Below are 57,671 nucleotides of genomic sequence, written 5' to 3' on the forward strand. Positions count from 1 at the left end.
GGCTTGGCTGGTCAAAGGCGATGAAGATATTAAAGGCTCAGGGATTCCACACGTGGAAGCAGAACTAAAGGGATTGATGAACCAAAATTGGTGGTCTGTTCTTTGGCGGAAATTTATCGCAGGAACCCTGGCCATTGGATCAGGTCTCATGCTGGGACGTGAAGGGCCAAGTATTCAGCTGGGTGCAGTTGCTGGTAAAGGAGTTGCTTCCTGGCTCAAGGCTAGTCAGATGGAAAAACGTAGTTTGATTGCCAGTGGTGCTGCGGCTGGACTTGCAGCTGCTTTTAATGCTCCAATTGCCGGTCTCCTATTTGTCGTGGAAGAGGTCTATCATCAGTTTTCACGGCTTGTCTGGATATCAGCCCTCGCAGCAAGTATCACAGCAAACTTCATTTCGCTCAACATATTTGGCCTCACTCCGGTCTTAAATATGCCTGATCATCTGCCAATCCTTGCCTTGCCACACTACTGGGGTTACATTTTACTGGGAATTTTTCTTGGTTTGGCTGGTTTTGTTTATGAAAAAGTCATTTTAAATATGAACGTGGTTTATGGCTGGTTAGGCAAAGTCTTTCATTTGTCTTCCTATTACCATAGTTTGATTGCCTTTGTCCTGATTTTGCCAATTGGTTATTACTTGCCAGAGTTGCTTGGTGGTGGTAATGGCATGGTGTTGAGTTTGCCACATCAGATGCCGCTCCTTTCAACGCTTCTTATCTATCTCATCGTGCGCTTTGTCTGGAGTATGATGTCCTATGGTAGTGGTATGCCTGGCGGGATTTTCCTTCCAATCCTTGCTCTTGGTTCTGTTTTGGGAATGATTGGCGGGCGCCTTGCCTTTGATATGGGAATGATAAGTCAGTCAGAAGTGACGCTCTTTATCATTTTAGGGATGGCTGGATTTTTTGCAGCGATTTCCAAGGCGCCGTTGACAGCCATGATCTTGGTGACAGAAATGGTGGGCGATATGCGGCAATTGATGGTCATCGGATTGGTCAGTCTGACCGCCTATGTCGTTATGGACTTACTTGGTGGAGCGCCAGTTTATGAAGCCATGCTTGAAAACCTTCTTCCTGAAAAGGTCCAAGTTAATAACGAAATGACCCTGATTGAAGTGGTTGTTTCTGAAAAAATCGCCGATAAATTTGTCAGTGACTTGAAATTACCACATAGCGCACTAATCACGTCGCAGATCCGTCATGGACGTAGCCAAGTCGTCAAAGGAAATAGTAAATTGCACTTGGGAGATACGATTTTCCTAGCAGTTCAAGTATCTGATATCCAAAAAGTTCGGGAAAAGTTGGAAAGTTAACTCAAAACAACGAACAAAATAGATAATAAACGAACGGAATGAGAGACAATCAACAAAAACATCATTTTATTTCTCACAAGGCGAATAGAATGGTGTTTTTTGGTCTCTTTTTATGATAAAAAACGAATTATAGGTGTCTCTTCTTTGTATACATTGACAAATAACGAATGATGTTCTATAATTATAAGAGTGGTATGAGAAAGTACCGAACTAAGGAGAAGAATATGTTTAACGAAACACCTGTTTTTGACTATGAAGATATCCAATTGATTCCAAATAAATGTATTATCAATAGCCGTTCTGAGGCAGATACATCTGTCCAATTCGGAAAGCATACTTTTAAATTGCCAGTGGTTCCAGCCAATATGCAGACTATCATCGATGAAGATGTTGCAGAAATGCTGGCTAAACAAGGTTATTTTTACATTATGCACCGTTTTGACGAAGTCGGCCGTAAGGAGTTTATCCAAAAAATGCATGCGCAAGGCTTGATTGCTTCTATCTCGGTAGGTGTGAAACCTTATGAATACGAATTTGTAACAAGTTTGAAAGACGATGCCCCTGACTATGTGACCATTGATATTGCTCATGGTCATGCCGAGTCCGTTATCAAGATGATCAAGCACATCAAGTCAGAGCTACCAGAGACCTTTGTCATCGCAGGAAATGTTGGTACACCTGAAGCGGTGCGTGAGCTAGAAAATGCTGGCGCAGATGCTACAAAAGTTGGAATTGGCCCAGGTAAGGTGTGTATCACAAAAGTAAAAACTGGATTTGGTACAGGTGGTTGGCAGCTGGCGGCGCTACGTTGGTGTGCAAAAGCAGCACGCAAACCCATTATCGCAGACGGTGGGATTCGTACACATGGTGATATTGCAAAATCAATCCGATTTGGTGCTAGCATGGTCATGATTGGCTCACTCTTTGCTGGTCATATCGAAAGTCCAGGTAAGACTGTTGAAGTGGATGGCGAGCAGTTCAAAGAATATTTTGGTTCAGCATCTGAGTACCAAAAGGGCGAGCATAAGAATGTTGAAGGGAAGAAAATTCTTCTACCAGCTAAAGGACATTTGCAGGATACCCTGACCGAAATGGAACAAGATTTGCAGTCTTCTATCTCTTACGCAGGTGGTCGAGATTTGCAAAGTCTTAAACATGTGGATTATGTTGTCGTGAAAAATTCCATCTGGAATGGAGATTCTATTTAAGGTTTAAAAGAACTATAAAATAGGATATAATGAAGAGGCAGGCTGTCAGGCCTAGCTTCTTTTGTTTTCAGATTGAGAGATGCTGGGGACTTGTATGCTGATTAGATTGAGGAGATGATATGCACCCAACCAAAACTTTAAGAGAAAAATACATTCTCTTTTTCAAACTTTTTATACCGATTTTGATTTATCAATTTGCCAATTTCTCGGCTTCCTTTATTGATACCATGATGACAGGGCAGTTTAGCACCCAAGATTTAGCCGGAGTGTCGATGGCTTCTTCGCTTTGGAATCCATTTTTCTCCTTGCTGACAGGCATAGTTTCAGCTCTGGTGCCCATCATCGGTCATCGTTTGGGGCGTGGTGAAAAAGCTGCTATTCGAGAGGAATTGCACCAATTTCTTTACTTGGCTTGTGGCTTGTCCGTTTTTCTCTTGTTGCTGATTTATTTCGGAGCTATTCCTGCCTTGGGGCTATTTGGCTTAGAGCCACATGTATTGGCAGTGGGACAGCAGTATTTATCGTTTATCTGCCTAGGTATTTTCCCACTTTTGCTTTTTAGCGTATTTCGCTCTTTCTTCGATGCACTGGGATTGACGCGCATGTCTATGTACCTGATGTTGCTTTTGGTGCCCTTTAATTCCTTTTTCAACTATGTGTTGATTTTTGGGAAACTTGGTCTACCAAGATTGGGAGGAGCAGGAGCAGGGCTCGGAACTTCCTTATCTTACTGGCTTTTACTGGTGGTCATTCTTGTCGTTATGCAAGTGGATGAGCGCATTCGTGCTTATCAGATTTGGAAATGGAGCCCCATCAATCCGAAGTTGCTAGTAGATGGCCTCCGTTTGGGACTTCCTATCGGCCTTCAAATATTTGCCGAGGTAGCGATTTTCGCAGTTGTTGGTCTGTTGATGGCTAAGTTTTCTTCGCAAATCATCGCTGCCCATCAAGCTGCAATGAACTTTGCAACCCTCATGTATGCTTTTCCAGTTTCCGTTTCAATGGCTTTACCAATCGTTATTTCCTATGAACTGGGTGCCAAACGAGCGCAAGCTGTGCGAGACTATACACGGATTGGGAGATTGGTGGCAATGGGATTTGCTGGATTTACCTTGACGTTTCTGTATTTCTTCAGAGGACAGGTAGCTGGTTTGTACGGTCACGATGCAGAGTTTATCCAGACGACATCGAATTTCTTGACCTTTGCCCTCTTTTTCCAACTGGCTGATGCTTTTGCGGCGCCGCTGCAAGGAATTCTTCGCGGTTACAAGGATACGACCATGCCCTTTGTGATTGGCGTCGGAGCATACTGGAGTATGTCCCTTCCTTTGGCTTTTCTTTTGGGAAATACGACGGATTTAGGTCCCGTCGCTTACTGGATTGGTCTGATTATGGGGATCGTTTCCTGTGGGCTTTTATTGCAACTGCGTCTGAAAAAGGTCGCTCGAGAAACCTTAACCAGTACGAGACTTACCTAAACTCTATTTTTATGTTAAAATAGACATATCGAACATTGAAGAAGCACTGATGTGCTTCTTTCTCTTATCTAGAAAGGAAGATATATGAAGTTAATTTGGTCTTATTTGAAGAAAAATCCAGGTTTACTGGTTTTGGACCTCATCGGTGGCTTTTTCTTCGTCTTGGTCAATCTTGGGATGCCAACTGTCTTGGCACGAATGATTGATGAAGGGATTACCAAAAGTGATTTGTCAAAAGTTTATTTTTGGTCCGTTATCATGTTCATCATCATCTTGCTGGGGATTGCAGGGCGGATTCTCCTGACCTTTGCCTCTAGTAAATTGGTGACAACCATGATTAAGGAAATGCGGACGGATATGTATGACAAGCTTCAGACTTATTCGCACCATGAGTTTGAAAAAATTGGGGTATCGTCACTTGTGACCCGTATGACAAGTGATGCCTATGTCTTGATGCAGTTCGCAGAAATGTCCCTCCGTTTGGGGATGATTACGCCAATGATGATGATTTTTTCTGTCATCATGATTTTGATTACCAGTCCATCTCTTGCTTGGATTGTAGCAGTTGCCATGCCGTTTTTGGTCATTGTTGTCTGGTATGTGGCGGTCAAAACACGTCCCTTGTCTGAAAAGCAACAAAAAACATTGGACAAAATCAACCAGTATGTCCGTGAAAACCTCATGGGATTGCGTGTTATCCGTGCCTTTGCGCGTGAAGACTTCCAGGAAGAGCGTTTTGCGGGAGAAAATGATACCTACTCGGGTATTTCAAAACGCCTCTTTACCTTGACTGGCTTGACCGAGCCACTCTTTGTGCAAATCATCATCGCTATGATTGTTTCTATTGTCTGGTTTGCCTTGGATCCATTGGCAAAAGGAAATCTCCAAATTGGAGACTTGGTCGCTTTTATCGAATACAGCTTCCACGCTCTCTTTTCATTCTTGATGTTTGCCAACCTCTTTACTATGTATCCTCGTATGGCTGTTTCTAGTAGTCGGATTGAAGAAGTTATGGCTATGCCAATTTCCATCAGTCAAAATGAAAATGGTATGACAGAGACGGATACACGTGGTTATTTGGAATTTGAAAATGTAACCTTTGCCTATCCAGGTGAGACGGAATCTCCTGTCTTGCACAATATTTCCTTTAAGACGAGACCGGGTGAAACGGTGGCTTTCATTGGGTCAACGGGCTCAGGTAAGTCTTCCTTGGTCAATCTGATTCCGCGTTTTTACGATGTGACTCTCGGAAAAATCTTGGTCGATGGTGTGGATGTGCGTGATTACAATCTCAAAGCCCTCCGCTCAAAGATTGGTTTTATTCCACAGAAAGCTCTGCTCTTTACAGGGACCATTGCCGAAAATCTCAAGTACGGAAAAGAAGACGCTAGCCTTGGCGAGTTGGATTTGGCGGCGGATGTGGCCCAAGCCAAAGAATTTATCCAAAGCAAGGAAGAGGGTTACGAGACGCATTTGGCTGAAGGTGGTAGCAACCTTTCTGGAGGTCAGAAGCAACGTTTGTCCATCGCGCGTGCGGTCGTTAAAACACCAGATATTTATATTTTTGATGATTCATTTTCTGCCTTGGACTACAAGACTGATGCGACTCTGCGTCGTCGTCTTAAGGAAGTGACGGACAATGCAACGGTGCTTATCGTGGCGCAACGTGTGGGAACCATTATGGATGCAGACCAGATTATCGTCTTGGATCAAGGCGAAATCGTTGGTCGTGGGACACATGATGAACTCATGCAGACCAATGATATCTACCGTGAAATTGCCCAATCTCAGCTTAACAATCAATCATTGACGGAAGGAGAATAGGATGAAAGAACAATCTGTATTTTTACGCTTGTGGATCTACTTACGCAAGTACAAAGGTCAGCTCTTTTTGGCGATTTTCCTGAAAATTGTCAGTTCAGTCATGAATGTCTTAGAGCCATTTGTCTTGGGGCTTGTCATCACAGAGTTGACAGCCAATTTGCTTGATATGGCAAAAGGCGTTCCAGGTGCGCACATCAATGTTGGCTATATTTTTTGGATTTTGGTCATTTATGCCATCCGTGCTCTTTTCTATGAAATTGGTTCTTATGGCTCAAATTTCTACATGACACGGGCAGTGCAGACTAGTATCCGAGATTTGCGTAATGACTTGTCTGAGAAAATCAATCGTATTCCTGTTTCTTATTTTGACAAACACCAGTTTGGGGATATGTTGGGACGCTTTACGTCCGATGTGGAGACCGTTTCAAACGCTCTTCAACAGTCATTTTTGCAGATTATCAATGCTGTTCTGACTCTTGTTTTAGTCATTGTCATGGTCTTGGTGCTTAATATCAAGTTGGCTATTATCGTGATTTTGTCTATTCTATTGACCTATGTGACGGCTCAATTTCTCGTCAAAAGATCGCAGCCTTATTTTAAACGTCAAGCCAATGTTCTCGGGCAGATGAATGGATTTGTCCAAGAAAACTTAACTGGTTTCAATATTTTGAAACTCTATGGTCGGGAGGAAGCTTCTGCGACAGAATTCGCTCAAATCACAGACGAACTCCAAGATGTCGGATTTAAGGCGAGTTTCATGTCAGGGATTATGATGCCGATTTTACATGGTATTTCAGATATGACCTACCTTTTGGTAGCCTTCTTTGGCTCATTGCAGGTTTTGGCAGGCAAGATGACCATTGGGAATGTGCAGGCATTTGTGCAGTATGTTTTCCAAATCGGTCAACCAATTCAGACCTTGACCCAATTGGCGGGTGTCTTGCAGAGTGCTAAGTCGTCCTTGGAGCGGATTTTCCAAGTGATTGACGAAGTGGAAGAAGTTTCGCAAGTGATAGAAGTGCTGGACAAGGATTTGACAGGGCAAGTTAGCTTCAACCATGTTGATTTCCAATACGTGGAGGGCAAACCGCTCATTCGCGACTTCAACTTGGATGTCAAGCCGGGAGAAATGGTTGCTATTGTCGGACCGACTGGGGCTGGTAAAACAACTCTCATCAATCTTCTCATGCGATTTTACGATGTTACCAAGGGTTCGATTACTGTGGATGGTCATGATATTCGGACACTTTCTCGTCAAGAATACCGCAAGCAGTTTGGGATGGTTCTGCAGGATGCTTGGTTGTATGAGGGTTCTATCAAGGAAAATCTCCGTTTTGGGAACTTGAATGCCAGTGACCAAGAAATAATTGATGCTGCCAAGGCGGCTAATGTGGACCATTTCATTCGTACCTTGCCAGGCGGTTACAATATGGAAATGAACCAAGAGTCCAGCAATATTTCACTTGGGCAAAAGCAATTGTTAACCATTGCGCGTGCGCTCCTAGCAGATCCTAAAATCCTCATTTTGGACGAGGCAACTTCATCGGTTGATACGCGTTTGGAATTGCTGATTCAAAAAGCTATGAAACATCTCATGCAAGGGCGAACAAGTTTTGTCATCGCTCACCGCCTCTCAACCATTCAAGAGGCAGATAAGATTTTAGTCTTAAAAGATGGTCAAATCATCGAGCAGGGCAATCACCAGACCCTCTTGGCGGATAAGGGCTTCTATTACGACCTCTACATGAGCCAATTTAGTCAGGAAGAAGAGTAAAAAAGCAACCAATTGGTTGCTTTTATTTTTTCTTCATTTCACCAGCTGGGTAGTAGGTTCCTTCTGGTATATCGTTGATGAAAACGTGGATGTTTTCTTTCGGTGCTTTGGCTACGCGAGAGACGACCTCGGTGACTTCGCGTGCGAGTTGGATTTTTTGTTCTTCGGTGCGGCCTTCAAAGAGGTCAATTTTTACAAATGGCATGGCTTTCTCCTTTTGAATTTATGGTATTATTATAGCACAGTTCGTTTTTTGAAAGAAATGGAGAATGATATGGCAATTATCTTTCATATTTTTTATAAGGGAAAAGACAATGCAGCTCGGGATTTTGCTGCGGAAATGACAGAGAGAGGGCTCGTTAATCAAATTAGATACAGACCCGGCAATCTTTCCTATCACTATTTTCAATCCATGGAGGATCCAAAGACGATTTTGCTGGTGGACAGCTGGTCAGATCAAGAGGCCTTGGACCTGCACCATGCGTCGCCGATGATGCAGGAGATTTTAGCCTTACGAGAGAAATACGGCTTGTCGGCGCGCGCAGAAAAGTTACGTGCAGATGAAGAGGGAGTTCCCGAAGCAGACCAAGTTTTCATGAGCCAAGAGGAGGATGCAGAATGAATCACGTGCAAGCTTTGAATCAATTAGCTTCATTTTTAGGAAGAAGAGACCTTCCTATGCTGAGTACTGTTCAGTTGCAGGAGAGTTATGGGCTGTCACAAGTTGATGTTTTTGTCCTCTTTGGTGGCAGCATCCTAGCAGGTGTTGACGTATTGGCAGAAGCCATGAGTCAGCAAATCGCTAAGCACTACATTATCGTTGGAGGAGTCGGGCACACGACGGCAGCCTTGCGTGAGAATGTGTTGCTGGATTATCCTGATATGGACATTTTAGATGCAAGTGAGGCGGAGATTTTCCAAGCAATCTTGCTAGAAAAGTATGGCTATCAGGCGGATGAGTTAGAAGTGTCCTCGACCAATTGTGGCAATAACATTACCTATCTCCTGGAGCTTTTGGCGGAAAAGGAATTGGACTGGAAATCCATGATACTGTCGCAAGATGCGACCATGCAGTACCGCATGTCGGCTTGTCTCGAAAAATACTGTAGAGACGACCAATTGGTGCTCAATTATGCTAGTTATGTAGCGAATTTCCAAGAAATAGACGGTGAATTGAGTCTTCGTCCGTCTGACCTGTGGGGCATGTGGTCTGTCGAAAAGTATATTGAGCTCTTGATGGGCGAGATTCCTCGTCTGCGCAATGATGAAACTGGCTACGGTCCCAATGGACGAAATTTTATCGCAGCAGTAGACCTGCCAAACGAGGTAGAAGAAGCTTTTGAGGCATTACAGGCTTCCTATGGACACTTGGTTCGTCAGGCAAATCCAGCCTATGCTGATAAAAAGTAAAAGCAGAATTTCTTGAATTATGATAAAATGGAAAGAACGATTATAAGATTAGGAATGAAAGAATGGCTCAGTTTTATTTTAAATATGGCTCGATGAATTCGGGAAAAACGATTGAAATCCTTAAAGTAGCTCACAATTATGAAGAGCAAGGAAAAAATGTCGTCATCATGACCTCTGCCTTGGATACCCGCGCGGGTTATGGTGTGGTAGCCAGTCGGATCGGTATGAGCCGAGAGGCTATTGCTATCACAGATGATATGGATGTCTATGCCTATATTGAGCAGTTAGATCCAAAACCTTATTGCGTTCTTATTGATGAGGCTCAATTTTTGACCAAACAACATGTCTACGACTTTGCGCGTGTGGTAGATGAATTGGATGTTCCCGTTATGGCCTTTGGCTTGAAAAATGACTTCCGCAACCAATTGTTTGAAGGCTCAGAGCACCTCTTGCTCTTGGTAGATAAAATCGAAGAAATCAAAACCATCTGCCAGTACTGCTCTAAAAAGGCGACCATGGTCTTACGGACAGTGGATGGAAAACCTGTCTATGAAGGGGAGCAAATCCAAATCGGTGGAAATGAGACCTATATACCTGTTTGCCGCAAGCATTATTTTAAACCGGATATGTGAGAGTGAAATATGGAGATTCGTGCTGCGCAGCTGGCAGATGCCGCTCAGTTGTTGGAGATTTACAGTCCTTATGTGACAGAAACTGCCATTACCTTTGAAACGGAAGTTCCGACTGTCTCCGAGTTTGAAAAACGCATTTTAGAGACACAAGAAAAGCATCCTTACTTGGTAGCGGAGGAAAATGGTCGGATTTTAGGCTATGCCTATGCCCATCCCTATTATGGGCGGGCTGCCTATGCTTGGACGGTTGAATTGTCTATCTATGTCGACCAAGCAGCGCGTGCCAAGGGAGTTGGTAGTGCCTTGTATAATGCCTTGGAGGAAGCATTAGCTGAGCAAGGTGTTCTTAATTTTCTAGCCTGTATTTCGTTTCCGAATGAGCCGTCAATCGCTTTTCATCAGAAACGTGGTTATGAGCAAGTGGCGCATTTTAAGCATGTTGGCTATAAGCTGGGAGAATGGCGCGACATTGTCTGGCTACAGAAATCGCTAGGCTGTCCCAAGGAACCGTTGCAACTTGTTGCTCTAAAAACGAAGTGTGAAAATAGCAAGTATTGATAGGATTATCAATGATATTTTGTATATAGTGATAGGTTATTGCTCTATCGTGTAAGTAATAACCTGCATAATAGGAGACAATAATGACACAAGAAGAACGAATTGAGCAAGCCGTTTACCAACTATTAGAGGCGGTTGGTGAAAATCCTGACCGTGAGGGTTTACTCGATACGCCAAAGCGTGTTGCTAAAATGTATGCTGAAATGTTTTCAGGACTTGATAAGGATCCTAAGGATGAATTCACAGCAGTCTTTTCAGAAGGACACAAAGAAGTGGTGCTGGTTAAGGATATTCCTTTTCATTCCATGTGTGAACATCACTTAGTACCTTTTTATGGTGTAGCTCATGTAGCTTACTTACCAAGTAACGGTCGAGTGACAGGTCTGTCAAAATTAGTAGGAAACCTATTTCAAACCAAATTGGTAAGTGTATCCTCTTTTTATGAAACGCCGGCTTGGGGCATGACTGAGCAAGACGATTTTTTAAATGTGGCTGCCTGCTTAGAAACAGAGTTAGGTGCTTTGGAGTTATTGGATGAATGCCAGCGCATTGAAAAAGAACCGGACCGGGTTAGGCATGAACACTGGGGGCCACGTACCATTGATATTGATATCTTGCTCTATGGAGAAGATCGTATGGATCTTGAACGTTTAAGAGTACCCCATCCGTATATGGATCAAAGGGCTTTTGTACTTGTACCATTATTAGAAATTGACCCGACACTAAGCGTGCCAAAAGAATCTAAGACTTATCAGAAATACTTGTCTCAGCTAGACCAATCAGAGATTAAAAAAATCAGTTAGTTGTGTATTTGAAAGCTATTGGTGATGGAAATAAGATAGTATTTAATGATAAACTCTCTCAAAGTGAAATGATGTTGAAGAGTAGCAGGAAGGCTGCGCAAAATTATTTACAAGAGAAATTGATTATGCTATACTAAATGTATGCGATGAGCTGAGTAGTGGTTTTACCACATTCGACGCTAGGGAGGTCGCCAGCATAGCTGGAAAACGCAGGAGCGGACCTTGGTGATTTGTGTGAACCTTTTCACCTCATTGATAAATGCCCTATGTAAAAGGACTAAAGTCTGCTAAGTGCAGGTTTTAGTCCTTTTTATTTATTTAGGTGATCAAATAGTCAGTCACTTAACCTGATAATAGTAGGTTGAGCGAGACAACTTCAGAACATCGAGTAACAGCGTCAGATTGAATTTCTTGCCTAATTCTTGTATGATTTTTGTTGCTTTACGAAGTGAACTGAACAGCATTGATAGCTACTCATCTCACGAATGTGGGACTAATGTGAACATTCACGGTTTACTCATGGAGTTTGTTCCTAAGGGGTCACACTACGGGAACTACTGTTGCACTTAAATTACCAATTGGGGAAATCTGACATATAGCTAAAAACTATACCTTGGGATAAAGGAATAATATAATAAAAACTATTGTAATAGTCTATGTAGTTATTGTAAAATTATTCTCAACAAAAAGGTTATAGTTAAAAAGTATAACCAGATAGGAGGCAACTATGGTAATAGTTTCAAATTTGGGATATCCAAGACTGGGTGAAAATCGTGAGTGGAAGAAATTGATTGAGTCTTATTGGAATGGTGACATTAGCCAAGAAGATTTGTTAGTTCAAGCAAAAGCTTTACGAAAAGCATTCTTAATCAAACAAGAGGAGCTTGGTGTTGATTTAATTCCAGTTGGTGATTTTTCACTTTATGATCATATCTTAGATTTATCTTTTCAATTTAATATTATCCCTGAGCGTTTTGCAGAAGAGGACTATGATTTAGATCTTTATTTTGCCCTCGCACGAGGAAATAAAGATCATGTCGCTTCGGCCATGAAAAAATGGTTTAATACCAATTATCACTATCTTTTACCGGAATGGACGAAAGAAAAACCTAGATTGTCGCATAATCGTCTTTTAGAGCTTTACTTAGAAGCACGTGACTTGATAGGAGACAAGGCTAAGCCAGTTATTACTGGTCCTATTACATATGTCGCTTTATCATCGGGAGTAAGGGATCATACAGCAGCGATTAAGAGTCTCCTACCACTTTATAAGCAGATTATTCAGGAATTGGTTGATGCCGGAGCAAGCTATATTCAGGTTGATGAACCGATTTTTGTAACAGACGAAGGTCATGACTATCTAGAAGCAGCAAAGAAAGTTTATGCGTACTTTGCGAAGGAGGTACCTGGAGCTAAACTGATTTTTCAAACCTACTTTGAAGGTTTAGTATATGCTAAAGTCTTATCAAATTTACCAGTTGCAGCTTTTGGTCTTGATTTTGTTCATGGTTTAGAGGACAATGTGGCTGCGCTAGAAGCTGGATATTTTGCAGATAAGGTTGTCTTTGCGGGGATAGTTAATGGACGTAATGTCTGGGGAACGGATTTGCGGGATTCACAACAATTGCTCGCTAAGATTCAAGAACACGTCAAAGAAGTGGTTATTCAACCATCATGTTCTCTCCTTCATGTACCAGTTACAACGCAAAATGAAACTGGATTAGAACCTGTTTTGAGAGATGGTTTAGCCTTTGCAGATGAAAAGTTACAAGAATTACGTATTTTAGCTGACCAAAGTGGGTTAGTAGAACCTAGCCCAAGCTTTTCTCAAAAAGTGGCAGCTTTTGAAGCTTTACAAGCAGCAGATTTTCGGCATGTGGTCCTAGAAGACCTTAACAGTGTTGCTAAGGAACGTCAGCTTCCGTTTAAAGACCGGTATGCCCTCCAACAAGAAAAACTGAACTTGCCGATTTTACCAACTACTACAATTGGTTCCTTTCCTCAATCAGCTGAAGTCAGACGTACTCGTCTAGCATGGAAGCGTCAGCAGATTTCTGATCAAGAATATGAAGACTTTATTAAATTTGAAATTGCTTGCTGGATTAAGATTCAAGAAGACTTAGACATTGATGTTTTAGTCCATGGTGAATTTGAACGTGTGGATATGGTAGAGTTTTTTGGACAAAAACTAGCCGGTTTTGCGACAACAGCTAGTGGATGGGTACAATCCTACGGGTCTCGTGCAGTCAAACCTCCAATTATTTACGGGGATGTGCAACATATTCAGCCATTAACAGTCAATGAAACTGTTTATGCTCAGAGTCTAACCGATCGTCCTGTCAAAGGAATGTTAACCGGTCCTATCACAATTACTAACTGGTCTTTTGAGCGGACTGATATTCCTCGTCAAGATTTATTTAACCAAATTGCACTTGCTATTAAGGATGAAATCAAACTGTTAGAGGATGCTGGTATTCCTATTATTCAGGTGGATGAGGCTGCGCTTCGTGAAGGACTTCCACTTCGTAAGGCTAATCAAAAAGCTTACCTAGACGATTCTGTTGCAGCCTTCCGTTTGGCAACATCATCTGTTAAGGATAACACTCAAATTCATACCCACATGTGTTATTCAAACTTTGCTGAAATTATCGATTCCATTCGTGATTTGGATGCAGATGTTATTTCTATAGAGACTAGTCGCAGTCACGGGGATATTATTGAAGCATTTGAAACTGCAACTTATCCTCTTGGTATAGGCTTAGGTGTCTACGATATTCATTCACCACGTGTACCCACATTAGATGAGGTAGTTGCCAATATCGAACGACCTCTAAAACAATTATCTATAGAGCAATTTTGGGTAAATCCTGATTGTGGTCTGAAAACACGTCGGAAACCGGAGACAATTGCAGCACTTGAAATTTTGGTTCAGGCTACTAAAAAAGTTCGTAAGCGTTTTGGAAATTAATCTTTGAAAGGAGAAGCAATGGCAAACCTTTTAGAACGATTAAAAAATGAAATTCTTATAGCAGATGGTGCGATGGGGACTCTACTCTATAGTAACGGATTAGATAATTGCTATGAAGTGTATAATTTAACAAATCCAAAGGATATTAAGAACATTCATAAAGCCTATATAGAAGCTGGAGCTGATATTATTCAAACGAATACTTATGGAGCTAAAAGGCATAAGTTGAAAGTTTATGGGTATGAAAATCAGGTTAAAGAAGTGAATGAAGCTGGGGTTCAGTTGGCACGAGAAGTAGCAGGAGAACATACGTTTGTTCTTGGTACTATAGGAGCTTCTAGAGGGATTCGTCAGTGTGATTTGGCTCTGGAAGAAATTGTTGCAGAGACACTAGAACAAGCAGGATACCTTTTAGGAACAGGGTTACTTGATGGCATTCTTTTAGAAACTTACTATGATGTAGAGGAATTACAGGCGGTTGTAAAGGCATTGCGCCCTCTAACAGAACTTCCGATTATTGCAAATATTTCTCTGCAAGAAGTAGGACTAACGGCTTCTGGTCAATCGGTTGTCGAAGTTTTTAGTCAATTGGTCCTGCAAGGAGTAGATTTAGTCGGTCTTAATTGTCATCTAGGTCCCTATCATATGATTCAAGCTCTTAAGCAAATTCCTCTTTTTGCTCAAGCATACTTAGCTGTCTATCCCAATGCCAGTCTTTTGTCATTAGATACAGCAGAAGAGAGTACTTACCAGTTTTCTTCTAACGCGGAATATTTTGGGAAATCAGCAGTGCTATTAGCTAAGGAAGGGGTTCGTCTGATTGGGGGATGCTGTGGGACTACACCTGCTCATATTAAAGCCGCTAAGCGTGCCTTAAAAGGAATGACACCAATTGATAAAAAGCAGGTGACTCCGCTTGTTGAAGAGGCGGAATTATTTCCAAGAAACTCAAAAGGAGAGAGTTTAGTTGATAAGGTGAAACGGGAAATAACGGTTATTGCTGAATTGGATCCTCCGAAAACGCTTGATATAACTAAATTTAAGGAGGGGATTCAAGCATTAGATGCTAGTAATATTGCTGCAATTACCTTTGCTGATAATTCCTTAGCTAGAACTCGGATTTGTAACTTAAGTCTAGCGGCAGTAATGAAAAATAATATTTCTACACCATTTTTACTTCATTTAACTTGTAGAGATCATAATATGATCGGGCTGCAATCACGTTTGCTAGGTATGGATGTTCTAGGGATTGACCATGTTTTAGCTATAACCGGTGATCCATCAAAGATAGGAGATTTTCCAGGGGCTACCAGTGTTTACGATGTTACCAGCTTTAAACTTATTGAATTAATTAAAGGACTCAACAGAGGACAGAGTTATAGTGGAGCGAATTTGAAAAAGGCTACAAATTTTACAGTTGCAGCTGCATTCAATCCAAATATAAAAAATTTAGCTCGCTCTGGTCGATTGATTGAAAAGAAAATTGATTCGGGAGCAGATTATTTTATTACTCAGCCTATTTTTAAGGAAGAGGTAATTGAGGAATTAGCAAAGTTAACATCTAGTTACGAGCAGCCATTTTTCATTGGTATTATGCCGATAACTAGTTATAATAACGCAGTATTTTTACATAATGAGGTTCGTGGTATTGAATTATCGTCAGATTTTTTGAACTCCTTAGAGGCTGTTAAAGATGATAAGGAAAAGTGTCAGGAACTTGCTTTAGAAGAAAGTAAGCGGCTAATTGATGTGGCTCTCCAGCATTTTAATGGCATCTATCTTATCACGCCATTTATGCGATATGATTTGGTTTTAGAACTTAGTGATTATATTGATAAAATAAAGCAAGCGCGAATATTATGAATGAACTCTTTTAGGAAATTTGGATTATTTTACAAATGGGATGTAAAATCGGATAAGGTGCCCCAAGCGTTGCCTATCCGATTTTTTGTGTTTTCTACTACTTGCTAAGTCTCACAAGGAGCTTCATGGAAATAACATGTTGTAGCACCTCGCTCAGAGGTCAAAATCAGTCATTTTTTCAAAATTTGGTTAGGTTGGCAGACTGAAAGCGACGAATCTCCTCTTGTTCCCAATAATGCTTGTAGCAGTTGTCTCCGCAATGCTAGGAATGGCGATTAGCACTTCATATTCTGTTAGTGGCCGAGCTAGAGTTACCATCTCATCTAAGAAAGTTTGTCTTCGTTCAGAAAGTCTAAGCAGTTCTTGGGCATAGTAAAGAACCTCTTCTATTATAGGAGAGGTTTTTTGACGGCACTGTAAGACTAAGACCGGTGCGCCAGTAGATATAGTGATGCCGTTTCAATACACGACGTCTTGGGGCGCACATACCTTGATAACATTCCCTCTAAAATATCCACCGCTTAACAAGAGACCTCGACTTTATCATAAAGAAAAAGTAGCGAGTAATTTCTCCTGTTGGAGATTTTCTCACTACTAATCTTAATATGCTTTAGTTAAAATCCGTTGTTTTGGCTTAATTCTTTGAACCAATATCCAGATTTTTTGATGTGGCGACTTTGGTCGGTTAGGTCGAGTTGAACCAATCCGTAGCGGTTTTTATAGCTGTTGAGCCAAGACCAGCAGTCTATGAAGGTCCAGACAAGGTAGCCCTTGCAATTGGCTCCTTCTTGGATAGCGCGGTGCAATTCAGTCAAATGGCCTTTGATGAAATCAATCCGATAGTCATCTTGAATGGTATTGTCTACTAGGAATTTTTCTTCGCCTTCCACGCCCATGCCATTTTCTGTCAGAATCCACTCGATATTTCCATAGTGTTCTTGAATATTTTTAGCGATATCATAGACCCCTTTTTCATAGATTTCCCAACCTCGGTGAGGATTCATCTTGCGACCTGGCATTTGGTAGTGGTCATAGTAGAATTCTGGGAAGAATGGGGAGTCGGGATGGGGCAGATATTTTGGTGCTGCCACGCGAAGTGGTTGGTAATAATTAACGCCGAGGTAGTCTACCGTGTGATTTTTGATGGTAGCCAAGTCTTCTTCAAGAAATTCAGGCAACAAATCATGGTGTCGGATAATCTCTACTAACTCGGGTGGATATGTGCCTTTTACAGCTGGGTCCAAAAAGGACTTGGCCTGGAATAATTCGGCAATCCGCGCTGCTTTGACATCGGCGGGGTGCTGACTGCGTGGGTAGGCAGGAGTCAAATTTAAGACGATACCAATTTTCTTATCAGGATTGACATCGTGGCAGGCTTTCACGGCTAGGGCCGAAGCGAGTTGGGTGTTAAAGGCGACTTGCACACCAGCTTTGGCATCAATGACAGCTGGATAATGAAATTGGTAAAAATAGCCACATTCGACAGGGACGATGGGTTCATTAAAGGTAATCCATCGGTCTACCCAGTGGTTAAAGTGCTCAAAGCAAGTACGCGCATAACGCTCGTAGGCTAGGACCGTTTCTCGCTTGGTCCAGCCGCCTTTTTCCTCCAGTGCCATGGGGAGGTCAAAATGATAGAGATTGACAAAGAGTTGGATACCTCGCTCTTTGACGCCACGAAAGACTCTCTCGTAAAATTCAAGAGCAATTGGATTGATCGCTCCATCTCCATCAGGAATCAATCTGCTCCATTGGATAGATGTACGAAAGGCTGTGTGGCCAGTTTCTACGAGCAAATCCAAGTCTTCTTCGACGTGTTGGTAGAAAGTGGAAGTCGTTTCAGGACCGATTTCCTGATGAAATTTTGCGGGTTCGATTCGGAACCAATGGTCCCAAGTGTTGTCGCCTTTTCCATCTCCAACTACTCGGCCTTCCGTTTGTACCCCCGAAGTCGAAGAACCCCAGAGAAAATCTTTAGGAAATTGAATCATATTATCACCTCAGTATTCGTCTCTCTGTTTTATCTTAGCACATGGTTGAAAAAAAGAATTGTACAAATAATACCAAGCATTCTACAAAATATAGGACTATGTCGAGCTTTACGGAGTGCCTGTATTTTAATGGTATAATAGTCCTATAATATGGAATTGTAAAACGATTTCAGTTAGTGTAAGATAAAAAGGTGTCATCAAAGAGGGGGGCTTATGAGAAAATTCTTGATTGATTCGCTCTTACGACTATATTCGATTATTACCATTTGTATCTTGTTAGTTTTTGCAGGTGTCATCTCTATCAACAATAGCCAAGCCTATTACAGAGACCTGGAAAAAATGCAGATAGATTTGGCGACCCAGTTGGAGTCAGATGCCAATCGCATGTACAGTATGGCATCGGAAGAGATTTATGATATTTTCCATAACGACATTCGTTTAGAAGGAGTTTACAAATATTTTGAATTGTCTCCTGGAGAGTACGCAAAATGGAATCTAGACCAGTCAGATAGTTGGTTGGCCAATCCATCCCTCCATCAAAACATCGCAGACATTTACCGGAGAAATGAGTTTATCAAGGGCATTGATATTGCGCTGACAAGTGGGAAAACGGTGTTCGTTTCAACCAGTCTGATGAAAAATGGCCGACAAATTCCTGCAGCAGCCTACCACAAGCCCCCAAATTCCTTTTCTATTGCTGTCCATAGCCAGCAAAATTTTGAGGTCATTGCTATTGTCTATATCACGGTTGATACCTCTTATTTTGAAAATTTAGTCCTTGATCGGACTGACCTCCCGGTTTATGTCAACATTCGCTTAAATGATTCTCCCTTTTATCACCTGCGTACCGCCGAGGACACTCGACTGTATGAGCAAAATCTAGGAAAGCGTTCTAGAGTACAAATCGGTGTGAAGCGATCGGATATTCGGATGGATATTGTCAAACTGGTAGGTGGCATTACTTGCCTGAGCTTGATTGTCGGTATCTTACTCTTACTCATCTTGCAACGGGTATTTGCCAATTATGGCAATCAGGTGAGTGACTTGGTAGAGACCATGCAAAATATCACCGGACGGGACCGTGATTTACGGATTAATCTAGAACATAAGCGGCGAGAATTGCTGACGATTTCAACTAATATCAATGAAATGTTGGACTATCTGGAGGAATCAAATCGAGAAATCTATAGCTTGGAGTTGGCCCAGCAGGAGGCGAATTTACGAGCCTTGCAATCGCAAATCAATCCTCACTTTCTCTATAATACGCTGGAATTTTTCCGGATGTATGCGGTCACGCATGACCAGGATGAATTGGGGGATATGATTTTTGAGTTTAGTAGCTTGATGCGCAACAGCATTTCGCAAGAAAAGACGACGACCATCCAACGTGAGCTGGAGTTCTGCGAAAAATTTTCTTATATTTGCCAGCTACGCTTTCCAAAATCTATTGCCTACGCTTATCAGGTGGCAGCAGATTGCCGTGATGTGGAAATTCCTAAGTTTGCTGTACAACCACTGATTGAGAATTTCTTCATCCATGGGATGGATTATAAGAAAAAATCCAATGCAATTAGCGTTAAAGTTTACCGCGAACAATCAGCGGTTTGTATCTTGATTCGGGATAATGGGAAGGGAATGCCAGCCGATACCTTGGCGGAATACCAAGAAATGGTGGCAACGGATCGATATCTAGAGACTAATTCTGTAGGTATCCAGAATATTCATCAGCGACTTCGTTTGTATTTTAAGGATGCCTACCAGATGGAAATTAAAAATAGTCCCTTTGGTGGACTGACCTATTTGATTAGAATTGAGGGAGTATGAAATTGCAAAAAGTAATGTTGGTCGATGACGAATATATGATTGTAGAAGGGTTGAAAAAATTGATTCCCTGTGAGGAGTTGGGACTTGAAATCGTCCATACGGATGAAAATGCAGAGTCAGCCTTAGACTACCTAGCCCAACATCCAGTGGATATTGTGATTACAGATATTTCCATGCCGGACATGACGGGTTTAGAGATGATTGCAGAGTTGAAAAAGCGCTCTCCCGAGACGAAGTGTATTGTCTTGTCTGGCTACCAAGATTTTAACTACGCTCGTCAGGCAATTTCTCTTGGAGTAGTGGATTATCTGGTGAAGCCAGTTGACTGTGCGGCTTTAACAGATATCTTGGCGCGGTTGGTGGCTAATCGTCGTCAGGGCAATTGGTCTTGGGCGCGTGAATTTTTGGCAGGCCACGAAGAGAGTCTAAAGCATGTGGATATGGACCAGTTTCAAGACAAGACTTTCTATTTGACGGCGGGACATACGCTGCAGGTGGAGGCTATTTGCCAGCATGAAGCGACGGTCTTGGGTAAAAAAATTGTACTTGCTCTATGGCAAGAAAAACCAGAAGGAAACTTTTTGTATGTGGAGGAATGCCAATTTTCAATTGAGCAGATTCACGATATCTACAAAGAAGTGCAGCAATATTTTTATTACGCGGATACGCCAATTCGAGCAGATAGTGACGCGCAAGATCCCTATAAACTTTTGTCGGATAAATTAACAACGGGACTCTTTTCGGACTTTGTCAGCTTGTTGCCAGAAGTTGCAGGCATGCTAAAAGCACGAAAAATGCCCATGTATCTCACGCAGCAAATCTTCGTTCAACTCATGTCAGAAGTTTACCAGCATCTAAATAAGTTTGATACGGACAATTTCCACATTGTAGTGGATGCTATTCATTCATACCATAGTCTTGAGCAGATGCTAGATTACGTACGCGATGAGGTCAATGCTCTCTGTCAAGCGCATCGTTACAGCGCCCATGTCACAGCTGTTTTGAAAATTGTCAGCGAAGATTACCAGCAGGAATTGACGCTGAAAATGATGAGCGATCGTCTTTTCTTAAATGCCGTCTACCTCGGGCAAATTATCAAAAAAGAAACAGGTGCTCCGTTTTCAGAGTTGCTCAATCGTCAGCGTATCAAGGTTTCGCAACAATTATTGATGACAACGGATAAGAGTATTGAAGAAATCTGTTTCCAAGTTGGGTACAATAATGTCGGCTACTTTTATAAGATATTCAAGCGTTTCTGCAACGAGTCACCGAAAGTGTATCGTGAGCAATTGGAAGCGGCTAAGGCATAAGAAAATCTCTCAAATCATTGAGAGATTTTTTCTTATGGAAAGATAGAGCGACTAAAATCAATTCGCTGCGCTTTGAGTAATTGGTCGTGCTGGATAGAGTGAACAGCCTTACCATCTATCGTCGTTTTTGCAAGAAATTGGAAATGTTCGTAGGCATTCTCACAATGAAGTGTGAGCCAGTTTTTAGTTTGTGACACATAAATTTTTACTTCCTCAAAGAGTGGCAAACCGAGCTGGTAGTCGCCATTTCCTGGACAGACAGGGTAAAATCCGAGACAGGACCAGATATACCAAGCAGACATGGAGCCGTTATCTTCATCGCCTGGATAGCCATCAAAGCTTGGTTTGAAGAGTTGATTTCGTGCTGCATGGAGCAAGATGGCGGTGTATTCGGGTTTGTCAGTCCACTGGAAAAGATAAGGAATGTGAAAACTAGGCTGGTTGGATAGGGCGAATTGCCCAAATTCAACTTGAGCCATTTCACTCATTTCATGGATTTCATATCCGTAGCCCTCAACAGAAAAAGTAGGGTCGTCCTTGCAGAGCTTGAGGAGGTAGTCGAGAAAGGCTTCCTGTCCACCCATCAAGTCTATCAATCCCTTTATATCGTGGAGAGGGGCAAGACTGGCTTGAACAGCTGAGCATTCTGCGTAATCTCTCCCCCAAGTATAAGGATTAAAATCATCGCGGAATTGCCCTTGTCGATTTTTTGAGCGGATATAGCCCTTTTTAGAATCAAATAATTGCCGGTAACCGAGACTTTTTTCCAAGTATGTGTCTGTGATTTCTGGCTGAATATGACTGGCTACCTTGCCTATGCAGTAGTCACTGTAAGCATAGTCCAAGGTATGACTGACGCTTTCGTGTAAATCATTTGGCAGGTAACCATATTTCTCAAAAACATCAGCTCCGTGACGGCCGTAACGAAGAGTCGGATCAGGAGTTTCTCTGGTCTTTATCATGGCTTCCAATAATTGTGGCATGAGGTCAGGTCGCAGACCTTTTTGGCAAGCGTCAGCAATGACGCCATCTACCAGAGTTCCCGGCATGATACCGCGCTCATCTGGCGACAACCATTTTGGTAAATAGCCTGTATCGTGGTAGAAAGTTAAAATACCTTCTAAAAATTGCTCCAAATAATCACTGTAGCAGAGACTTAGTAGCGGGTAGTTGGAACGGAAAGTATCCCAGTAACCATTATTGGTAAAAAATTTTCCTGGTCGAGCAGATTGACTAGTTGTGTCATAATGCCATGCTTTTCCTTTTTCATCTAGTTCGTAGAAGGTTTGAGGGAAGAGTAGGGTGCGGTAGAGGCAGTGACCAAACATATCAGTAGAAGCAGTGCCTTTTTTTGTAACTTGAATCCGGTCTAGCAACTGTTGCCATTTTGCTTGGGTGGCAAATGCTTCTGTCGCGAAGTCTTGGATCTGGCTCAGGTTGAATTTGGCCTGTTCTGGGCTGATAAAGGAGGTTGCCAGTCGACAATGAACAGACTGACTGGAAAATCCAAGCAAGGTATGCAGTTCTTGACCAGTCAATTCTTCCTTTTTCTCCGCATCTAAATTCTCAAAAAATTGGATTGGTTGGTCAAAGCAGAACCGGACATACATGGCGAAATGTGGATCTTGCGTCTCACTAGCATTTTCCAAACGGGCCTGAATCGTAAAGTCATCAACCTGCAGGTAACTGCTCAGTCCAGGTGCATAAAGCGCTAGTTGAATAGCATCTTCGGCCTCCATGTGGAGACAAGCACCGTACAAGGTTGGGACCAATTCGGTATTTAGCTGATAACGCGTGGAATCAATCTGCAAGCAGTGCGGTGAGAAGATAGCCCAATCGCGATGATAACTCGATTGACGGAAAAAAATGTCTGTTGACTTAGGACGACTCGTCATCGGTGTCATTAACAGCCAAGAAAAATCTCCCAACCAAGGACTCGGTTGGTGGGTCAACCGAATGCCTTGGTAAACCGGTTCATGAGGATTGAAAAACCAAGAACCCTTATCATGGTTTGTCTGTAGTGCAAAATAATTCATTCCAAAAGGATAACCCGTCAGGGGAAGGGTATTGCCATTTGAAAAGGCATGGCTATTGTAGGTTCCAACTCGGGTATCAATATCTGTTACCAAAATACTCATAAATATATCCTCGGTTTTGTAGATTTTTCCTTATTTTATCATGTTTTTACGGCGAAAAATGCCTGAACAAATGAGCTGAAAAGTTTTGTAGAAGAAAGTATTTAATTTGTGTATGACGAATTTTGGCTTGGTTTATTAAACTATACTTGAGATAGAGTCAAACCTTAGATTTGGAGGAATTTATGTTATATACAAAAGAAAAAGTGGACAAATGGTTGCAAGAAATTATTGAAAAAACCAGTGACCATCCTGCTTGGGGGAAAGTCTTCAGTCGTTGCTACACGGACACTTTGGATAATACTGTTAAAATTTTAGAAGATGGAACGAGTTTTGTCTTGACCGGTGATATTCCTGCCATGTGGCTACGGGATTCGACTGCCCAGCTCAAACCTTACTTGTTCTTAGCCAAGGAAGATGAAAAACTTCGAGCAACGATTTTGGGTTTGGTCAAACGTCAAATTCGGTTGATTTTAAAAGACCCTTACGCCAATTCTTTCAATGAAACAGACAATTGGAATGGTCATCACGAAACTGACCACACAGACTTGACTGGCTGGGTTTGGGAACGCAAGTATGAAGTGGACTCGCTTTGTTATCCGCTGCAATTAGCCTATTTGCTGTGGAAGGTGACAGGAGAATCAGCTCAATTCGACCAGGAGTTTTTCCAAGCCTTGGAGCTGATTGTGACTGTCTGGGAAACGGAGCAAGATCATGCAGCGAAGTCAAGTTACCGTTTTGTCCGTGATACAGACCGTCAAGAAGATACATTGGTCAATGATGGGATGGGGCCAGAATGCGCCTATACTGGTATGACGTGGTCTGCCTTTAGACCGAGTGATGATGCCTGCATCTACCCTTATCTCGTTCCGTCCAATATGTTTGCTGTAGTAGTATTGGAATACGCGATGGAAATCTTGCCAGCCATGTCGAACAGTTTAGATCTGACTCTTTTAGAGCGGATTGATAGTCTTCGTAGTAGCATTGATGCGGGGATTATGGAGCATGGTCTGACCAAGAATGCAGCTGGGGAAACCGTTTTTGCATTTGAGGTGGATGGACTTGGACATGCTTCGATTATGGATGATCCAAATGTACCAAGCCTGCTTGCGGCACCGTATTTGGGCTATTGCTCGATTGATAATGAGATTTACCAAGCCACTCGAAAAACTATTTTGAGTCCTGAAAATCCCTATTACTACGAAGGAAGTCACGCTGCTGGTCTAGGTTCTAGTCACACATTTTATCGTTACATTTGGCCAATTGCTTTGTCTATTCAGGGGCTGACAACGAGAGACAAGGATGAAAAAGCACGTATCTTGGACTTGTTGGTTGCCTGCGATGGTGGAACAGGTGTCATGCACGAAAGTTTCCATGTAGACGATCCAAGTCTCTACTCACGTGAATGGTTCTCATGGGCCAATATGATGTTTTGTGAATTAGTGTTGGATTATTATGATATGAAAGTGGAGGTGTAAGATGACGAGAGAAACAGTTCATATTATTTCCCATTCCCACTGGGACCGTGAATGGTATCTGCCTTTGGAAGCGCATCGGATGCGTTTGGTAGAGCTTTTCGAAGATTTGTTCGAATTATTTGAGACAGATCCTGAATTTAAGAGTTTTCATCTAGATGGGCAGACTATTGTTCTTGATGATTATTTGGAAATTAGACCGCAAAATCGTGACAAGCTTTTGCACTATATCCATGAAGGCAGATTGAAAGTTGGTCCATTTTATATCTTACAAGATGATTACTTGATTACGGATGAAGCGCATGCGCGGAATGCTTTGATTGGTCACTTGGAGAGTAAAAAGTGGGGGGCAGAAGGTCATGTTCCGGTAGGCTATTATCCGGATACCTTCGGAAATGTTGGGCAAATTCCTCAGCTGGCCAAGTTGTCTCAATTGGACACAGTTGCCTTTGGACGCGGTGTGAAGCCGATTGGATTTGACAACCAAGTCCTCTCAGATGACGTTTTCCAATCTTCATTTTCTGAAATGACTTGGCAAGGTGCAGATGACAGTCAGGTATTGGGAATTTTGTTCGCCAACTGGTACAGTAACGGTAATGAAATTCCAGTCGAGCCAAGCGCAGCAAAAGTTTTCTGGGACAAGAAATTGGCTGATGCCCGCAAGTATGCTTCGACCTCTCACCTTCTCTTTATGAACGGCTGTGACCATCAACCAGTTCAAAAGAATTTGAGTCAAGCCATTCGTGTGGCGCGTGAATTGTATCCAGATATCGACTTTGTTCACAGTGACTTCAAAACCTACACAGAAGCTGTAAAAGCGGCGAACCAGCAAGGTCTGTCAGTGGTCAAGGGTGAATTGACTAGTCAAGAAACGGATGGTTGGTACACATTGGCCAACACAGCCTCTACACGCATCTATCTGAAGCAGGCATTTGACCGAGCCAGCACTCTTTTAGCGGAAGAAGTTGAACCGTTTGCTATCATGTCAGGTCAAAAGTATCCTAGTGATGAGCTTACTTATGCATGGAAATTATTGTTGCAAAATGCTCCTCACGATAGCATCTGTGGCTGTAGTATTGACGACGTTCACCGTGAAATGGAAGTGCGCTTGGCACGTGTGCAACAGGTCGGGGATTTCTTATTGCACCGGACATTTGACCAATGGGCAAAAGAACTGCAAACGGAAGACTTATCGGATTTGGCATTTACGGTGGTTAATCCAACACCCCATCGTCAAACCAAGACTGTTTCGGTGGATTTGACCGTGAAAAAAGAAGCCCTATTGGCTGGAAAGTTAGCTCAAACACATGCAGAACTGGAGCAATTGCCATTACCAAATCTCGGTGTAGCTGATGCTCAGGGCAATCGGATTCCAGCGAAAATTGAAGATTTGGGTGTCATTTTTGACTATACCTTGCCAAAAGACAAGTTTAGACAAGCAGGATTCGCTCGGAAATTGCGCGTGACCGTACCAATGGAAGATATGCCGCCCTTGTCTTGGAAGACCTTCCAACTCATTGAAGTGGAAGAAACTGCTCAAGAACAAACCCTTACCTTTGAAAATGACTTCCTTGCGATTTCCTTTCAAGAAGGCAAGGGGCTGCAATTGACGGAAAAGGCGACAGGACGCACTGTAGACAATTTCCTTTCATTTGAAGATGTGGGCGACATGGGAAATGAATACATTTTCGTACAGACAGCTGATGGAGAAGTGGTCAGAGCACACGCAGAAAATCTTCGTTCATTAGAACGTATTGGTGCAATGCAACGCTTCACATCAGATTTTCGTCTTGCGGTGCCTGTTAGTGCGGCTGAAAGCTTACTAGCTGAGCAGATTGAGCTCGTCGAATGTATGAAACGCAAGAGTAGTCGTTCTGAACAGTTGATGGACTTGCCAATTCAGGTGACCTTTACTCTGTATGACCATTCACCGCAACTTCATGTCACAGCAACCTTTACCAACCAGATGAAGGACCATCGTCTTCGGGCGATGATTGCGACAGGATTGACCGCTGATAGCCACGAAGCCGACTCAACTTTTGAGACAGTTGTTCGTTTCAATACGCCATCAAAATACTGGGAAAATCCAAGTTTTGCACAACGTCACAGAACTTTTGTTTCTCTAGCGGAAGAAAGCAGAGCTGTTACTTTGTCCAGTCAGGGATTACATGAATACGAGGTAGTAAATCAGTCAGAATTGGCCTTAACTGTCTTGAGAGCTACGGGAGAATTGGGAGACTGGGGTTATTTCCCAACACCAGATGCTCAATGTTTACGAGAGTTCCAAGTAGATTTTGCGATTGAACTTCATGCTAGCAAGGACAAATATGCTGCTTATAGCCGAGCAAAATCTTTTTCAAGCAGTCTTCTTGCCAAACAAATCAGCCAACATGCCGGTAGCATTGCCTCAAGCAGCCTTGTCAACCTACACCCAGCTTTGGCAGATGACAGACTTTGTATCACCAGCCTAAAAAGAGCAGAAGATGGGCAATCAACTGTTCTACGCTACTACAATATGGCAGACGAAGAAGTTGTCCTAGAAGGCCATCAAGCGACCTGTCTTGATTTGCTGGAGCACGAAATTCCAAGAGATGCTTCTCGGATTCATTCCCAAGAAATTCGAACTGAGCTTTTAGAGTAGGGGGAGTTTATGACGATTGCATGTTTTGATATTGGAGGGACAGATGTCAAGTTTGCAGCGATAAGGAACAAGGAGATTCTCCAAAGAGAGAGTTGTCCAACTCCAAAAAGTTTGGCTGACTTAGTCAACTGGATAGAAAAGCAGGTTCGACCGACTTCAGATGTCCTAGCAATTTCCATCAGTCTGCCTGGCTCTGTCGACCCGAAGACCGGGATTGTAGCGGGAATTAGTGCGGTGCCTTATATTCACGGGCCGTCCTGGTTTGACATATTGGCATTTCTGAATTTACCAATTTTTATGGAAAATGATGCAAATTGTGTCGGCCTTAGCCAATTAGCTGCTCAAGGAGAACTGGAAAATTTTGCCTGTGTCGTGATTGGAACAGGCATCGGAGGGGCAGTCGTTTTAGATAGAAAACTCATTCGCGGGTGGAAAGGCTATGCTGGTGAGTTTGGCTATATGTTGTCTGACCCGTTAACGAACTGGTCTCAAAAAGCATCTACTGGCAATATGGTTGCAGGTGTACGTCGAGCAAAAGCAGAGCTAGATTGGGACGGAGTCGCGATTTACAAGGCGGCAGCAGAGGGAGATCCAGTCTGCCAAACAGCCTTACAAAACATGTATGACGAACTAGCCCTAGGCCTGATTACTATTTTCTACTGTCTTGGTACCAAGGATATTTTTCTTGGCGGAGCTATCAGCCAAAATAGAGAATTTTTAGCAGGAGTACAAGCCAGTCTCCAGTCTATCCAGGCTCGCAATTCCGATATTCCAGAACTACCTACAGTACAAGCCTGTCATTTTCATGGAGATGCCAATCTTATGGGCGCTTACATGCTCGCGACATAACCAAAGGCTGAAGGAAACCTCTCCTTCAGCTTTTTTAGGATGATTTAAGCTAACCATGTTAAGATAAGTCTAGAGAGAGTTAAACTTATGAATTTTTTGTATTCATGATATAATAGAGAGATAGAGGAGAATGAGACATGATTAAATTATTATTAGTAGAAGATGACTTGAGCCTGTCCAATTCGGTATTTGATTTTTTGGATGACTTTGCAGACGTTATGCAAGTATTTGATGGCGAAGAAGGGCTCTACGAAGCCGAATCTGGTGTTTATGACTTGATTCTTTTGGACTTAATGTTGCCTGAAAAAAATGGCTTCCAAGTCTTGAAAGAATTGCGCGAAAAAGGCGTGACAACCCCTGTTCTCATCATGACAGCCAAAGAAAGTTTGGATGATAAGGGACAAGGATTTGAACTTGGAGCGGACGACTACCTCACCAAGCCATTTTACCTAGAAGAGTTGAAGATGCGGATTCAAGCCCTCTTGAAACGGGCTGGGAAATTCAATGAGAACTTCCTACATTATGGAGACCTGTCTGTCAACTTATCGACAAATTCTACCACTGTGAACGGCCAAGAAGTAGAAATGCTGGGTAAGGAATTTGATTTGCTGGTTTATTTCTTACAAAATCAAAATGTTATCCTGCCAAAAACACAAATTTTCGACCGTATCTGGGGATTTGATAGCGATACCACGATTTCAGTTGTCGAAGTCTACGTGTCAAAAATTCGGAAAAAATTGAAAGGAACGACTTTCGGAGACAATTTGCAAACTCTTCGTAGCGTTGGCTATATCCTGAAAAATGCTGAATAAGGTTAGAAAAGGACTTCACACGGATAATTTCTCTTATTTTATCCGTTATTTTGCTGTTTTCACGCTGATTTTTGGTCTCATGTCCATTATCATTTTAAATCTGATGCGGTCCACTATGTACCACACTTCTGATGAGACTTTTGACCATATCTGCGATGACCCCAGTGCGGTGATTAACTTCGCCCTTGCTAGAGGGACAGTGCCGGATGTGAATTGGTTCAATACCGATAATAGTGGCCCAACCACAGGATTTGAAGGCACACACCCCAAATTAGCCCTCAATACCAATTACCACATTATTCTATACAATAGTGCTGGTCAAGCTATGAACAATATCGATATCCTATCTGGACTTTCTAGCTTAAAATTAGACAAATCAAGCATCAATGAGATCAAAGAAATTCGCGTTGAAAGCCTCTTCGGCGAGAAAGAGTACTACCGAAAAATGACGCTCCGACTAACGGATAAGCAGCAAGCCATGTCCGCTGTTAGCGACGTTCGCTATGTGACGGTCCTCTTCAATACAACTCAGATTCGAGATTCCATTTCTTCTTATGAGACAACAGTTGTCGTCGTCATGATTAGCTTCTGGATTATTTCCATCGTTGCTAGTATTTATCTGGCGACCGTCAGCGTTCGTCCGATTTTGATTAGTTACCAGCGACAAAAAGACTTTGTTGAAAATGCCAGTCACGAGTTGCGGACACCCTTGGCTGTTTTGCAAAATCGTCTGGAAAGTTTATTCCGAAATCCGGATGCCACTATCCTTGAGTCGAGTGAAAGTATCGCTTCAAGTCTAGAAGAAGTGCGCAATATGCGTTTGCTCACAAGTAATCTTCTCAATCTAGCCAGACGGGATGATGGCCTTAAGCCAAGTTTGGCAGATATTCCTGCATCTTTTTTTGAAGAAGTGCTCAGCAACTACCAGTTGATTGCAGAAGAAAGTGATAAAGAGTTAGAAGTGACCAACCAACTGACGGGGGCAATTCATTCGGACAAGACGCTTCTAAAACAAGTCATGACCATATTGGTTGATAATGCTTTGAAGTATACCGATACGAACGGTCAAATTAAGATTGATCTAGCTGCGACAGACCGCTATCTCATTTACCGAGTGACTGATAATGGTGTTGGCATTAGCGATGATGACAAGAAAAAGATTTTTGACCGATTTTACCGTGTTGATAAGGCGCGTACGCGTCAAAAAGGTGGCTTTGGCTTGGGACTTTCTCTTGCCAAGCAGATTTTAGAAAGTCTTCATGGCACCATCACTGTCCAAGATAATACACCTCAAGGCTCTATCTTTGAAGTAAAAGTTCCAAAATAATAGGAAAAGTCGAGTTAGCTCGGCTTTTTTAGTATCCTTTAAGACAAGCTTGCTATACTAAGTACAGTTGAGAAGGAGGAAGACAGATATGCAATCCATTCACAAAAAGCAAGTACTAGGCCTTGCCATTAGTCTAGGTACTAAGTTTCTACTCTTGTTGGGCGTATTTGTAGCAACACACTTCGAACTAATCTATTAAAGCGAAGGATATTCTATGACAACAGATCATCAACCAACCACTAAAGACAAATTTCAAGCGCACCTAAAGAACTTCATGGCCAAGCCAAAATTATGGGGAATCAGCCTAGCCTTGGCTAGTTTGACTATTGGATTTGCAGGAGGTATAGGAGTTTCTAGCCTCGGAAATAGTACCAGTCAGCATGCCAGTCGCCAATTCCCTAATCACGATCAGGGACACCAACCACCAAACATGGAGCAGGGAAATGAAGGACAAGAGCGAATGGCTCCTCCAGGTCAACCAAATGATAACCAAGACAGCCAAGACGATTCAGATTCATCAAGTAAAAGCACCACGCCCCCAGATCAAGCCAAGAGTAAAAATCAAGAAACAGAAGAAAATCAGGAAACGGATAACGGCTTCACAACTGAAACAAATTAAAAACTTACCTAGCAAATGCTAGGTAAGTTTTTGTTCTGTCCTTCGTAAAAAGTCATCAATTTCCTTCTGATTTTTGAGAGTAATGATTTTCTTAGTATACTGTTTTTCAATATCATGATAGAGCTGTTGTCGATTTGGTTTGTGAGAGTCTATCATGACAAACTTCAAAAAGGGCCAATCAATTTTTTCCTGACACCCATCTGGAGCAGATGAACGCACCTTACCTCGGTAGGTTAGATAACGCTTCAATATCCGGTGCAGGGCAGTCCAACGGTTAAAATTCAAAAAGATAATCTGATCAGCCTCTTCCAATCGTCGTTTTAAACTAAATTTGCTATAGAAACCATCCATAACCCACGAATCATGTTGATCTAAAAAATGCTCCAAATCACTTGAAAAATCAAGGTCCGAACGCATCACCCAATTTGGAGCAAAGCGAATCTTGTCCAGATGAAGAAGGGGAAATTTGTAGCGATGTGACAGTTTTTCAGCCAGTGTAGACTTACCTGACCCGCTAAAGCCAATAATCAGAATCTTCATAAAAACTCCTTAGAAGAAAATAAAAAAAGAAGCCATAGGGCTCTTTTTATTAAGCAAGTTTAGCTGAAAGACGTGCTTTGTCGCGGCTTGCTTTGTTTTTGTGAATCAAACCTTTTGTTTCTGCTTTATCAATTGCTGAACTTGCAGCGCGGAAAAGCTCTTCAGAAGGGTTAGCTTCAAATGCTTTGATTGCAGTACGCATAGCTGATTTTTGAGCTGAGTTTTTTTCGTTTTGTTTAACGTTCAATTCAGCGCGTTTGATAGCTGATTTAATGTTTGCCAATGGTTTCACCTCCACCCTTTTCTGTACTAACCATATCATTATATCGGAAAAACCATACTTTGGCAAGTAAAATCTATTTTTTCAAATAAATTTCATCAATTTCATGGTTTTGTCCTTTATGAAGAATAATGTCGGCGCGGCTTCGAGTTGGTTCAATATATTTTTCTAGATTGGCTAGGTTGATATGCTTCCAGGTATCTTGTGCCATGCCGAGCACCTCGTTAAATGGAAGCTGTGTGAAGCGATGGTAGTAGTTGTTAGGATCTGTCTCAGCGAGTTTCAATAATTTTTGGAAACGTTCGAGATACCAATTTTCAATATTTTCAATATCTGCATCGACATAAATGGCCAAATCAAAGTAATCACTCACATAAAGACGCTGGTTTTGCGGATTTTGAAAGACATTAATCCCCTCTACGATGAGAAAATCCGGAGATTCGATTTTTTGAGTTTTATCTGGCACGATATCGTAGATTTCGTGGGAGTAGACAGGAATCTCACAACTCTGACCGTTTTTTATGGTGTCTAAAAAGTCCAGTAATAATTCCATATTGTAGGACTCTGGGAAGCCTTTTTTGGTTAAAATTCCACGTTCCTCAAGAACTTTATTGGGAAATAGAAATCCGTCTGTCGTGACCATTTCGACCTTAGCATGTTTGAAAGTCCGCGCGAGAAGAATCTGCAAGAGACGGCTGGTGGTCGATTTTCCGACAGCCACACTCCCTGCGATACCAATGATGAAAGGCTGCGGACGATTGCGTGTCTGCAAAAATAGACTTTTGGAGAAGGCCAGATCTCCGCTTGCCTTTTTATAAATGCGAATCAGATTGGTTAATGGCAAATAAACATCCAAAACTTCCTGCAAACTAATTTTATCATTAAAACTTTTTATGGAATTTAATTCTTCCTGCGTAAGTGGCACAGTTGTGTTGCGATGCAGTTTCTGCCAGGTTTTTCGTTTGATTTTTTCAAAATTCATGAGTTCATTTTTCATAGCAACATTGTAGCATGATTTAATAGTATTGTAAAACAGCTTGTAAACGTTTTTACAACGTGGTATAATAAAAACATGGCAAATATGTATTATGAAAAAAATCCCGATGTTGCTCATGATATACATGAATTGCGAGTGACATTATTGGGGACTCCAATGACTTTTTTGACAGACGCAGGTGTTTTCAGTAAGAAGATGATTGACTATGGTAGTCAGGTTCTGTTAAATAGCTTGGACTTAGAGAATGGTAAGAGACTCTTGGATGTGGGCTGTGGATACGGTCCACTTGGTTTGACTTTAAGCAAGGTATTTGCAGTTGAGCCAACGATGATTGACATTAATAGTCGCGCAATCGAATTGGCCCAAAAGAACGCTGAGAAAAATCAAATCTCAGCTTCTATTTTCCAGTCAAATATTTATGAAAATGTGATCGGTCAATTTGATTATGTTATTTCAAATCCACCGATTCGTGCAGGAAAGGCAGTGGTTCATGAAGTTATCGCAGGTTCGTATGACCATTTGGTCAATGAAGGCAGTTTAACAATTGTTATCCAGAAAAAGCAAGGTGCTCCGAGTGCCAAGGCAAAAATGGAAGAAGTATTTGGAAATTGCCAAATTGTAAAAAAAGACAAAGGATATTATATTTTAGAAAGTGTGAAATATGAGAACAGTTGATTTAATTCAGAAGAAACGTGATGGTTTGGAGCTCACCAAAGAAGAAATCACATGGCTAGTGAATGGCTACGTTGATGGCAGTGTACCGGACTACCAAATGTCAGCCTTCGCCATGGCTATTTACTTCAAAGGAATGACAACGCGAGAAATTTCTGATTTAACCATGGCAATGGTTGCGACTGGTGAGCAGATTGACTTGTCGGCCATTGCAGGCATTAAAGTAGACAAGCATTCTACTGGGGGCGTTGGAGACAAGGTAACCTTGATTTTGGCTCCTTTAGTAGCTAGCTTCGACGTACCCGTGGCAAAAATGAGTGGCCGCGGTTTGGGGCACACGGGTGGTACACTAGATAAGTTAGAATCCATCAAAGGTTACCAAATCGAAGTTGCTCAGGAAGATTTTATCCGTCAAGTACAAGAAACTGGATTAGCTGTTATTGGCCAGTCAGACAAATTGGTCAAGGCAGACAAACTTCTCTACGCACTTCGTGATGTGACTGCGACGGTTGACACCATTCCATTGATCGCAAGTTCTGTTATGTCTAAGAAAATTGCTGCAGGAGCAGATGCTATTCTCTTGGATGTAACGGTTGGTGAAGGTGCCTTCATGAAGAACATTGAGGACGCCCGTGTATTAGCACGAACAATGGTTGAACTTGGAAAAGCTGTTGGCCGTAAGACAGTAGCTGTCATCACAGATATGTCACAACCTGTCGGGACAAGTATTGGTAATCGCCTTGAAATCCTCGAAGCGCTGGATATTCTTCAAGGAAAAGGCAGAGCTGACGTGACAGAATTCATTTGTGAGTTGGCGCAAATCATGTTGGGGCTTGCAAATGTTGACAAATCCCTCGAAGAAGTGCACCAACATTTGGTTAATGGAGCTGCTCTCAAGAAATTTGAAGAAATGGTTGAAGCACAAGGTGGAGATTTGGAAGATTTGTATCGTCCAGTTCAGGTCAGTCACAAGGTGGACGTTTTAGCGGAAGCCACAGGTACAATTACTGCATTACCAGCCCTTGAATTTGGTCTTTTCGCTATGAAATTAGGTGCAGGTCGTGCTGTGAAGACAGATAATCTTGATTACGAAACAGGGATTGTTTTCCATAAAAAAGTAGGCGAGAAAATCCTTGCAGGTGAGCCACTTGCCACAATTTATGCCAACCAAAATATTTCTGAAAATATGCTTACAGATTTTCAAAAAAATGTTAAAATAGAAGACGTTGTGATTGAAACAAAAGAAATTATTGAAATCATTTCGTAACAGGAGAAATAAAATGGAATTAAACAAATATATTGACCACACACTCTTGAAGCCAGAAGCAACTGAGGCGCAAGTTTTGACCTTGGTTGAGCAAGCCAAAAAATATGACTTTGCCAGTGTTTGTGTCAATCCAACTTGGGTTAGTCTTGCAGCAAAAGAATTGAAAGATAGCGATGTAAAAGTGTGTACTGTTATTGGATTCCCTCTTGGTGCAAATACTTCAGCGGTAAAAGCTTTCGAAACAAAAGATGCTATTGCAAATGGTGCTGATGAAGTGGATATGGTCATCAACATCGGTCAATTAAAAGCTGGCAATGTTGAAACTGTAGAAGCAGATATTCGTGCGGTTGTAGAAGCTGCAAATGGCACATTGACAAAAGTTATCATCGAAACTTGCCTCTTGACAGACGATGAAAAAGTAGCAGCATGTTTGGCAGCGCAACGTGCAGGTGCTGACTTCGTCAAAACATCAACTGGTTTCTCTACAGGAGGGGCAACAGTTCCTGATGTGGCTTTGATGCGTAAGACAGTTGGGCCTGATATGGGTGTGAAGGCATCTGGTGGAGCTCGTTCATTGGAAGATGCACAAGCCTTTATCGAAGCAGGAGCGACTCGTATTGGAGCATCATCTGGTGTTGCAATCATGGAAGGAATGAAAGCAGATGGCGGATACTAAGCTGATCGATTTAGCGATTGAAGCCAGTAAAAACGCCTACGTTCCCTATTCACATTTTCCGATTGGTGCGGCTCTAGTTGCAAAAGACGGTCGGGTTTTTACAGGCTGTAATGTTGAGAATGCTTCTTTTGGATTGACCAATTGTGGCGAACGTACTGCGATTTTTAAGGCGATTTCTGAAGGAGCTAGAGAATTCAAAGAATTGGTAATATTCGGAAAAACCGAACAACCAGTCTCTCCATGTGGCGCTTGTCGTCAAGTTATGGTAGAATTTTTTGAGAAAGATTTACCAGTGACTTTGGTCGCTGAAGATAAATCGACCGTCGTGATGACAGTCCAGGAGTTACTTCCTTATTCATTCACAGACCTTAAATAGTCTGTGATGCAGTCTGTGACTGCGAGCACATTTTACCCGGCAATTATTGCCAAAAGATTTTTAGGAGGGTTCATTCACATGAACAAGAAAGTTGTTGGTTTAGGCCTTGCTACTGTAGCTGTCTTTGGTTTGGCAGCATGTAGTAGTCGTACTGCTAAGAAATCTGAATCATCATCAGATTCTTCATCTATCAAAGCTGCTATTGTTACTGATATTGGCGGTATAGATGACCGTTCATTTAACCAATCTGCTTGGGAAGGCTTGCAAGCTTGGGGAAAAGAAGCAGGTCTTAAAAAAGACAATGGATTTACTTACTTCCAATCAGGTAGTGAATCAGAATACATCACTAACCTTGATGCAGCCGTTTCAGGCGGTTACAACCTTGTCTTTGGTATCGGTTTTGCCCTAGAAAATGCAATTAACGAAGTAGCACCAAACCATCCTGATACAAAATATGCCATCGTTGATTCAGTTGTTGAACAGCCAAATGTAGTAAGCATTGGCTTCGCTGACCATGAATCATCCTACCTTGCTGGTGTAGCTGCTGCTAAATCAACAAAAACAAAACACGTTGGTTTCATCGGTGGTATGCAAGGTGTTATCATCGACCGTTTTGAAGCTGGTTTCGTAGAAGGTGTTAAATCTGTAGATAAGAACATCAAGATTACAATTGACTACGCTGGTTCATTTGGTGACGCAGCGAAAGGTCAAACACTTGCTGCTGCTCAATACGCATCAGGTGCTGATATTATCTTCCACGCATCAGGCGGTACTGGTAACGGTGTCTTCGCTGCTGCAAAATCTGAAAATGAAACACGTAACGAAGCAGATAAAGTTTGGATTATCGGTGTTGACCGTGACCAATCTGGCGAAGGTGAATATACTTCTAAAGACGGTAAAAAATCAAACTTCGTACTTGCATCTACTTTGAAAGAAGTTGGTAATTCTGTAAAAGATATCGCTACGAAAGCTGCTAAAGGTGAATTTGACGGTGGTAAAACATTGCGCTACTCACTTAAAGATAAAGGTGTAGAATTGGCTGAAACAAACCTTTCTGAAGAAGCTTCAAAAGCAGTTGCTGCTGCTAAAGAAGATATCTTGAACGGTAAAGTTAAAGTTCCAGAAACTCCAGCAAAAAAATAAAATAAGAACATGGGGAAGGAGGCTGAGACGGGCTCGTCTCGCCCCCTTTCGCTGTGTCTACTGAGGAAATTTTTCTCAGTAAAGCCTATCATTTAACTTGGTAGGTTTTCCTGACAAAAATTTTAGTCTGAAAGGAAGATAGATATGACAAATGAAAATGTCATTGAAATGCGTGAAATTACCAAGATTTTTGGTGAGTTTGTTGCAAATGACCATATTAATTTGACTGTCAAACGCGGCGAAATTCATGCGCTTCTTGGGGAAAATGGTGCTGGTAAATCTACACTCATGAACATGCTTTCCGGCTTGTTAGAACCAACTTCTGGTGAAATTGCCATCAATGGACAAGTGGTGCAGATTGATTCGCCATCCAAAGCAGCTCATCTTGGAATTGGAATGGTGCACCAACACTTTATGTTGGTAGAGGCCTTTACGGTTGCTGAGAACATTATTTTAGGTAGTGAAACGACTAAAAATGGTGTCCTCAACCTCAAACAAGCCATTCAGGAAATCAAAGAGCTTTCTGAAAAGTATGGTTTAGAGGTGGATCCAAGCGCTAAGATTTCTGACATCACAGTCGGAGCTCAACAGCGTGTAGAAATCCTCAAAACTCTTTACCGTGGTGCAGATATTCTGATTTTTGACGAGCCAACAGCTGTTTTGACACCAGCTGAGATTACTGAGCTGTTGAAGATTATGAAAACCTTGGTTAAAGAAGGCAAGTCTATCGTCCTAATCACACACAAACTAGATGAAATTCGTGCAGTTGCAGATACGGTTACAGTTATTCGCCGTGGGGAGTCTATTCAGTCGGTGCCTGTAGCAGGTGCTAGCAATGCTGACTTGGCTGAATGGATGGTTGGTCGTGCAGTTTCCTTCAAAACAGAGAAAATTGCAGCTAATCCAAGTGATACCATCTTGTCAATTAAGAATCTTGTTGTCCATGAAAACCGTGGCGTTCCAGCAGTGAAGAACTTATCACTTGATGTTCGTGCCGGTGAAGTTGTGGGGATTGCAGGTATTGATGGCAATGGTCAGAGTGAGCTTATCCACGCGATTACTGGTCTTCGCAAGGTCCAATCAGGTGAGATTTGGATTAAAGATGAAAATGTTGTTGGAAAAACACCACGACAAATTACAGAACTAAGCGTAGGACATGTTCCAGAAGACCGTCATAAATACGGTATGGTCCTTGACATGACAGTGGCAGAAAACTTTGCCCTTCAGACATATTACAAAGAACCTATCTCAAAAAATGGTCTCTTGAATTACGGAAAAATCAACGAGTATGCTCGTAAATTGATGGAAGAATTTGACGTACGTGCTGCCAGTGAAGTTGTTACTGGTCGTGCCATGTCAGGTGGTAACCAACAAAAGGCAGTTATTGCCCGTGAAATTGACCGTGATCCAGATTTATTGATTATCAGCCAACCGACTCGTGGTTTGGACGTTGGAGCTATCGAATACATCCGAAAACGGATTATTGCAGAACGTGATAAAGGAAAAGCTGTATTAGTAGTCAGCTTTGAATTAGACGAGATTTTAGATGTCTCAGATCGTATTGCGGTTATCCACGATGGACATATCAGCGGTATTGTGGATCCTGCAACAACTAATAAACAAGAACTCGGCGTCTTGATGGCCGGAGGAAAACTTGAGAAGGGAGCGCAAGATGCTTAAGAAAAATCAAGCTTTGTTGATTCCAATCTTGGCAGTTATTTCAGGTCTTCTTCTTGGAGCCCTAATCATGCTGATTTTTGGATATGACCCAGTTTGGGGTTATGAGGAGTTGTTCTATTCAGCCTTTGGTACTATAAAATCTATCGGAGAAATCTTCCGTGCCATGGCGCCACTTGTCTTTACAGCACTTGGATTTGCAGTAGCAAGTCGAGCAGGCTTCTTCAATGTTGGTTTGCCTGGGCAAGCCTTGGTTGGTTGGGTTTTCTCAGCATGGTTTGCTTTGGAAAATCCAGATTTACCACGTTTGATTTTGATACCAATGACAGTATTGATCGCCATGATTGCGGGTGGAATTGCAGGAGCTATTCCTGGTATCCTTCGTGCCTTTCTTGGTACATCAGAAGTTATCGTAACGATCATGATGAACTACATCTTGCTCTATAGCTGTAACTATATCGTTCGTGATGTCTTCTCTGATAGTCTCATGAAAAACACAGACTCATCTATTAACGTTTCGGCAAATGCATCCTATCAAACAGAGTGGTTGCGCGCTTTAACAGAGAATTCTCGGATGAATATCGGTATTTTCTTTGCTATTATTGCAGTTGTATTGATTTGGTTTATGATGACCAAGACAACACTTGGTTTTGAAATCCGTTCAGTTGGTCTCAATCCATCTGCATCTGAGTATGCAGGTATGTCAGCAAAACGGACAATTATCCTTTCAATGGTTATTTCAGGAGCGCTTGCTGGTATCGGTGGTGCGATTGAAGGACTTGGAACTTTCCAAAATGTCTACATCCAAGGTGGTAACTTGGCTATCGGTTTCAACGGTATGTCTGTGGCCTTGCTTGCAACAAATGCCCCTCTAGGTATTCCATTTGCAGCCTTCCTGTTCGGAATGCTATCTGTCGGAGCGCCTGGTATGGTTCGTGCAGGTATTCCATCTGAGTTGATTAACGTTGTAACAGCCTCTATCATTTTCTTCATTGGTGTTAAATTTATCTTTGAACGTTTATTGACAAGACGTAAAAAAGCAGCGAAAGGAGCAAAATAATGAACGGAATGACAATTTTATCTTTGCTAATTTCGCAAATGTTGATTTATTCTGCTCCATTGATTTTCACAAGTCTTGGAGGAGTCTTCTCTGAACGTGCCGGTATCGTCAACGTCGGATTAGAAGGTATCATGGTAATTGGTGCCTTTGCAGGTGTTGTTTTCAATATCGAATTCGCTGAAAACTTTGGTAAAATGACTCCGCTACTTGCTATCTTGGTCGGTGGAGCAGCCGGTGTTGTATTTGCTGCGATTCATGCAGTTGCAACTATCAATTTCCGAGCTGACCACGTTGTTTCAGGTACCGTATTAAACCTATTGGCACCAGCCTTGGGAGTTTTCTTGGTAAAAGTTATTTATGGAAAAGGTCAGACAGACTCTATTCGTGAATCTTTTGGTAAATTCTCGTTCCCAGGTTTGTCTAAAATTCCTGTTTTGGGAGATTTGTTCTTCAAAAATACAAGTCTCATGGGCTATGTAGCCATTGCGACAACATTCCTTGCTTGGTTTATTCTTTACAAGACAAAATTTGGCTTGCGCCTACGTTCTGTTGGGGAACATCCTCAAGCAGCAGATACGCTTGGTATTAATGTTTATGCGATGCGTTACGCTGGTGTCTTGATTGCTGGATTCCTTGGTGGTGTCGGTGGTGCCGTTAGTGCCCAATCTGTTAACATTAACTTCTCAGCAACGACGATTGTTGGTTCAGGATTTATCGCATTGGCAGCCGTTATTTTCGGTAAATGGAATCCAATCGGTGCTATGCTTGCCTCTCTCTTCTTTGGACTTTCTCAAAGTTTAGCCGTAATTGGTGGACAATTACCAGGTCTATCTGCGATTCCAACCGTTTACTTGCAAATTGCACCTTACTTGATTACAATCATCGCTCTAGCAGCCTTCTTTGGTTCATCTGTCGCACCAAAAGCAGATGGTATCAACTACATCAAGTCAAAATAATAGCAATTTAATAAGACAAAAAGCTCTCAACCAAGTTGGTTGAGAGCTTTTCTGTACTTTGCGCTATAAAAAGCGGGTATAATATCAGTTTAATAAATATACTTATTTATATTTGCTTATCTCTTTTATAAGAAATCTATATTTCCCAATTATAAAAAAGTCTGTTAAACTGGGTCTAATAAAATTTTGGAGGTATCCTATGGCAAATCTTACAATTCACACTATCGAAACAGCCCCAGAAGCTGTTAAAGATGTCCTTACGACTGTTAAACGTGAAAACGGTGGCTACATTCCCAACCTAATCGGTGTACTTGCCAATTCCCCAACAGCACTTGAAACCTATCGTACAGTAGGAGGTATCAATCGTCGTTCTAGCCTGAGTCCAACAGAGCGCGAAGTCGTTCAGATTACAGCTGCAGTGACAAATGGTTGTGGTTTCTGTGTGGCAGGACATACAGCTATCGCGATTAAGCAAATCAAAATGCCAGAGGATGTCCTGACGGCATTGCGTGAGACGGCACCAATCGAGAGTGATGCTAAGTTGGATACTCTGGCACGATTCACACTGACTGTTATCCACCAAAAAGGACAAGTGGGGCCAACCATCCTATCTGACTTTTTCGAAGCAGGCTACACACAAGAAAATGCCCTGGATGTTGTACTAGGTGTTAGTCTTGCGACTCTTTGTAATTTTGCCAATAATTTGGCTGAAACTCCAATTAATCCTCAATTGCAACCATATACTTTACAATAAGATCATTTAGATTGTAACCAAGTCACCCTAGAACAGTAAGGAGGGAAATCAATGAGCTATTTAACAACAGAGTTTATCGACTGGCTTGACCAGCATGCTGATGCTTTAAACCAAGAATCGGGACCGTTGGCAGACGAGTTGCTTGAAAAAGTCGCTAAACAAGGGCTTTTCAAGATAGGCGTACCAGAAGGATTGGGTGGAAGCGGAGGTTATCCAACGGATGTCATTGATGCTTTGAGTCAACTCGCTCAACATTCTCTAACGGCTGCCTTTATTTCATGGGGACATCGGACCTTTATCGAGAATATCCTTCAGTCTGAAAATTCCTACGGTCGTACATACTGGTTGCCCCAGCTCCTAACAGGTCAGTTAGCTGCAGGAACAGGCTTATCTAATGTAGTTAAATTTTTATCAAGCATAGAAGAGCTCAATGTTTCCATAGTAGAAGAAGCTGGTAAGCTCTACCTACAAGGACGTCTTCCATGGGTGACAAACTTGGGAAATGATCAATTTGTAGCGATTTTCGTCGCAGGATACGATGATGGACGCACGCCAATTGTTCTCAGTGTTTCTTCGACAGCTATCGGTTTGAGCCGCTCAAATGATTTAGAATTCGTGTCTCTACAAGGATCGAATACGGCATCTCTGATCTTTGATAAGGTTGAGTTAGATCCACAATGGATTGTTTCAGACAATGCGCCAGAATTTTTAGGTTATCAGTTCGGTTTGGCATTGGATTGGCTCAGCGTTCATTGGCTGAGACCAAGACCAACTTGACGCGTAGTCGTTCAATTCTTCAGCTTGATTGGGAGCAACAGCAGGAAAATTTAACCACGATTCAAGAAAAATTGTACAGCGGTTTGAAGAATGACGATTATTTTATTGATCATCCTCGGGAACTTTTTCAACTTCGTATAGATATTATTGACGTAGTTGTGGCCAGTTTGTTGCTCGAACTAGAAGCGGGCGGAGGTCGTGGTTACTTTAAACACTCAAATTCATCCTTTATTCGCAGGTGGAATGAAGGTGCCTTTCTACCAGTAGTATCTCCAAGCGCAGTTCAGTTGCGACATTTGTTGGCAACAACTGCTTGGAAATTGGAAAATAAAAAGAGTCCTCAGTAGGACTCTTTTTATATTATTAGTTTTTTACTGAAGCAGCAATTTCTGGATTTGCAAAAGCGTTATCCATAATTTCTTTCAATTGTGCAGCAGAAGCTTGCATTTTTTGCAATTCAGCATCGTTCAATGGGATGTTCACTGGACGCACGATACCGTGTGCACCAACGATAGCTGGTTGACCGATGAAGACATCTTCAACACCTTCGTATTGGCCTGATTGGAATACTGAAAGTGGAAGTACTGCATTTTCATCATCAAAGATTGCTTTTGTGATACGAGCAAGCGCAGCACCGATACCGTAGTATGTAGCACCTTTTTTGTTGATGATTGAGTAAGCTGCGTCACGTACTGAGATAAACAAGTCTACAAGACCTTGCTCATCGATGTCGCGGTTATCTTGCAACCATTGTTCCAATTTAACACCGGCAACATTAGCGTGTGACCAAACAGCAAATTCTGAGTCACCGTGTTCACCCATGATGTAGGCGTGAACTGAACGAGCGTCGATACCGATTTTTTCAGCAAGTGCTTGACGGAAACGAGCTGAGTCAAGAGAAGTACCTGAACCGATAACGCGTTCTTTAGGGAAACCTGAGAATTTCCAAGTTGAGTAAGTCAAGATATCAACTGGGTTAGCAGCAACGAGGAAGATACCGTTAAATCCTGAAGCTACGATTTCGCTAACGATTTGTTGGTTGATACGGAGGTTTTTCTCGATCAATTGAAGACGAGTTTCACCTGGTTTTTGTGGCAAACCAGCTGTCAATACAACGAGGTCTGCATCATGTGCGTCTGAATATTCAGCTGAATAGATTTTTTTAGGGGAAGTGAAAGCAAGCGCATGGCTCAAGTCTTCCGCGTCACCTTGTGTACGATCTTTGTTGATATCAACGATACCTAATTCTTGACCAATACCTTGGTTAACGAGGGCGTAAGCGTAAGCAGAACCTACGGCACCGTCGCCGACAAGGATCACTTTTTTATGTTGTTTGGTTGCAGTCATGTTTCTACAATTCTCCTTTGAATTATTTGGGACATCGTCCCAACCATCTATTATTCTAGCACTTTTCAGCTCATTTGTCAGTAGTGAAAGGTGTTCTGAAAATGTTTACATTATAGATTCTTATATCGGAAAAATAAGCTGAAATATGGTATAATTATATAGATACTTTCTAGTAGAAATGAGGCATTTTTTCAATGCAAGATAAAAATTTAGTGGATGTAAATCTGACGAGTGAAATGAAGACGAGCTTCATTGACTATGCCATGAGTGTTATCGTGGCACGGGCTCTTCCAGATGTACGTGATGGACTGAAACCCGTTCATCGTCGTATTTTGTATGGAATGAATGAACTAGGCATTACACCAGATAAGCCACATAAAAAGTCAGCGCGTATCACCGGTGATGTAATGGGTAAATACCACCCGCATGGTGATAGTGCAATCTATGAAGCTATGGTCCGTATGGCGCAGTGGTGGAGCTACCGTCACATGTTGGTTGACGGGCACGGTAACTTCGGTTCTATGGACGGAGATGGTGCGGCCGCACAGCGTTATACAGAAGCTCGTATGAGCAAGATTGCGCTTGAAATGCTGCGTGACATCAATAAAAATACGGTAAATTTCGCAGATAACTATGATTCGAGTGAGCGTGAGCCAGAAGTACTTCCTGCACGTTTTCCAAATCTTTTGGTTAATGGTACGACAGGGATTGCCGTTGGGATGGCGACCAATATTCCCCCACATAATCTGGGTGAGACTATTGACGCGGTAACCCTTTTGATGGACAACCCTGAAGCAACAACGCGAGAAATTATGGAAGTCCTACCTGGTCCTGACTTCCCGACAGGTGCGCTTGTTATGGGGAAATCTGGTATTCACCGTGCTTATGAAACAGGTAAAGGTTCGATTGTTCTACGTGCCAAGACAGAAATTGAAGAATTTGGAAATGGTCGTGAGCGTATCGTTGTAACAGAGTTTCCTTATATGGTCAATAAGAGCAAGGTCCTAGAGCACATCGTTCGTTTGGCCCAGGAAAAACGGATTGAAGGCGTAACGGCAGTTCGTGATGAATCCAACCGTGAAGGTGTTCGATTTGTCATTGAAGTTCGTCGAGATGCATCTGCTAACGTTATTTTGAATAATCTGTTCAAATTGACACAATTGCAAACGAACTTTAGTTTCAACATGTTGGCCATTCAAGGTGGAATACCGAAAATTTTGTCTGTTCGACAAATTTTGGCAGCTTATATTGACCACCAAAAAGAGGTTGTTACTCGTCGTACACAATTTGACAAGGATAAAGCAGAGAGCCGTGCTCATATTTTAGCAGGTTTGCTGATTGCCTTGGATCATATCGAAGAAGTCATTCGTGTCATTCGTGATTCGGAGACTGACGCGATTGCTCAGGCTGAATTGATGAAGCGCTTCGACTTGTCTGAGCGACAAAGTCAAGCTATCCTAGACATGCGTCTGCGTCGTTTAACAGGATTGGAGCGCGATAAAATTCAGTCAGAATACGATGACTTGTTGGCTCTGATTGCCGACTTGGCAGATATTTTGGCTAAGCCAGAACGCGTGGTGCAAATCGTAAAAGATGAACTAGGCGAAGTCAAACGTAAATACGCTGATGCTCGTCGAACAGAACTCATGGTCGGAGAAGTTCTTTCTCTTGAAGATGAAGATTTGATCGAGGAAACAGACGTCTTGATTACCTTGTCAAACAAAGGCTACATTAAGCGTTTGGCCCAAGATGAATTCCATGCCCAAAAACGTGGTGGCCGTGGTGTCCAAGGAACAGGGGTTAAAGATGATGACTTCGTTCGAGAACTGGTCTCAACCAGTACCCATGATCGTCTGCTCTTCTTTACCAATAAAGGGCGAGTTTACCGCTTGAAAGGCTATGAAATTCCAGAGTATGGACGGACAGCCAAGGGCTTGCCAGTCGTTAACCTCCTCAAATTAGACGAGGGTGAAACCATCCAGACCATCATCAATGTCACAAAAGACCAAGAAAACGACCATTATCTCTTCTTTGCGACGCGTCAAGGTTTGGTCAAACGAACAAGTGTGTCGGAATTTGGCAATATCCGTCAAAATGGACTCAAGGCCTTAAATCTGAAAGATGAAGATGAGTTGATTAATGTCTTCTTGACAGACGGTCAAACAGATGTCATCATGGGAACGAAATCAGGTTATTCTGTCCGATTCAATGAATCTGTCGTCCGAAACATGGGACGCTCAGCAACAGGTGTTCGCGGTGTCAACCTTCGTGACGGCGATGTGCTCGTTGGTGCAACAACCATTACCGATGAGCAGGAAGTCTTAGTCATTACCGAAAAGGGATTTGGTAAACGGACGCCAGCCACTGAATACCCAACAAAAGGGCGTGGTGGTAAAGGAATTAAGACCCTGAATGTGGCAGAGAAAAACGGTCCGCTTGCAGGTTTGACAACAGTTTCTGGTGATGAAGACATCATGGTCATCACAGATACAGGTGTTATTATCCGTACAGGCGTAGCCAATATTTCCCAAACAGGTCGCTCAACAATGGGTGTCAAGGTTATGCGTCTCAACGATGAAGCTAAAATTGTTACATTTGCATTGGTTGATGCTGCTGATGATAAAGAAGAAGTAGTTGAGGGCGAGAATGTCTAGACGAAAAAAAACAACTAAAAAACCAGTAAGTTTCTGGCGTATCTTAGTCTTTACTTTGTTGTTATTGATTTCACTGGTATTGATTTTCAATTCCTCTATCCGCAATATGATCATTGCCAATAATACCAATCGTTATCAGATTTCCAAAGTTACAAAGAAGGAAATTAAAAAGAATCAAACGGCTAAAACTACCTTTGATTTCGATCAGGTTGAATCAATTTCAACCGAAAAGGTTCTCCAAGCACAGTGGGATGCCCAACAATTACCTGTTATCGGTGGAATTGCTATTCCGGATTTGAAAATCAACTTACCTATTTTCAAAGGACTATCAAATACTGCTCTCATGTATGGCGCAGGTACCATGAAGGAAGATCAAAAGATGGGCGAAGGCAACTATTCGCTTGCTAGTCACCATATCTTTGGAATTGCAGGAGCTAGTGACACACTCTTTTCTCCTCTGGAAAAAGCCAAAAATGGGATGAAAATTTATGTGACGGACAAGGAAACTATCTACGTCTACACTATTACTACCGTTGAAACTGTTGCTCCAGATCGTGTGGATGTCATCAATGATATCTTAGGGCAAAAAACAATCACTTTGGTCACTTGTGAAGATTTGGATGCAACCATGCGTACGATTGTCCAAGGTGAGCTGACAGAAACCATTTCTTACAAAGATGCAGATTCTGCTACCTTGAAACATTTTGAGCAATCGTATAATCAAGTTCAATTATAAAAAACTGAGGTCATTTGACTTCAGTTTTTTTCGAATAGATAAGTAAGGAGGATAGCATGTATCAAATTTCATTTAAAGAAGAAGCGTTGCAACCGAGAGAGCGTCTGGTAGAAGTAGGAGCTGATAAATTGAGCAATCAGGAATTATTGGCTATTTTCATTCGAACTGGAACGAAAAAAGAACCTGTTTCGGTTGTTTCCAATCAATTATTGTCCAAATTAGAGAGTCTATCTTCATTAGCAGACTTGTCGCTGGAAGAATTACAGCAAATAACGGGCATTGGTCGAGTCAAGGCTATTGAGATAAAAGCCATGATTGAACTGGGCAAACGGATTAACAAGTCAGAGCTTGCGCAACGAGAGCAGATTTTAGGGAGTGAGAAACTGGGGCTCAAGATGATTCAGGAAATAGGGATGAAAAAACAGGAACATCTCGTCGCACTCTACCTTAATACTCAAAATAAAATCATTTCCCAGCGGACGATTTTTATCGGTAGCGTGAATCGGAGTATCGCAGAGCCGAGGGAGATTTTACATTATGCAGTCAAGTGCATGGCGACGTCCATTATTATCATCCACAATCATCCGTCTGGCTCTGTCTTGCCTAGCAAAAACGATATGCTCTTTACGGACAAACTAAAAGAGTCCTGCGACATGATAGGACTCGTTTTACTGGATCATTTGATTGTGGGGCAAGATGATTATTATAGTTTTCGTGAAGAAAGTGAATTTTCTTAGAATTCTTGCACAAAATAATCAAATAAGGCTTGGTTCTGTGGAGAAGATTTCCAGAGGAGCTCAGGATGCCATTGGACTCCCAAAAATCGGCTACCGTCTGTTGTTTCGACCGCTTCGATAATGCCATCTTGGCTAGAAGTCGCAACAACCTTTAAATTACTGGCCAAGTCTTTGATAGATTGATGGTGGAAAGAGTTGATAAAAGTGGATTTTCCAAAAAATTTAGCAAAGAGGCTGTCTTCAGCAATGTCAATAGAATGATGAGGCACATGAGCTAGGCTTTCTTGCCAGTGCTGAGGGATATCTTGGTGAAGTGTCCCTCCCATAGCCACATTAAAGAGCTGCAGACCGCGACAGATGGCTAAAATTGGTTTTCCTTGCAATCTAGCTTCCTTTATCAAGGCTAGTTCAAATAAATCTCTTTCCAGCAAGTAATCATCGCTCACAATTGTTTGCTCTTCTTGGTAGAACTGAGGAAGAACATTTTGCCCACCAGTTAGGATTAATTTATCAATCATGGAAATGTAGCTTGCAGCATAAGCTGGGTCAGCTATCGGCATGATAATGGGAAGGCCACCAGCTTGTCGCACAGCTTCAGGAAATCCTGTAGCTGCATAAGACATCCGTGGAGATACGGTATCTGTTTGGTCAAAAAATTGATTGCCTGTAATTCCGATAATGTGTTGTATCTGTTGTATCATAGAACTAATTTTTCCGCATGAAGTAGAGTAGTGTTTGCAATTCGCTCGTCAAGTCAACATACTGAACAACCACGTCTTTTGGTACGGTAAGATTGACTGGGGAGAAGCTAAGAATCCCTTTCACACCTGCCTCAACTAGGACATCAGTGACTTCTTGAGCTTTTGAGCTTGGAACAGTTAAAATAGCTGTTTTGGAATTTGCTTCTGCAATACGGTCTCGAAGCTCAGAAATGGCGTAGATTGGAACATTTTCATCGCTGCTTCCGATGGCAGGATGCCCATCTGCTTCAAAGGCCATCACAATTTTCATTTTATTGCGTTCATGAAAGCGGTAGTGAAGGAGTGCGCGTCCCATGTTTCCGACTCCGACAAGCATCACATTTGTAATGGAATTATCATTCAAGATATCCGCGAAGAAGTCCATTAATTTCTTAACATCGTATCCAAACCCGCGTCGACCTAGCTCGCCAAAATAGGAAAAATCTCGGCGGACTGTTGCAGAGTCAATTCCGATAGCTTCTGCAATTTCTTTTGAGCTCGCTTTCTCAATATTTTCGCGGTGGAATCGTTTGAAAATCCGGTAATACAATGAGAGGCGTTTAGCTGTTGCACGTGGAATAGCGGTTTCTTTTCCATTTTTCACAATCTTTTTCTCCATTCAGCATTTTATACTTTATTTTAAAACATGTTTGTGAAAATTGCAACAATAAGAGTTCGAAAAAACCAAGTCACTATAATGACTTGGTTTTTCTTAGTTATTTTTGGGATCAATCGCTTGCAAAAAGTGATACAAATCACCGATTAAACCACTGTATCCAAGGTCTTTTCCGTCTTGTGTTAAGCTCAATACTTTGAGATGGTCAGGAACAGTGACACAGCCCGAAAAAGCTAGTAGAATGTCATCAAAATGTTCATAAGTTTGAATACGCTCTTGTTTGTAAGAGTCAATATAACGAAGTTCAATCATATTTATGCCTTCTTTGTGAAAATATCACGGTCAATTAGACTGTCCATTAGGAAGTAGAATTTCTCTTGAATAACCTTGTTTGAGCCTTCTTTAAAGATGTTTACCAGTTTCAAACCTGATTTGTCAGTGATATTGATTTTAAAACTTGATAAATCTTTGTTAAGGATAATTTTTAAGAGGAATCCTTGATTTGAATTTGGAACTTCTTCTAGCATACGAGTTAGCTGGAAATTTCCCACAGCTGTTTGCTCGAAGGTGTTATCACGCAAAGTGTATTTTTTAATAGACGGGCTAATTTCATAAGTGAAGTCACAATCTTTAAGAGTGACTGATTTTTCAAATGCCATTATCTTGGCCTCCAATCATTTCTTTTAAGGTCTGAATGACAATATCCAGTTCTTTTTTGGTGTTTTGCTCCGAGAAGCTAAAGCGAAGGGACTCTGTTAGACGGTGAGAATCAGGTCCGTAAAGAGCAGTCAGTACGTGGCTTTTTTCAATGACGCCAGCTGTACAAGCAGATCCGCTGGAAACAGCAATGCCAGCTAAATCCAAACGCATCAGTAATTGTTCATTTAGTTGTCCAGGAAATCCCATGTTGAGAACATATGGAAGCGTGTTGGCGGATTCATTAACAAAGAAATCTAAATTGTCTAATCCATCAAGCAGGTAGGATTTTAATTGACGGACAGTTTCGTAAAATTCTTCTTGGTGTTGCAACTGTTCATTCAGCGCAGCAGCCATAGCTGTAATTCCTGCTAGGTTTTCCGTACCAGCTCGGTGGTGACTTTCCTGCTTACCGCCATGAATCAAGGAGTCAAAGTTTGGGATTCTACTGTAGAGAAATCCTTGACCTTTTGGTCCGTGAAATTTATGGGCAGAAGCAGAAAGGAAGTCAATACCTAATTCCTCAGGATAAATCGGGATCTTTCCAATTGCTTGTACTGCATCAACGTGGAAAACGGCTTGATGGTCAGCTAAGACTTGGCCGATTTCTTTAATTGGAAGAATCATGCCTGTCTCGTTGTTAGCAAACATGGTACTGACAAGAATGGTGTCTGGTCGTAAGGCATCAGCGATTTGCTGAGCAGTTATTTCCTGATCAATCGGGTTGATATAGGTGACTTCAAACCCAAATCGTTTCTCCAAATAGTCCATGACATGAAGAACGGCATGGTGTTCAATTGCAGTTGTAATTAGGTGTTTTCCCCTGTCTTGATTGGCAAGGGCGTAGCCTTGGATAGCCAGTGTATCGGCCTCAGAGCCGCCAGATGTAAAAATAATATTGTCCGGCTTTGTTTTTAGCGAGTTTGCAATACTGTAACGTGCCTCGCGCAGCACTTTATTAGCAGCTCGACCAAAAGCGTGGATGCTAGACGGATTTCCAAAGATTTCCTGAGAAGTCTGCATTAAAGCATCAAGCGCAACTGTTGAAAGTGGAGTTGTTGCAGCATTATCCAAGTAGATCAATGACTGACCTCCTATTGTTTTTTCTTTTCTTTCTGGAAGCTAAAGAGTGGACTAACTGGACGACGTTCGTGGATGCGGAGTAGTGCATCAGCGATGAGCTCGCTAGCAGTCAGATAAGCAATATTTTTTGGCATCACTTCTTGTTTAGCAACAGAATCAGTTACCAAAATTTCTTTAATCGGAGCAGCATCAAGTAATTCAACTGCATTTCCTGCAAAGAGACCGTGGCTGGCAACGGCATAAATCTCAGTTGCACCATCACGCTCAACAATTTTAGCAGCTTCTGAGAATGTTTTACCTGTATTGAGGATGTCGTCAATCAAGATTGCTTTTTTACCAGCGACATCACCGATGATATAGCCTTCTGCTCGGTCGGCGTCATCTTGTGGGTAATCAATGATAGCGATTGGTGCATCCAAGTACTCTGCCAAGCTACGGGCACGTTTGATACCTGAATTTTTAGGGCTAACAATTACGACATCTGAACCTGTCAAACCTTTTTTAGTATAGTGCTCAGCAAAGAGTGGAACAGTATAGAGGTTATCAACCGGAATATCGAAGAACCCTTGAACTTGGACCGCATGGAGGTCAAGGGTTACAACGCGGTCAACTCCAGCTTTCACCAACATATTGGCAACTAATTTTGCTGTGATTGGTTCGCGAGGAGCAGCCGTACGGTCTTGGCGAGCGTAGCCGAAATAAGGCATGACGACTGTAACTGAGTTTGCACTGGCACGAACACAAGCGTCAACCATGATGAGTACTTCCCAAAGGTGGTTATTCACTGGGTAGCTAGTTGACTGGATAATGTAAACATCAACACCACGAACACTTTCTTCGATATTGATTTGAATTTCTCCGTCTGAAAATTGACGAGAAGACATTTTTCCGATAGGGATACCAGAAACTTCTGAGATTTTTTCAGCAATTTCCTTATTTCCATTTAAAGCGAACAATTTGATTTGTTTATCGCCGTAGGGTTGTACCATGACAAAATAACTCCTTCATTCTATGAGGTGGTCTAGCAGACCACACATTTTTCCAATAGTCCTATTTTACCAAATTTTACCATATTTTTCATGTTTGAAAAATAAAAATCAGCCTATTTGACTGATTTTTTTTGAGCAGCTGTACGAGCAACCTTGCTGCTAGCATATTTGAACTGGATCTTGTGGCTGGATAGAAAATCATCAAAAGCAATTTTTCCAGCATCTGCATCGCCAACTTCGACTTCGAGTTCGTAGTCGGTTTGTCCGAGATAATTGTTTTCATCCAAGGCCATGAGGCCGATGGCTGTTCTTTTTTCCAAGCGTTTTGTGGTCAAGAATCCCCAAACATCCAGCTCAGAGAGGGGGATTTCTTTTTCGGCTAGAAGATCCTTAATGGTGCCTGCAGGTAGGTAGAACGCTTCAATTATTTCTTTCGCTTCAGCAAGCGATAGGCTTTGATTGTATTCCATATTGCCAATTTCTTGAGGGATTTTCAAGGTTAGCTCAGCAGCATCGTGAAAAGTTCGGATGCGAAGAGAGCAACGATTGGCTTTCATGGCAAAATCAGGTGTGTCAATATAGTAGTTTGTTTGCTCTACAAGGTCAACATCAGAAAAGAGAGGTTGCAATTTCAGGTATTCCTCTTGTGTTAGCAGTGTTTTGTATTCAATTTCTAAGTGGTTCATTTTCAGTAGAGGAAATGCCTTTCATATGATATAATAGTCTTTGTTATTCTATACGAAAAATGAAATTTTTACAAGAAGAGAATTCGAAGGGAGAATAGATGGAGTTGGACTGGGAAGAATTTTTAGATCCCTATATTCAAACAGTAGGCGAGCTAAAAATTAAGTTACGTGGGATTCGGAAGCAGTATCGCAAGGCGAATCGTCATTCACCAATTGAGTTTGTAACAGGTCGTGTTAAGCCGATTGAATCCATCAAGGAAAAGATGGTTTTACGCCACATCAAGGAAGAAAATCTAGCTCGAGACATGCAGGATATTGCCGGCGTGCGGATCATGGTGCAGTTCGTTGATGACGTGGAAGAAGTTTTGGAAATTATTCGCCAGCGCAAGGATATGCAGATTGTTCATGAACGCGATTATATTACCAACATGAAGACTTCAGGTTATCGTTCCTACCATGTGGTGATCGAGTATCCAGTTGATACTATCAATGGAAATAAAATCGTTTTGGCAGAGATTCAAATTCGGACCTTGTCCATGAATTTTTGGGCAACAATTGAACATTCGCTCAATTACAAGTACAAGGGGAATTTCCCGGAAGAAATCAAAAAGCGCCTAGAAGTAACTGCGAAAATTGCCTATCAATTAGACGAAGAAATGCGGAAAATCCGCGACGATATTCAAGAAGCACAAGCTCTTTTTGATCCTGCTCACCGCAAATTAAATGACGGTGTTGGAAATAGTGACGATACAGATGAAGAATACAGATAGAAAAAAAATTGCCCTGCTCAGTAGCAGAAACCCGAAAAGTGAAGCTGTTTCCAAGGAATTATGGAATAAATTAAAAGATGCGAATTTTATCATGACACCTAAAAATCCGGATATCGTTATTTCGATTGGTGGAGATGGTATGCTCTTGTCCGCTTTTCATAAATATGAAAATATTCTTGATAAAGTCCGTTTTGTAGGTGTTCATACAGGGCATCTTGGTTTTTACACGGACTATCGTAATTTTGAGATTGATGAATTGGTCGAGAATTTGAAGTTGGATACAGGTGCCAAAGTGTCGTACCCTATCCTCAATGTGAAAATTCGGATGATTGATGGGCGTGTTGTGACTGCTCGCGCATTGAACGAAGCGACGATTAAGCGCTTGTCCAAGACAATGGTGGCAGATATCCATATCAATGGGGTGCCTTTTGAGCGATTCCGTGGCGATGGAATTGCAGTTTCTACGCCAACAGGTTCAACAGCCTACAACAAATCACTTGGCGGTGCCGTCTTACATCCGACTATTGAAGCCTTGCAAATTGCAGAAGTAGCTAGCCTAAACAATCGTGTCTATCGGACACTGGGTTCTTCGATTGTAGTGCCTAAAAAAGATAAAATTATCATCGACCCGCAACACGATGACCGTTATTCAATCGCTATTGATAACCGTACCTTTGTCTACGATAATATTGAACAAATTGATTATCAAATTGACAACCATAAAATCAATTTCGTAGCTACTCCTCGCCACACCAGTTTCTGGAATCGCGTCAAGGATGCTTTTATTGGAGAGGTGGAATAATGCGATTTGAATTTATTGTTGATCAGCGGATGAATGTCAAAAATCTCTTGAAAAAGCATGATATTTCTAAGTCACTTCTAGCAAAAATCAAGTTTGCTGGGGGTGATATTCAGGTGAATGGCGTTCGGCAGAATGCCATTTTCCTTGTAGAAATTGGAGACCGTGTTACCATTGACATTCCCAGCGAAGAAGATGTGACTGGGAGTTTAGCACCTGTTGATGTTCCTTTGGATATTGTCTATGAAGACGAGCATTTTATGATTATTGAAAAGCCCTATGGTGTGACTTCTATTCCGAGTAGTTTGCATTCAAATACCATCGCAAACTTTGTCAAGGCTTATTATTTGCAGCAGAACTACGAAAATAAGCGGGTCCACATCGTGACTCGCTTGGATAAGGATACCTCAGGCCTCATGCTTTTTGCCAAGCATGGCTATGCCCATGCTCGCCTTGATAAACAACTACAAGCAAAGCAAATCCATAAGCGCTACTATGCTTTAGTGCGTGGAGCGGGACATTTTGAGGAAACAGGGGATATCATTGCTCCCATTGGACGTCCAAATGATAGCATCATCACTCGATGTGTGACAAAATCGGGCAAGTATGCTCATACTTCTTATAAGGTTGTACAATCCTGGGGAGATGTGTATTTGGTGGATATCCAGCTCCATACAGGACGAACCCACCAAATTCGAGTGCATTTTGCCCATATCGGTTTTCCGCTTTTAGGAGATGACCTCTACGGTGGAAGCTTGGATTATGGAATTGAGCGGCAGGCTTTGCATTGTCATCTGTTGGAATTTTTCAATCCTTTTTCAGAAAAAAACTTGGTGCTCAAAAGTACACTACCAGCTGATTTTAAAGCAATTATAGATTCTTTTCAGAAAGAAGATGAAGCATTTGACAAATAGGATTCAAAGCGTTATCATTATCAAGAAATGAATAATAATTTGAGGTATAAAATGGAAATTCGGAACTTATTTGGTGAATTGAAGCATAAAATCGTCGGCAAAAAACTTCGTATTGTTTTCCCAGAGGGAACAGATGAGCGTGTTGTTCGTGCGGCTGCTCGTTTGAAATTTGAAGGTTTGGCTGAGCCAATTATCTTGGGTGTACCAGAAGAAGTACACACTTTGTTGACAGAATTTGGCTTCTCAAACCCAGGTATCACTGTTATCAATCCAAACGATTATGCTAACTTTGAAACAATGAAGCAAGAATTCGTTAGCCTTCGTAAAGGTAAAGTGGACGAAGCACAAGCAGATACTATTTTGCGTGATGTCAACTACTTTGGTGTTATGTTGGTGCAAATGGGCTTGGCTGAAGGTATGGTTTCAGGTGCGGCTCACTCAACAGCAGATACTGTTCGTCCTGCCCTTCAAATTATCAAAACAAAACCAGGTGTGAAACGTACTTCAGGTGTCTTCCTCATGGTTAAAGATGAGCACAAATACATCTTTGGTGACTGTGCTATCAACATTGATCCTGATGCTGAAACATTGGCTGAAATCGCGATTAACTCAGCAGCAACAGCTGAAACCTTCGGTATTGATCCTAAAGTAGCTATGATTTCTTACTCAACAAAAGGTTCTGGTTCAGGACCACACGTTGATAAGGTCGTAGAAGCAACTCGTATTGCAAACGAACTTCGTCCAGATCTTTTGATTGACGGTGAATTGCAAATGGATGCTGCTCTTGAGCCAAACACTGCTCGTTTGAAAGCACCAAACAGCCCAGTTGCAGGTCAAGCTAATGTATTTATCTTCCCAGCTATTGAAGCAGGAAACATCGCTTACAAGATTGCAGAACGTTTGGGTGGCTTTGATGCGGTAGGTCCAGTTCTCCAAGGATTGAACAAACCAGTTAATGACTTGTCTCGTGGCTGTAGTTCAGAAGATGTATACAAATTGGGAATTATCACTGCAGCACAAGCAGTTGATGCGTTTTAAAATATGAAATCATTATTGCGTTATTTCAAAGGTTATATCAAGGAAGCCAGTCTTGCTCCCTTGTTTAAGCTACTCGAAGCTTGTTTTGAGTTGTTTGTCCCTTTGGTGATTGCGGCAATTGTTGATCAGATTATTCCACATGGCAATCAGGGGAACTTGGTTGCCATGGTTTTATTATTGATGGGATTAGCAGTTGTTGGAGTTGTCGTTGCCTTGATTGCCCAGTATTATTCGGCAAAGGCGGCGGTAGGCTATACAAAACAATTAACTCAAGACCTTTATAAGAAAGTACTTTCTCTTCCAAAAGTCAATCAAGACCAGCTGTCTACCTCTAGTCTTTTGACTCGGTTGACCAGTGATAGCTTGCAGATTCAGACTGGAATCAATACCTTCCTTCGCCTCTTTCTGCGTGCTCCAATTGTTGTATTTGGAGCTCTCTTGATGGCTTTTCGGATTAGTCCACGCTTGTCTATCTTATTTGTGGTGATGATTGCCATTTTATTTACCATCGTTATCGTGATTTCGCGGATTTCTTCTTGTTATTTTGCTACGATTCGTCTTGGACTGGATCAGTTGGTCAAATCTGTACGTGAAAATAGTTTGGGTATGCGTGTGATTCGTGCTTTCGGCCAACGAAATCGGGAAATTGCAGGTTTCACGGAGAAAAATACTTCTTATCAACATTTGCAAGTTCAAGCAGGATACTGGTCTGCCTTGCTGACACCGGCAACTTACTTGGTGGTCAATCTGACCTTGGTTGTCTTGATTTGGAAGGGCCAAATCTCTATCGCAGCAAATGCTTTGGAAGTTGGTATGTTGGTTGCTTTGATCAATTATCTCTTGCAGATACTGGTCGAGTTGGTCAAGCTGGTTATGGTTGTTACTGCTTTAAATCAGACCTTTATCAGTGCCCAACGCGTTCAGGAAATCTTTGAGCAGGATTCAGAGGATTTAGAAGCTATCTTGGAGCGGGAAAAGAGCACAATACCTGGGCAGGCGATTCTTGTCCAAAAAGCAACTTTTACCTACCCAACAGCCGTAGAGCCGTCTTTGGAAAATATAGATTTTTCTTTGCAAGCGAGCGACTTTTTCGGTATTATCGGAGGAACTGGCTCTGGTAAATCTAGTCTAATTCAGCTATTGCTGCGTTTTTATCAACCAGATACAGGTAGAATTACTGTCTACAAAGATGATTATAGCCCTCAGAATCTGAAAAATTGGCGAGAATTATTTGCCTTTGTTCCTCAAAAAGCCCAATTATTCAGCGGCAGTATCGCTTCGAATCTGACCTTGGGATTGTCAGATGTTTCTCAAGAGAAGATGTGGTGGGCTCTGACCATTGCACAAGCCAAGGAATTTGTGGTCGAAAAAGGCGGTCTAGATGCAAGAGTAGAAGCCTTTGGGCAGAATTTTTCAGGCGGACAGCGGCAGCGATTAACCATTGCCAGAGCTATTTTACAAGAAGCCCCAATCTTGGTCTTGGACGATTCGACATCGGCTTTGGATTATCTGACAGAAAGTCGTTTGTTGACAGCTATTCGTCACGAGTTGCTTTCTCAGACCTTGATCATGATTTCGCAGCGGACCAATAGTTTGCGTCACGCCAATCAGATTTTAGTCTTAGACCAAGGACAGCAGGCTGGCCTTGGTCGACATGAAGAATTGCTCGAGAATTGCCCTGTATACCAAGAAATCCATCATTCTCAGCAAAATAAAGGAGGTGCGTCATGAGAAAAAAAGAGACGAAACCAATCCTTGGAAAATTACTGAAATTGATGACCAAATACCCTCTCCGACTTGGGCTTATCTTGCTAGGAACGCTTGTCCAAGTGCTGCTAACAGTCTATCTTCCCATCCTAATGGGGCAGGCTATTGATA

At 42.0% G+C, this 57,671-nt stretch carries 52 protein-coding genes and 2 pseudogenes (2 of these 54 running past the window's edge); 39 read left to right on the forward strand and 15 right to left on the reverse strand.

The features are described from left to right. From J2T50_RS05005 to J2T50_RS05025, 5 genes are all read left to right on the forward strand, one after another. Positions 1–1,312, forward strand: the 3' portion of a protein-coding gene (locus J2T50_RS05005) for a ClC family H(+)/Cl(-) exchange transporter (RefSeq protein WP_253364309.1). The gene continues 224 nt to the left of window position 1, outside the view; the window shows 1,312 of its 1,536 coding nt (coding positions 225–1,536); the start codon falls outside the window, past its left edge; the stop codon is at positions 1,310–1,312. Between the two features lie 224 nt (positions 1,313–1,536). Further along, on the forward strand, positions 1,537–2,520 hold the full coding sequence (gene guaC / locus J2T50_RS05010; RefSeq protein ID WP_253364311.1) for a GMP reductase: 984 nt from the start codon (positions 1,537–1,539) through the stop codon (positions 2,518–2,520). A gap of 119 nt (positions 2,521–2,639) precedes the next feature. Then, positions 2,640–3,998, forward strand: a complete 1,359-nt coding sequence (locus J2T50_RS05015; RefSeq protein ID WP_253364313.1) for an MATE family efflux transporter — start codon at positions 2,640–2,642, stop codon at positions 3,996–3,998. 84 nt (positions 3,999–4,082) lie between these two features. Next, on the forward strand, positions 4,083–5,822 hold the full coding sequence (locus tag J2T50_RS05020; RefSeq protein ID WP_253364315.1) for an ABC transporter ATP-binding protein: 1,740 nt from the start codon (positions 4,083–4,085) through the stop codon (positions 5,820–5,822). 1 nt (position 5,823) lies between these two features. Beyond that, the gene (locus J2T50_RS05025; protein WP_253364317.1) at positions 5,824–7,596 is read left to right on the forward strand and encodes an ABC transporter ATP-binding protein; all 1,773 of its coding nucleotides are present in this window, start codon (positions 5,824–5,826) and stop codon (positions 7,594–7,596) included. Positions 7,597–7,618: 22 nt separating this feature from the next. Here J2T50_RS05025 and J2T50_RS05030 read toward each other — a convergent pair whose 3' ends face one another. After that, a complete protein-coding gene (locus J2T50_RS05030; protein WP_253364319.1) occupies positions 7,619–7,801 on the reverse strand; it encodes a 4-oxalocrotonate tautomerase in 183 nt (60 codons plus the stop codon). A 69-nt stretch (positions 7,802–7,870) separates the two neighbouring features. On the opposite strand from J2T50_RS05030, the gene J2T50_RS05035 reads away from it, so the two are divergent. From J2T50_RS05035 to J2T50_RS05070, 7 genes are all read left to right on the forward strand, one after another. Then, positions 7,871–8,218 carry a putative quinol monooxygenase gene (locus J2T50_RS05035; protein WP_253364321.1) on the forward strand — a complete coding sequence of 116 codons (348 nt, stop codon included), beginning with the start codon at positions 7,871–7,873 and terminating at the stop codon, positions 8,216–8,218. Next, complete coding sequence (locus tag J2T50_RS05040) at positions 8,215–9,006, forward strand: YdcF family protein (RefSeq protein WP_253364323.1); 792 nt, start codon at positions 8,215–8,217, stop codon at positions 9,004–9,006. Before J2T50_RS05035 ends, J2T50_RS05040 begins: the two co-directional genes overlap by 4 nt. Before the next feature lie 62 nt (positions 9,007–9,068). Further along, a complete protein-coding gene (locus J2T50_RS05045; protein ID WP_253364325.1) occupies positions 9,069–9,638 on the forward strand; it encodes a thymidine kinase in 570 nt (189 codons plus the stop codon). Between the two features lie 9 nt (positions 9,639–9,647). Then, positions 9,648–10,196 (forward strand): GNAT family N-acetyltransferase, encoded by a 549-nt coding sequence (locus J2T50_RS05050; RefSeq protein WP_253364327.1) that lies wholly within the window; start codon positions 9,648–9,650, stop codon positions 10,194–10,196. An 83-nt stretch (positions 10,197–10,279) separates the two neighbouring features. Beyond that, complete coding sequence (gene folK / locus J2T50_RS10540) at positions 10,280–10,999, forward strand: 2-amino-4-hydroxy-6-hydroxymethyldihydropteridine diphosphokinase (protein WP_301282810.1); 720 nt, start codon at positions 10,280–10,282, stop codon at positions 10,997–10,999. Positions 11,000–11,726: 727 nt separating this feature from the next. Then, complete coding sequence (gene metE, locus J2T50_RS05065) at positions 11,727–13,967, forward strand: 5-methyltetrahydropteroyltriglutamate--homocysteine S-methyltransferase (RefSeq protein ID WP_253364329.1); 2,241 nt, start codon at positions 11,727–11,729, stop codon at positions 13,965–13,967. A gap of 18 nt (positions 13,968–13,985) precedes the next feature. Beyond that, positions 13,986–15,830 (forward strand): bifunctional homocysteine S-methyltransferase/methylenetetrahydrofolate reductase, encoded by a 1,845-nt coding sequence (locus J2T50_RS05070; RefSeq protein WP_253364331.1) that lies wholly within the window; start codon positions 13,986–13,988, stop codon positions 15,828–15,830. A 193-nt stretch (positions 15,831–16,023) separates the two neighbouring features. On the opposite strand, the pseudogene J2T50_RS05075 reads toward J2T50_RS05070, so the two are convergent. Together J2T50_RS05075 and J2T50_RS05080 are read right to left on the reverse strand one after the other, a co-directional pair. After that, positions 16,024–16,238 (reverse strand): annotated as a pseudogene (locus tag J2T50_RS05075) (IS110 family transposase); the annotation flags it as partial. Positions 16,239–16,444: 206 nt separating this feature from the next. Beyond that, complete coding sequence (locus J2T50_RS05080; RefSeq protein WP_253364333.1) at positions 16,445–17,821, reverse strand: glycoside hydrolase family 1 protein; 1,377 nt, start codon at positions 17,819–17,821, stop codon at positions 16,445–16,447. A gap of 213 nt (positions 17,822–18,034) precedes the next feature. Here J2T50_RS05080 and J2T50_RS05085 point away from each other — a divergent pair, with 213 nt between their 5' ends. Continuing rightward, on the forward strand, positions 18,035–19,645 hold the full coding sequence (locus tag J2T50_RS05085) for a sensor histidine kinase (protein ID WP_253364335.1): 1,611 nt from the start codon (positions 18,035–18,037) through the stop codon (positions 19,643–19,645). Continuing rightward, positions 19,642–20,955, forward strand: coding sequence for a response regulator transcription factor (locus tag J2T50_RS05090; protein ID WP_253364337.1), 1,314 nt, complete (start codon positions 19,642–19,644; stop codon positions 20,953–20,955). The genes J2T50_RS05085 and J2T50_RS05090 overlap by 4 nt, the downstream gene beginning before the upstream one ends. Before the next feature lie 32 nt (positions 20,956–20,987). Here J2T50_RS05090 and J2T50_RS05095 read toward each other — a convergent pair whose 3' ends face one another. Further along, positions 20,988–23,093 (reverse strand): GH92 family glycosyl hydrolase, encoded by a 2,106-nt coding sequence (locus tag J2T50_RS05095; RefSeq protein ID WP_253364341.1) that lies wholly within the window; start codon positions 23,091–23,093, stop codon positions 20,988–20,990. 182 nt (positions 23,094–23,275) lie between these two features. Here J2T50_RS05095 and J2T50_RS05100 point away from each other — a divergent pair, with 182 nt between their 5' ends. The 6 genes from J2T50_RS05100 to J2T50_RS05125 all read left to right on the forward strand — a co-directional run bounded on the left by J2T50_RS05100 (position 23,276) and on the right by J2T50_RS05125 (position 30,813). Then, positions 23,276–24,568, forward strand: a complete 1,293-nt coding sequence (locus tag J2T50_RS05100; RefSeq protein ID WP_253364343.1) for a glycoside hydrolase family 125 protein — start codon at positions 23,276–23,278, stop codon at positions 24,566–24,568. A gap of 1 nt (position 24,569) precedes the next feature. After that, the gene (locus J2T50_RS05105; protein WP_253364345.1) at positions 24,570–27,206 is read left to right on the forward strand and encodes an alpha-mannosidase; all 2,637 of its coding nucleotides are present in this window, start codon (positions 24,570–24,572) and stop codon (positions 27,204–27,206) included. Between the two features lie 9 nt (positions 27,207–27,215). Further along, positions 27,216–28,055: an ROK family protein gene (locus J2T50_RS05110; protein ID WP_253364347.1), complete on the forward strand. Its 840-nt coding sequence runs from the start codon at positions 27,216–27,218 to the stop codon at positions 28,053–28,055. A gap of 137 nt (positions 28,056–28,192) precedes the next feature. Beyond that, entirely contained in the window at positions 28,193–28,867 is a 675-nt protein-coding gene (locus tag J2T50_RS05115) for a response regulator transcription factor (protein WP_253364349.1), read from the forward strand. After that, on the forward strand, positions 28,857–30,194 hold the full coding sequence (locus J2T50_RS05120) for a sensor histidine kinase (protein ID WP_253364351.1): 1,338 nt from the start codon (positions 28,857–28,859) through the stop codon (positions 30,192–30,194). The genes J2T50_RS05115 and J2T50_RS05120 overlap by 11 nt, the downstream gene beginning before the upstream one ends. 214 nt (positions 30,195–30,408) lie before the next feature. After that, complete coding sequence (locus J2T50_RS05125; protein ID WP_253364353.1) at positions 30,409–30,813, forward strand: hypothetical protein; 405 nt, start codon at positions 30,409–30,411, stop codon at positions 30,811–30,813. A gap of 18 nt (positions 30,814–30,831) precedes the next feature. Here J2T50_RS05125 and J2T50_RS05130 read toward each other — a convergent pair whose 3' ends face one another. The 3 genes from J2T50_RS05130 to coaA all read right to left on the reverse strand — a co-directional run bounded on the left by J2T50_RS05130 (position 30,832) and on the right by coaA (position 32,630). Continuing rightward, positions 30,832–31,353, reverse strand: a complete 522-nt coding sequence (locus tag J2T50_RS05130) for a P-loop NTPase family protein (RefSeq protein ID WP_253364355.1) — start codon at positions 31,351–31,353, stop codon at positions 30,832–30,834. 49 nt (positions 31,354–31,402) lie between these two features. Next, complete coding sequence (gene rpsT / locus J2T50_RS05135; RefSeq protein ID WP_222348330.1) at positions 31,403–31,636, reverse strand: 30S ribosomal protein S20; 234 nt, start codon at positions 31,634–31,636, stop codon at positions 31,403–31,405. Between the two features lie 73 nt (positions 31,637–31,709). After that, complete coding sequence (gene coaA, locus J2T50_RS05140; protein ID WP_253364357.1) at positions 31,710–32,630, reverse strand: type I pantothenate kinase; 921 nt, start codon at positions 32,628–32,630, stop codon at positions 31,710–31,712. A 75-nt stretch (positions 32,631–32,705) separates the two neighbouring features. Between coaA and J2T50_RS05145 the strand changes: the two genes are divergently transcribed. The 10 genes and pseudogenes from J2T50_RS05145 (at position 32,706) to J2T50_RS05190 (ending at position 42,335) form a co-directional block, all read left to right on the forward strand. Beyond that, a complete protein-coding gene (locus tag J2T50_RS05145; protein ID WP_253364359.1) occupies positions 32,706–33,305 on the forward strand; it encodes a class I SAM-dependent methyltransferase in 600 nt (199 codons plus the stop codon). Next, positions 33,292–34,569 (forward strand): pyrimidine-nucleoside phosphorylase, encoded by a 1,278-nt coding sequence (locus J2T50_RS05150; RefSeq protein WP_253364361.1) that lies wholly within the window; start codon positions 33,292–33,294, stop codon positions 34,567–34,569. Before J2T50_RS05145 ends, J2T50_RS05150 begins: the two co-directional genes overlap by 14 nt. A 13-nt stretch (positions 34,570–34,582) precedes the next feature. After that, positions 34,583–35,245 carry a deoxyribose-phosphate aldolase gene (deoC, locus tag J2T50_RS05155; RefSeq protein WP_253364363.1) on the forward strand — a complete coding sequence of 221 codons (663 nt, stop codon included), beginning with the start codon at positions 34,583–34,585 and terminating at the stop codon, positions 35,243–35,245. After that, positions 35,232–35,621 carry a cytidine deaminase gene (locus J2T50_RS05160; RefSeq protein ID WP_253364364.1) on the forward strand — a complete coding sequence of 130 codons (390 nt, stop codon included), beginning with the start codon at positions 35,232–35,234 and terminating at the stop codon, positions 35,619–35,621. The genes deoC and J2T50_RS05160 overlap by 14 nt, the downstream gene beginning before the upstream one ends. Before the next feature lie 78 nt (positions 35,622–35,699). After that, positions 35,700–36,764 carry a BMP family lipoprotein gene (locus tag J2T50_RS05165; RefSeq protein WP_253364365.1) on the forward strand — a complete coding sequence of 355 codons (1,065 nt, stop codon included), beginning with the start codon at positions 35,700–35,702 and terminating at the stop codon, positions 36,762–36,764. A gap of 144 nt (positions 36,765–36,908) precedes the next feature. Beyond that, positions 36,909–38,444 carry an ABC transporter ATP-binding protein gene (locus tag J2T50_RS05170; protein WP_253364366.1) on the forward strand — a complete coding sequence of 512 codons (1,536 nt, stop codon included), beginning with the start codon at positions 36,909–36,911 and terminating at the stop codon, positions 38,442–38,444. Further along, on the forward strand, positions 38,437–39,501 hold the full coding sequence (locus J2T50_RS05175; RefSeq protein WP_253364367.1) for an ABC transporter permease: 1,065 nt from the start codon (positions 38,437–38,439) through the stop codon (positions 39,499–39,501). Before J2T50_RS05170 ends, J2T50_RS05175 begins: the two co-directional genes overlap by 8 nt. Continuing rightward, on the forward strand, positions 39,501–40,457 hold the full coding sequence (locus tag J2T50_RS05180) for an ABC transporter permease (RefSeq protein ID WP_253364368.1): 957 nt from the start codon (positions 39,501–39,503) through the stop codon (positions 40,455–40,457). Before J2T50_RS05175 ends, J2T50_RS05180 begins: the two co-directional genes overlap by 1 nt. Positions 40,458–40,656: 199 nt before the next feature. Next, positions 40,657–41,211, forward strand: coding sequence for a carboxymuconolactone decarboxylase family protein (locus J2T50_RS05185; RefSeq protein WP_253364369.1), 555 nt, complete (start codon positions 40,657–40,659; stop codon positions 41,209–41,211). Positions 41,212–41,262: 51 nt separating this feature from the next. Beyond that, positions 41,263–42,335: pseudogene (locus tag J2T50_RS05190) on the forward strand (acyl-CoA dehydrogenase family protein). A 16-nt stretch (positions 42,336–42,351) separates the two neighbouring features. Here J2T50_RS05190 and J2T50_RS05195 read toward each other — a convergent pair. Next, positions 42,352–43,335 carry an L-lactate dehydrogenase gene (locus J2T50_RS05195; RefSeq protein ID WP_253364374.1) on the reverse strand — a complete coding sequence of 328 codons (984 nt, stop codon included), beginning with the start codon at positions 43,333–43,335 and terminating at the stop codon, positions 42,352–42,354. A 194-nt stretch (positions 43,336–43,529) separates the two neighbouring features. Between J2T50_RS05195 and gyrA the strand changes: the two genes are divergently transcribed. The 3 genes from gyrA to radC are packed head-to-tail and all read left to right on the forward strand — an operon-like array spanning position 43,530 to position 47,462. Beyond that, complete coding sequence (gene gyrA, locus J2T50_RS05200) at positions 43,530–45,989, forward strand: DNA gyrase subunit A (protein WP_253364375.1); 2,460 nt, start codon at positions 43,530–43,532, stop codon at positions 45,987–45,989. Continuing rightward, a complete protein-coding gene (locus J2T50_RS05205; RefSeq protein WP_253364376.1) occupies positions 45,982–46,725 on the forward strand; it encodes a class A sortase in 744 nt (247 codons plus the stop codon). The genes gyrA and J2T50_RS05205 overlap by 8 nt, the downstream gene beginning before the upstream one ends. Positions 46,726–46,781: 56 nt before the next feature. Beyond that, positions 46,782–47,462: a RadC family protein gene (gene radC, locus J2T50_RS05210; RefSeq protein ID WP_253364382.1), complete on the forward strand. Its 681-nt coding sequence runs from the start codon at positions 46,782–46,784 to the stop codon at positions 47,460–47,462. Here radC and J2T50_RS05215 read toward each other — a convergent pair. The 7 genes from J2T50_RS05215 to J2T50_RS05245 all read right to left on the reverse strand — a co-directional run bounded on the left by J2T50_RS05215 (position 47,459) and on the right by J2T50_RS05245 (position 52,272). Next, positions 47,459–48,163 (reverse strand): gamma-glutamyl-gamma-aminobutyrate hydrolase family protein, encoded by a 705-nt coding sequence (locus tag J2T50_RS05215; RefSeq protein ID WP_253364384.1) that lies wholly within the window; start codon positions 48,161–48,163, stop codon positions 47,459–47,461. The two genes, radC and J2T50_RS05215, sit on opposite strands and share 4 nt — an antisense overlap. A gap of 4 nt (positions 48,164–48,167) precedes the next feature. Then, the gene (locus tag J2T50_RS05220) at positions 48,168–48,821 is read right to left on the reverse strand and encodes a redox-sensing transcriptional repressor Rex (RefSeq protein WP_253364386.1); all 654 of its coding nucleotides are present in this window, start codon (positions 48,819–48,821) and stop codon (positions 48,168–48,170) included. Positions 48,822–48,914: 93 nt separating this feature from the next. Continuing rightward, positions 48,915–49,130, reverse strand: a complete 216-nt coding sequence (locus J2T50_RS05225) for a DUF4649 family protein (RefSeq protein WP_253364388.1) — start codon at positions 49,128–49,130, stop codon at positions 48,915–48,917. 2 nt (positions 49,131–49,132) lie between these two features. Further along, a complete protein-coding gene (locus J2T50_RS05230; protein WP_253364390.1) occupies positions 49,133–49,477 on the reverse strand; it encodes a DUF1831 domain-containing protein in 345 nt (114 codons plus the stop codon). Continuing rightward, a complete protein-coding gene (locus J2T50_RS05235; protein ID WP_253364392.1) occupies positions 49,467–50,597 on the reverse strand; it encodes a cysteine desulfurase family protein in 1,131 nt (376 codons plus the stop codon). The genes J2T50_RS05230 and J2T50_RS05235 overlap by 11 nt, the downstream gene beginning before the upstream one ends. Before the next feature lie 11 nt (positions 50,598–50,608). Then, positions 50,609–51,586 (reverse strand): ribose-phosphate diphosphokinase, encoded by a 978-nt coding sequence (locus J2T50_RS05240; protein ID WP_253364394.1) that lies wholly within the window; start codon positions 51,584–51,586, stop codon positions 50,609–50,611. 113 nt (positions 51,587–51,699) lie between these two features. Continuing rightward, on the reverse strand, positions 51,700–52,272 hold the full coding sequence (locus J2T50_RS05245) for a CYTH domain-containing protein (RefSeq protein WP_253364396.1): 573 nt from the start codon (positions 52,270–52,272) through the stop codon (positions 51,700–51,702). A 98-nt stretch (positions 52,273–52,370) separates the two neighbouring features. Here J2T50_RS05245 and yjbM point away from each other — a divergent pair, with 98 nt between their 5' ends. The 6 genes in view from yjbM to J2T50_RS05275 are tightly spaced (at most 51 nt apart) and all read left to right on the forward strand, a layout consistent with a single transcriptional unit that may run on beyond the window. Continuing rightward, positions 52,371–53,042 carry a GTP diphosphokinase gene (gene yjbM / locus J2T50_RS05250; protein WP_253364398.1) on the forward strand — a complete coding sequence of 224 codons (672 nt, stop codon included), beginning with the start codon at positions 52,371–52,373 and terminating at the stop codon, positions 53,040–53,042. Further along, complete coding sequence (locus tag J2T50_RS05255; protein WP_253364399.1) at positions 53,026–53,844, forward strand: NAD kinase; 819 nt, start codon at positions 53,026–53,028, stop codon at positions 53,842–53,844. The genes yjbM and J2T50_RS05255 overlap by 17 nt, the downstream gene beginning before the upstream one ends. Then, positions 53,844–54,755, forward strand: a complete 912-nt coding sequence (locus J2T50_RS05260) for an RluA family pseudouridine synthase (RefSeq protein ID WP_253364401.1) — start codon at positions 53,844–53,846, stop codon at positions 54,753–54,755. The genes J2T50_RS05255 and J2T50_RS05260 overlap by 1 nt, the downstream gene beginning before the upstream one ends. 51 nt (positions 54,756–54,806) lie before the next feature. Continuing rightward, the gene (gene pta, locus J2T50_RS05265; protein ID WP_253364403.1) at positions 54,807–55,793 is read left to right on the forward strand and encodes a phosphate acetyltransferase; all 987 of its coding nucleotides are present in this window, start codon (positions 54,807–54,809) and stop codon (positions 55,791–55,793) included. 3 nt (positions 55,794–55,796) lie between these two features. Next, a complete protein-coding gene (locus J2T50_RS05270) occupies positions 55,797–57,524 on the forward strand; it encodes an ABC transporter ATP-binding protein (RefSeq protein ID WP_253364405.1) in 1,728 nt (575 codons plus the stop codon). After that, positions 57,521–57,671, forward strand: the 5' end (the start) of a protein-coding gene (locus J2T50_RS05275; protein ID WP_435533067.1) for an ABC transporter ATP-binding protein. 1,622 nt of this gene lie beyond the right edge of the window; only the first 151 of its 1,773 coding nucleotides appear in the window; the start codon lies at positions 57,521–57,523; its stop codon lies off the right edge, out of view. The genes J2T50_RS05270 and J2T50_RS05275 overlap by 4 nt, the downstream gene beginning before the upstream one ends.

The organism is Streptococcus gallinaceus, assembly GCF_024170225.1.
Taxonomy (GTDB): Bacteria; Bacillota; Bacilli; order Lactobacillales; family Streptococcaceae; genus Streptococcus; species Streptococcus gallinaceus.

Excerpts from the sequence above, each read along its gene's own strand:
- J2T50_RS05040 (WP_253364323.1), top strand. The coding sequence starts at position 8,215 with ATGAATCACGTGCAAGCTTTGAATCAATTAGCTTCATTTTTAGGAAGA.
- J2T50_RS05030 (WP_253364319.1), bottom strand. The coding sequence starts at position 7,801 with ATGCCATTTGTAAAAATTGACCTCTTTGAAGGCCGCACCGAAGAACAA.
- J2T50_RS05105 (WP_253364345.1), top strand. The coding sequence starts at position 24,570 with ATGACGAGAGAAACAGTTCATATTATTTCCCATTCCCACTGGGACCGT.
- radC (WP_253364382.1), top strand. The coding sequence starts at position 46,782 with ATGTATCAAATTTCATTTAAAGAAGAAGCGTTGCAACCGAGAGAGCGT.
- J2T50_RS05070 (WP_253364331.1), top strand. The coding sequence starts at position 13,986 with ATGGCAAACCTTTTAGAACGATTAAAAAATGAAATTCTTATAGCAGAT.
- J2T50_RS05110 (WP_253364347.1), top strand. The coding sequence starts at position 27,216 with ATGACGATTGCATGTTTTGATATTGGAGGGACAGATGTCAAGTTTGCA.
- J2T50_RS05100 (WP_253364343.1), top strand. The coding sequence starts at position 23,276 with ATGTTATATACAAAAGAAAAAGTGGACAAATGGTTGCAAGAAATTATT.
- J2T50_RS05035 (WP_253364321.1), top strand. The coding sequence starts at position 7,871 with ATGGCAATTATCTTTCATATTTTTTATAAGGGAAAAGACAATGCAGCT.
- yjbM (WP_253364398.1), top strand. The coding sequence starts at position 52,371 with ATGGAGTTGGACTGGGAAGAATTTTTAGATCCCTATATTCAAACAGTA.
- J2T50_RS05020 (WP_253364315.1), top strand. The coding sequence starts at position 4,083 with ATGAAGTTAATTTGGTCTTATTTGAAGAAAAATCCAGGTTTACTGGTT.
- J2T50_RS05195 (WP_253364374.1), bottom strand. The coding sequence starts at position 43,335 with ATGACTGCAACCAAACAACATAAAAAAGTGATCCTTGTCGGCGACGGT.
- J2T50_RS05270 (WP_253364405.1), top strand. The coding sequence starts at position 55,797 with ATGAAATCATTATTGCGTTATTTCAAAGGTTATATCAAGGAAGCCAGT.
- J2T50_RS05260 (WP_253364401.1), top strand. The coding sequence starts at position 53,844 with ATGCGATTTGAATTTATTGTTGATCAGCGGATGAATGTCAAAAATCTC.
- J2T50_RS05180 (WP_253364368.1), top strand. The coding sequence starts at position 39,501 with ATGAACGGAATGACAATTTTATCTTTGCTAATTTCGCAAATGTTGATT.
- gyrA (WP_253364375.1), top strand. The coding sequence starts at position 43,530 with ATGCAAGATAAAAATTTAGTGGATGTAAATCTGACGAGTGAAATGAAG.
- J2T50_RS05205 (WP_253364376.1), top strand. The coding sequence starts at position 45,982 with ATGTCTAGACGAAAAAAAACAACTAAAAAACCAGTAAGTTTCTGGCGT.
- J2T50_RS05230 (WP_253364390.1), bottom strand. The coding sequence starts at position 49,477 with ATGGCATTTGAAAAATCAGTCACTCTTAAAGATTGTGACTTCACTTAT.
- J2T50_RS05245 (WP_253364396.1), bottom strand. The coding sequence starts at position 52,272 with ATGAACCACTTAGAAATTGAATACAAAACACTGCTAACACAAGAGGAA.
- J2T50_RS05240 (WP_253364394.1), bottom strand. The coding sequence starts at position 51,586 with ATGGTACAACCCTACGGCGATAAACAAATCAAATTGTTCGCTTTAAAT.
- metE (WP_253364329.1), top strand. The coding sequence starts at position 11,727 with ATGGTAATAGTTTCAAATTTGGGATATCCAAGACTGGGTGAAAATCGT.
- J2T50_RS05150 (WP_253364361.1), top strand. The coding sequence starts at position 33,292 with ATGAGAACAGTTGATTTAATTCAGAAGAAACGTGATGGTTTGGAGCTC.
- coaA (WP_253364357.1), bottom strand. The coding sequence starts at position 32,630 with ATGAAAAATGAACTCATGAATTTTGAAAAAATCAAACGAAAAACCTGG.
- J2T50_RS05165 (WP_253364365.1), top strand. The coding sequence starts at position 35,700 with ATGAACAAGAAAGTTGTTGGTTTAGGCCTTGCTACTGTAGCTGTCTTT.
- deoC (WP_253364363.1), top strand. The coding sequence starts at position 34,583 with ATGGAATTAAACAAATATATTGACCACACACTCTTGAAGCCAGAAGCA.
- J2T50_RS05220 (WP_253364386.1), bottom strand. The coding sequence starts at position 48,821 with ATGGAGAAAAAGATTGTGAAAAATGGAAAAGAAACCGCTATTCCACGT.
- J2T50_RS05225 (WP_253364388.1), bottom strand. The coding sequence starts at position 49,130 with ATGATTGAACTTCGTTATATTGACTCTTACAAACAAGAGCGTATTCAA.
- J2T50_RS05120 (WP_253364351.1), top strand. The coding sequence starts at position 28,857 with ATGCTGAATAAGGTTAGAAAAGGACTTCACACGGATAATTTCTCTTAT.
- J2T50_RS05185 (WP_253364369.1), top strand. The coding sequence starts at position 40,657 with ATGGCAAATCTTACAATTCACACTATCGAAACAGCCCCAGAAGCTGTT.
- J2T50_RS05080 (WP_253364333.1), bottom strand. The coding sequence starts at position 17,821 with ATGATTCAATTTCCTAAAGATTTTCTCTGGGGTTCTTCGACTTCGGGG.
- J2T50_RS05170 (WP_253364366.1), top strand. The coding sequence starts at position 36,909 with ATGACAAATGAAAATGTCATTGAAATGCGTGAAATTACCAAGATTTTT.
- J2T50_RS05085 (WP_253364335.1), top strand. The coding sequence starts at position 18,035 with ATGAGAAAATTCTTGATTGATTCGCTCTTACGACTATATTCGATTATT.
- J2T50_RS05090 (WP_253364337.1), top strand. The coding sequence starts at position 19,642 with ATGAAATTGCAAAAAGTAATGTTGGTCGATGACGAATATATGATTGTA.
- J2T50_RS05015 (WP_253364313.1), top strand. The coding sequence starts at position 2,640 with ATGCACCCAACCAAAACTTTAAGAGAAAAATACATTCTCTTTTTCAAA.
- J2T50_RS05095 (WP_253364341.1), bottom strand. The coding sequence starts at position 23,093 with ATGAGTATTTTGGTAACAGATATTGATACCCGAGTTGGAACCTACAAT.
- J2T50_RS05125 (WP_253364353.1), top strand. The coding sequence starts at position 30,409 with ATGACAACAGATCATCAACCAACCACTAAAGACAAATTTCAAGCGCAC.
- J2T50_RS05045 (WP_253364325.1), top strand. The coding sequence starts at position 9,069 with ATGGCTCAGTTTTATTTTAAATATGGCTCGATGAATTCGGGAAAAACG.
- pta (WP_253364403.1), top strand. The coding sequence starts at position 54,807 with ATGGAAATTCGGAACTTATTTGGTGAATTGAAGCATAAAATCGTCGGC.
- J2T50_RS05160 (WP_253364364.1), top strand. The coding sequence starts at position 35,232 with ATGGCGGATACTAAGCTGATCGATTTAGCGATTGAAGCCAGTAAAAAC.
- J2T50_RS05145 (WP_253364359.1), top strand. The coding sequence starts at position 32,706 with ATGGCAAATATGTATTATGAAAAAAATCCCGATGTTGCTCATGATATA.
- J2T50_RS05215 (WP_253364384.1), bottom strand. The coding sequence starts at position 48,163 with ATGATACAACAGATACAACACATTATCGGAATTACAGGCAATCAATTT.
- folK (WP_301282810.1), top strand. The coding sequence starts at position 10,280 with ATGACACAAGAAGAACGAATTGAGCAAGCCGTTTACCAACTATTAGAG.
- guaC (WP_253364311.1), top strand. The coding sequence starts at position 1,537 with ATGTTTAACGAAACACCTGTTTTTGACTATGAAGATATCCAATTGATT.
- J2T50_RS05115 (WP_253364349.1), top strand. The coding sequence starts at position 28,193 with ATGATTAAATTATTATTAGTAGAAGATGACTTGAGCCTGTCCAATTCG.
- J2T50_RS05025 (WP_253364317.1), top strand. The coding sequence starts at position 5,824 with ATGAAAGAACAATCTGTATTTTTACGCTTGTGGATCTACTTACGCAAG.
- J2T50_RS05050 (WP_253364327.1), top strand. The coding sequence starts at position 9,648 with ATGGAGATTCGTGCTGCGCAGCTGGCAGATGCCGCTCAGTTGTTGGAG.
- J2T50_RS05255 (WP_253364399.1), top strand. The coding sequence starts at position 53,026 with ATGAAGAATACAGATAGAAAAAAAATTGCCCTGCTCAGTAGCAGAAAC.
- J2T50_RS05175 (WP_253364367.1), top strand. The coding sequence starts at position 38,437 with ATGCTTAAGAAAAATCAAGCTTTGTTGATTCCAATCTTGGCAGTTATT.
- J2T50_RS05130 (WP_253364355.1), bottom strand. The coding sequence starts at position 31,353 with ATGAAGATTCTGATTATTGGCTTTAGCGGGTCAGGTAAGTCTACACTG.